Origin of the sequence: Aureimonas psammosilenae (genome assembly GCF_009176975.1) — a bacterium.
Classification (GTDB): Bacteria; Pseudomonadota; Alphaproteobacteria; order Rhizobiales; family Rhizobiaceae; genus Plantimonas; species Plantimonas psammosilenae.
Genome location: NZ_WEZG01000002.1, coordinates 500,112 through 555,904, shown reverse-complemented (window position 1 = coordinate 555,904; position 55,793 = coordinate 500,112). Strand labels below are relative to the sequence as shown.

54 protein-coding genes and 4 tRNA genes (2 of these 58 cut by a window edge) are annotated in these 55,793 nt (G+C 64.6%); 17 read left to right on the top strand and 41 right to left on the bottom strand.

Going from position 1 to position 55,793, the window contains the following annotated elements:
- Positions 1-131 carry the start of a CBS domain-containing protein gene (locus tag F9929_RS06580; RefSeq protein WP_152045724.1) on the bottom strand. 304 nt of this gene lie to the left of the window's left edge, so the window shows 131 of its 435 coding nt (coding positions 1-131); its start codon is at positions 129-131; its stop codon lies off the left edge, out of view.
- Between the two features lie 64 nt (positions 132-195).
- Positions 196-939 (bottom strand): rhomboid family intramembrane serine protease, encoded by a 744-nt coding sequence (locus F9929_RS06575; protein ID WP_235919064.1) that lies wholly within the window; start codon positions 937-939, stop codon positions 196-198.
- 162 nt (positions 940-1,101) lie between these two features.
- Here F9929_RS06575 and F9929_RS06570 point away from each other — a divergent pair, with 162 nt between their 5' ends.
- The gene (locus F9929_RS06570) at positions 1,102-1,701 is read left to right on the top strand and encodes a PilZ domain-containing protein (protein ID WP_152045723.1); all 600 of its coding nucleotides are present in this window, start codon (positions 1,102-1,104) and stop codon (positions 1,699-1,701) included.
- A gap of 322 nt (positions 1,702-2,023) precedes the next feature.
- A complete protein-coding gene (locus tag F9929_RS06565; protein ID WP_235919063.1) occupies positions 2,024-2,617 on the top strand; it encodes a transglutaminase-like cysteine peptidase in 594 nt (197 codons plus the stop codon).
- A 43-nt stretch (positions 2,618-2,660) separates the two neighbouring features.
- Here F9929_RS06565 and F9929_RS06560 read toward each other — a convergent pair whose 3' ends face one another.
- The 3 genes from F9929_RS06560 to F9929_RS06550 all read right to left on the bottom strand — a co-directional run bounded on the left by F9929_RS06560 (position 2,661) and on the right by F9929_RS06550 (position 4,611).
- Positions 2,661-2,870, bottom strand: coding sequence for a DUF3126 family protein (locus F9929_RS06560; protein WP_152045721.1), 210 nt, complete (start codon positions 2,868-2,870; stop codon positions 2,661-2,663).
- 55 nt (positions 2,871-2,925) lie between these two features.
- Positions 2,926-3,753, bottom strand: a complete 828-nt coding sequence (cysE, locus tag F9929_RS06555) for a serine O-acetyltransferase (protein WP_152045720.1) — start codon at positions 3,751-3,753, stop codon at positions 2,926-2,928.
- 90 nt (positions 3,754-3,843) lie between these two features.
- Positions 3,844-4,611, bottom strand: coding sequence for an alpha/beta fold hydrolase (locus tag F9929_RS06550; protein WP_152045719.1), 768 nt, complete (start codon positions 4,609-4,611; stop codon positions 3,844-3,846).
- 111 nt (positions 4,612-4,722) lie between these two features.
- Between F9929_RS06550 and F9929_RS06545 the strand changes: the two genes are divergently transcribed.
- Both F9929_RS06545 and F9929_RS06540 read left to right on the top strand, forming a co-directional pair.
- Positions 4,723-4,968, top strand: a complete 246-nt coding sequence (locus F9929_RS06545; protein ID WP_152045718.1) for a zinc-finger domain-containing protein — start codon at positions 4,723-4,725, stop codon at positions 4,966-4,968.
- Positions 4,969-4,984: 16 nt separating this feature from the next.
- Complete coding sequence (locus F9929_RS06540; protein ID WP_152045717.1) at positions 4,985-6,115, top strand: FAD-dependent monooxygenase; 1,131 nt, start codon at positions 4,985-4,987, stop codon at positions 6,113-6,115.
- Positions 6,116-6,224: 109 nt separating this feature from the next.
- Here F9929_RS06540 and F9929_RS24305 read toward each other — a convergent pair whose 3' ends face one another.
- A complete protein-coding gene (locus F9929_RS24305) occupies positions 6,225-7,043 on the bottom strand; it encodes a hypothetical protein (protein WP_210251311.1) in 819 nt (272 codons plus the stop codon).
- Positions 7,044-7,397: 354 nt separating this feature from the next.
- Between F9929_RS24305 and F9929_RS24300 the strand changes: the two genes are divergently transcribed.
- Positions 7,398-8,453 carry an OmpA family protein gene (locus tag F9929_RS24300; protein ID WP_210251310.1) on the top strand — a complete coding sequence of 352 codons (1,056 nt, stop codon included), beginning with the start codon at positions 7,398-7,400 and terminating at the stop codon, positions 8,451-8,453.
- 60 nt (positions 8,454-8,513) lie between these two features.
- On the opposite strand, the gene F9929_RS06530 is transcribed toward F9929_RS24300, so the two are convergent.
- From F9929_RS06530 to F9929_RS06515, 4 genes are all read right to left on the bottom strand, one after another.
- On the bottom strand, positions 8,514-9,266 hold the full coding sequence (locus F9929_RS06530) for an amino acid ABC transporter ATP-binding protein (protein ID WP_407922211.1): 753 nt from the start codon (positions 9,264-9,266) through the stop codon (positions 8,514-8,516).
- Positions 9,267-9,330: 64 nt separating this feature from the next.
- Positions 9,331-10,830 (bottom strand): amino acid ABC transporter permease, encoded by a 1,500-nt coding sequence (locus F9929_RS06525; protein WP_152045715.1) that lies wholly within the window; start codon positions 10,828-10,830, stop codon positions 9,331-9,333.
- Positions 10,831-10,842: 12 nt separating this feature from the next.
- Positions 10,843-12,033 carry an amino acid ABC transporter permease gene (locus F9929_RS06520; protein ID WP_152045714.1) on the bottom strand — a complete coding sequence of 397 codons (1,191 nt, stop codon included), beginning with the start codon at positions 12,031-12,033 and terminating at the stop codon, positions 10,843-10,845.
- Positions 12,034-12,133: 100 nt separating this feature from the next.
- Complete coding sequence (locus F9929_RS06515; protein WP_152045713.1) at positions 12,134-13,156, bottom strand: amino acid ABC transporter substrate-binding protein; 1,023 nt, start codon at positions 13,154-13,156, stop codon at positions 12,134-12,136.
- Between the two features lie 161 nt (positions 13,157-13,317).
- On the opposite strand from F9929_RS06515, the gene metC reads away from it, so the two are divergent.
- Together metC and F9929_RS06505 are read left to right on the top strand one after the other, a co-directional pair.
- Positions 13,318-14,511, top strand: a complete 1,194-nt coding sequence (gene metC, locus F9929_RS06510; RefSeq protein WP_235919062.1) for a cystathionine beta-lyase — start codon at positions 13,318-13,320, stop codon at positions 14,509-14,511.
- Positions 14,512-14,584: 73 nt separating this feature from the next.
- Positions 14,585-14,935, top strand: coding sequence for a DUF2934 domain-containing protein (locus F9929_RS06505; RefSeq protein ID WP_152045712.1), 351 nt, complete (start codon positions 14,585-14,587; stop codon positions 14,933-14,935).
- Between the two features lie 231 nt (positions 14,936-15,166).
- Here the strand turns inward: F9929_RS06505 and F9929_RS06500 are convergent.
- The 3 genes from F9929_RS06500 to F9929_RS06490 all read right to left on the bottom strand — a co-directional run bounded on the left by F9929_RS06500 (position 15,167) and on the right by F9929_RS06490 (position 15,738).
- Positions 15,167-15,242: transfer RNA gene (locus F9929_RS06500), tRNA-Arg, on the bottom strand.
- A 46-nt stretch (positions 15,243-15,288) separates the two neighbouring features.
- Positions 15,289-15,594: an ETC complex I subunit gene (locus F9929_RS06495; protein ID WP_152045711.1), complete on the bottom strand. Its 306-nt coding sequence runs from the start codon at positions 15,592-15,594 to the stop codon at positions 15,289-15,291.
- Positions 15,595-15,661: 67 nt separating this feature from the next.
- Positions 15,662-15,738: transfer RNA gene (locus F9929_RS06490), tRNA-Pro, on the bottom strand.
- A 134-nt stretch (positions 15,739-15,872) separates the two neighbouring features.
- Here F9929_RS06490 and F9929_RS23930 point away from each other — a divergent pair.
- Positions 15,873-16,049: a hypothetical protein gene (locus tag F9929_RS23930; protein ID WP_193227635.1), complete on the top strand. Its 177-nt coding sequence runs from the start codon at positions 15,873-15,875 to the stop codon at positions 16,047-16,049.
- Positions 16,050-16,161: 112 nt separating this feature from the next.
- Positions 16,162-16,425 carry a hypothetical protein gene (locus F9929_RS06485; RefSeq protein ID WP_152045710.1) on the top strand — a complete coding sequence of 88 codons (264 nt, stop codon included), beginning with the start codon at positions 16,162-16,164 and terminating at the stop codon, positions 16,423-16,425.
- Between the two features lie 36 nt (positions 16,426-16,461).
- Here F9929_RS06485 and F9929_RS06480 read toward each other — a convergent pair whose 3' ends face one another.
- The gene (locus F9929_RS06480; RefSeq protein WP_152045709.1) at positions 16,462-16,914 is read right to left on the bottom strand and encodes a DUF192 domain-containing protein; all 453 of its coding nucleotides are present in this window, start codon (positions 16,912-16,914) and stop codon (positions 16,462-16,464) included.
- An 11-nt stretch (positions 16,915-16,925) separates the two neighbouring features.
- A complete protein-coding gene (locus F9929_RS06475; protein WP_152045708.1) occupies positions 16,926-17,495 on the bottom strand; it encodes a cold-shock protein in 570 nt (189 codons plus the stop codon).
- Positions 17,496-17,657: 162 nt separating this feature from the next.
- Here F9929_RS06475 and F9929_RS06470 point away from each other — a divergent pair, with 162 nt between their 5' ends.
- The 3 genes from F9929_RS06470 to F9929_RS06460 all read left to right on the top strand — a co-directional run bounded on the left by F9929_RS06470 (position 17,658) and on the right by F9929_RS06460 (position 19,621).
- Entirely contained in the window at positions 17,658-18,098 is a 441-nt protein-coding gene (locus F9929_RS06470; protein ID WP_152045799.1) for a VOC family protein, read from the top strand.
- A gap of 560 nt (positions 18,099-18,658) precedes the next feature.
- Positions 18,659-19,468, top strand: a complete 810-nt coding sequence (locus F9929_RS06465; protein ID WP_193227627.1) for a YcbK family protein — start codon at positions 18,659-18,661, stop codon at positions 19,466-19,468.
- A gap of 78 nt (positions 19,469-19,546) precedes the next feature.
- Positions 19,547-19,621, top strand: a tRNA-Glu gene (locus F9929_RS06460).
- Positions 19,622-20,059: 438 nt separating this feature from the next.
- Here F9929_RS06460 and F9929_RS06455 read toward each other — a convergent pair.
- The 6 genes from F9929_RS06455 to F9929_RS06430 all read right to left on the bottom strand — a co-directional run bounded on the left by F9929_RS06455 (position 20,060) and on the right by F9929_RS06430 (position 27,194).
- Positions 20,060-20,341, bottom strand: coding sequence for an HU family DNA-binding protein (locus tag F9929_RS06455; RefSeq protein ID WP_152045706.1), 282 nt, complete (start codon positions 20,339-20,341; stop codon positions 20,060-20,062).
- 172 nt (positions 20,342-20,513) lie between these two features.
- Complete coding sequence (lon, locus tag F9929_RS06450; protein ID WP_152045705.1) at positions 20,514-22,928, bottom strand: endopeptidase La; 2,415 nt, start codon at positions 22,926-22,928, stop codon at positions 20,514-20,516.
- 207 nt (positions 22,929-23,135) lie between these two features.
- The gene (clpX, locus tag F9929_RS06445) at positions 23,136-24,401 is read right to left on the bottom strand and encodes an ATP-dependent Clp protease ATP-binding subunit ClpX (protein WP_152045704.1); all 1,266 of its coding nucleotides are present in this window, start codon (positions 24,399-24,401) and stop codon (positions 23,136-23,138) included.
- 308 nt (positions 24,402-24,709) lie between these two features.
- Positions 24,710-25,348, bottom strand: coding sequence for an ATP-dependent Clp protease proteolytic subunit (locus tag F9929_RS06440; protein WP_152045703.1), 639 nt, complete (start codon positions 25,346-25,348; stop codon positions 24,710-24,712).
- Positions 25,349-25,575: 227 nt separating this feature from the next.
- Positions 25,576-26,934, bottom strand: a complete 1,359-nt coding sequence (gene tig / locus F9929_RS06435; protein WP_152045702.1) for a trigger factor — start codon at positions 26,932-26,934, stop codon at positions 25,576-25,578.
- A gap of 176 nt (positions 26,935-27,110) precedes the next feature.
- Positions 27,111-27,194: transfer RNA gene (locus F9929_RS06430), tRNA-Leu, on the bottom strand.
- 358 nt (positions 27,195-27,552) lie between these two features.
- Here F9929_RS06430 and F9929_RS06425 point away from each other — a divergent pair.
- Together F9929_RS06425 and trmFO are read left to right on the top strand one after the other, a co-directional pair.
- The gene (locus tag F9929_RS06425; protein WP_152045701.1) at positions 27,553-27,696 is read left to right on the top strand and encodes a DUF1127 domain-containing protein; all 144 of its coding nucleotides are present in this window, start codon (positions 27,553-27,555) and stop codon (positions 27,694-27,696) included.
- Between the two features lie 184 nt (positions 27,697-27,880).
- The gene (gene trmFO, locus F9929_RS06420; RefSeq protein ID WP_152045700.1) at positions 27,881-29,299 is read left to right on the top strand and encodes a methylenetetrahydrofolate--tRNA-(uracil(54)-C(5))-methyltransferase (FADH(2)-oxidizing) TrmFO; all 1,419 of its coding nucleotides are present in this window, start codon (positions 27,881-27,883) and stop codon (positions 29,297-29,299) included.
- Here the strand turns inward: trmFO and F9929_RS06415 are convergent, their stop codons facing one another.
- The 5 genes from F9929_RS06415 to yajC all read right to left on the bottom strand — a co-directional run bounded on the left by F9929_RS06415 (position 29,300) and on the right by yajC (position 35,327).
- The gene (locus F9929_RS06415; protein ID WP_193227626.1) at positions 29,300-31,063 is read right to left on the bottom strand and encodes a DUF4153 domain-containing protein; all 1,764 of its coding nucleotides are present in this window, start codon (positions 31,061-31,063) and stop codon (positions 29,300-29,302) included.
- Positions 31,060-31,896: a phytoene/squalene synthase family protein gene (locus F9929_RS06410; protein ID WP_152045698.1), complete on the bottom strand. Its 837-nt coding sequence runs from the start codon at positions 31,894-31,896 to the stop codon at positions 31,060-31,062. Before F9929_RS06410 ends, F9929_RS06415 begins: the two co-directional genes overlap by 4 nt.
- Positions 31,897-31,903: 7 nt before the next feature.
- Complete coding sequence (locus F9929_RS06405) at positions 31,904-32,293, bottom strand: Mth938-like domain-containing protein (RefSeq protein WP_152045697.1); 390 nt, start codon at positions 32,291-32,293, stop codon at positions 31,904-31,906.
- A 4-nt stretch (positions 32,294-32,297) separates the two neighbouring features.
- Positions 32,298-34,868, bottom strand: a complete 2,571-nt coding sequence (gene secD / locus F9929_RS06400; RefSeq protein WP_152045696.1) for a protein translocase subunit SecD — start codon at positions 34,866-34,868, stop codon at positions 32,298-32,300.
- 111 nt (positions 34,869-34,979) lie between these two features.
- Positions 34,980-35,327: a preprotein translocase subunit YajC gene (yajC, locus tag F9929_RS06395; protein WP_152045695.1), complete on the bottom strand. Its 348-nt coding sequence runs from the start codon at positions 35,325-35,327 to the stop codon at positions 34,980-34,982.
- Positions 35,328-35,448: 121 nt separating this feature from the next.
- On the opposite strand from yajC, the gene F9929_RS06390 reads away from it, so the two are divergent.
- Positions 35,449-36,315 (top strand): ATP-binding protein, encoded by an 867-nt coding sequence (locus tag F9929_RS06390; RefSeq protein WP_152045694.1) that lies wholly within the window; start codon positions 35,449-35,451, stop codon positions 36,313-36,315.
- A 64-nt stretch (positions 36,316-36,379) separates the two neighbouring features.
- Here the strand turns inward: F9929_RS06390 and F9929_RS06385 are convergent, their stop codons facing one another.
- The 11 genes from F9929_RS06385 to F9929_RS06335 form a co-directional block, all read right to left on the bottom strand.
- The gene (locus F9929_RS06385) at positions 36,380-37,957 is read right to left on the bottom strand and encodes a peptidoglycan DD-metalloendopeptidase family protein (RefSeq protein ID WP_235919060.1); all 1,578 of its coding nucleotides are present in this window, start codon (positions 37,955-37,957) and stop codon (positions 36,380-36,382) included.
- Positions 37,958-38,064: 107 nt separating this feature from the next.
- Positions 38,065-38,739, bottom strand: coding sequence for a protein-L-isoaspartate(D-aspartate) O-methyltransferase (locus tag F9929_RS06380; protein ID WP_152045692.1), 675 nt, complete (start codon positions 38,737-38,739; stop codon positions 38,065-38,067).
- Between the two features lie 10 nt (positions 38,740-38,749).
- Positions 38,750-39,508 (bottom strand): 5'/3'-nucleotidase SurE, encoded by a 759-nt coding sequence (gene surE, locus F9929_RS06375; protein ID WP_152045691.1) that lies wholly within the window; start codon positions 39,506-39,508, stop codon positions 38,750-38,752.
- Positions 39,509-39,511: 3 nt separating this feature from the next.
- A complete protein-coding gene (gene serS / locus F9929_RS06370) occupies positions 39,512-40,795 on the bottom strand; it encodes a serine--tRNA ligase (protein WP_152045690.1) in 1,284 nt (427 codons plus the stop codon).
- A 45-nt stretch (positions 40,796-40,840) separates the two neighbouring features.
- Complete coding sequence (tatC, locus tag F9929_RS06365; protein WP_152045689.1) at positions 40,841-41,665, bottom strand: twin-arginine translocase subunit TatC; 825 nt, start codon at positions 41,663-41,665, stop codon at positions 40,841-40,843.
- Positions 41,665-42,150 carry a Sec-independent protein translocase protein TatB gene (tatB, locus tag F9929_RS06360; protein ID WP_152045688.1) on the bottom strand — a complete coding sequence of 162 codons (486 nt, stop codon included), beginning with the start codon at positions 42,148-42,150 and terminating at the stop codon, positions 41,665-41,667. The genes tatC and tatB overlap by 1 nt, the downstream gene beginning before the upstream one ends.
- A gap of 162 nt (positions 42,151-42,312) precedes the next feature.
- Entirely contained in the window at positions 42,313-42,543 is a 231-nt protein-coding gene (locus tag F9929_RS06355) for a twin-arginine translocase TatA/TatE family subunit (RefSeq protein WP_152045687.1), read from the bottom strand.
- Positions 42,544-42,802: 259 nt separating this feature from the next.
- Positions 42,803-43,825: a beta-N-acetylhexosaminidase gene (gene nagZ, locus F9929_RS06350; protein WP_152045686.1), complete on the bottom strand. Its 1,023-nt coding sequence runs from the start codon at positions 43,823-43,825 to the stop codon at positions 42,803-42,805.
- 7 nt (positions 43,826-43,832) lie between these two features.
- Entirely contained in the window at positions 43,833-45,458 is a 1,626-nt protein-coding gene (locus F9929_RS06345; protein ID WP_152045685.1) for an SPOR domain-containing protein, read from the bottom strand.
- Positions 45,459-45,556: 98 nt separating this feature from the next.
- Entirely contained in the window at positions 45,557-47,311 is a 1,755-nt protein-coding gene (gene argS / locus F9929_RS06340; RefSeq protein ID WP_152045684.1) for an arginine--tRNA ligase, read from the bottom strand.
- Positions 47,312-47,383: 72 nt separating this feature from the next.
- Positions 47,384-48,628, bottom strand: coding sequence for a deoxyguanosinetriphosphate triphosphohydrolase (locus F9929_RS06335; RefSeq protein ID WP_235919059.1), 1,245 nt, complete (start codon positions 48,626-48,628; stop codon positions 47,384-47,386).
- A gap of 117 nt (positions 48,629-48,745) precedes the next feature.
- Here F9929_RS06335 and erpA point away from each other — a divergent pair, with 117 nt between their 5' ends.
- Both erpA and xth read left to right on the top strand, forming a co-directional pair.
- A complete protein-coding gene (gene erpA, locus F9929_RS06330; RefSeq protein WP_152045682.1) occupies positions 48,746-49,084 on the top strand; it encodes an iron-sulfur cluster insertion protein ErpA in 339 nt (112 codons plus the stop codon).
- A gap of 5 nt (positions 49,085-49,089) precedes the next feature.
- Positions 49,090-49,872: an exodeoxyribonuclease III gene (gene xth, locus F9929_RS06325; protein ID WP_152045681.1), complete on the top strand. Its 783-nt coding sequence runs from the start codon at positions 49,090-49,092 to the stop codon at positions 49,870-49,872.
- Positions 49,873-49,887: 15 nt separating this feature from the next.
- On the opposite strand, the gene F9929_RS06320 is transcribed toward xth, so the two are convergent.
- The 4 genes from F9929_RS06320 to F9929_RS06305 all read right to left on the bottom strand — a co-directional run.
- Positions 49,888-50,679 (bottom strand): tetratricopeptide repeat protein, encoded by a 792-nt coding sequence (locus F9929_RS06320; RefSeq protein WP_152045680.1) that lies wholly within the window; start codon positions 50,677-50,679, stop codon positions 49,888-49,890.
- Positions 50,680-51,112: 433 nt separating this feature from the next.
- Positions 51,113-53,845 carry a valine--tRNA ligase gene (locus tag F9929_RS06315; RefSeq protein ID WP_152045679.1) on the bottom strand — a complete coding sequence of 911 codons (2,733 nt, stop codon included), beginning with the start codon at positions 53,843-53,845 and terminating at the stop codon, positions 51,113-51,115.
- A 109-nt stretch (positions 53,846-53,954) separates the two neighbouring features.
- On the bottom strand, positions 53,955-54,839 hold the full coding sequence (locus F9929_RS06310) for a PopZ family protein (RefSeq protein WP_193227625.1): 885 nt from the start codon (positions 54,837-54,839) through the stop codon (positions 53,955-53,957).
- A 206-nt stretch (positions 54,840-55,045) separates the two neighbouring features.
- Positions 55,046-55,793: the 3' portion of a TolC family outer membrane protein gene (locus F9929_RS06305; protein ID WP_328595981.1), read on the bottom strand. The gene runs 659 nt beyond the window's last position; only the last 748 of its 1,407 coding nucleotides appear in the window; its start codon lies beyond the right edge, outside the window; the stop codon is at positions 55,046-55,048.

Sequence of the window (55,793 nt, the reverse complement as noted above, 5' to 3'; positions counted from 1 at the left end):
GCCTCGTCCACGAGCACGACGGCACCGATTCGCCTTGTGGAGAGTTCGCTCGCCGCCGTCGCGAGAGACGCATCGGGACGCATCGTGAAGACGTCACTGCCTTTTTCACTGAGGATGCTGGCTACGTTCATTGATCTCCTCCTATTCACGCCGAGGATGGTACGCCGAAGAGCACATCCCGCAAGTCCCCGCTCTTCACCGCCTCGTTCGGCGGTCGAAGAACTGGAAGCAAAGGAAGCCGAAGGCGAAGCCGCCGAGATGGGCTTCCCAAGCGATGGTCGCCCCTCCCGCGAGGTAGCTGCCGAAGCTCGAAGCGGTCGCGAGATTGGTTCCGAAGAAGACCAGGATGAAGATAAGGATGGTGCGGTCGCGCAGGGCTTCCGTCACCGAAAGGCGGGGCGCATCAACGGTCATCGCCGTGGAGCGTCCGAGCGCGCCGAAGGCGAAGCGGCACGCGCCGCCCATCAAAGCGGACACGACGCCCGAGGCCCCGACCACGGGTTCGAGAAGCGTCGGGTTGACGAGAAAGAACAGGCCCGCGCCCGCCAACGCGCCCGCGACCGAGAAGGCGAGATAACCGGCCGCCCCCAGCCGCCGCGCGATCGGCGTGCCGAAGGCGAGCAGCCACACGGTGTTGAGAACCAGATGCGTCCAGTCCCCGTGAAGGAGTGCGTGCGAGAGCGGCGACCAGAGGTCCGCGCCTGCGCTTCGCTGATACGCACCGACGCAATCGAGTTCGTAGCAGCCGGGAATGAAGGCGAGATCGAGAACAAGCTGCTCGTCGGCCGCCCCACTCAACAGATAAACGCGCGCCGCGTGGACCAGAGCCAGAAGAAGGATCGTCGCGAGGACGATGCCGGGCACGTTGAACATCGGCTGGCGACCGTCTTGCGGGCCGAAGCCCGTCGGCGGGCGGTCATCCATTTCCTCGCGGGTCAAGACAGGCTCCTTGTGGCTCCAACCAGAAATCGGGTGTAGCGGACCGTTCTTCGGGAAGAAATGAGCGAATGTCGCGAGATCGCCAACAAAAGTCTCAACGATCGTTAAGGTCGCTCGCGCATCATGATGCCAGCAACGCAAAGCGTGAACGCCGAAGGAATCATGTCAGCTCTCGCATCTCCCCCCATCGGCGAATTTCAGGAGCAACGGCGCTTTCACCGGGTGCAGTTGGATCTTCTGGGCCGCTTCATGCTGGAGGACCGCAGCGAATATCCGTGCCGCCTCCAGGACATATCTCCCGGTGACGTGGCGGTTCTGACCGCCGGCTATGTGCGCCTCGACGAGCGGGTGATCCTTTACGTCGACCAGCTCGGACGTTTCGAGGGCAAGGTCGCGCGCCGCTTTGCCGGTGGCTTTGCCCTGACGACGTCCATGACGGATCGCAAGCGCGAGAAACTGGCCGCGCAGTTGACCTGGTTCGCCAATCGCGGCGAACTGCGCTTGCCGGAAGACCGCCGCCACGAGCGTATCCAGCCGACCGAGCCGGTCGTGGACATGACGCTGGAGGACGGGCGCAAGTACCGTGTGCGGATCATCGATCTGTCCTTGTCGGGCGCCGCGCTCCAATCGGACGTCCGGCCGGCCATCGGTTCGCGGCTTCTGGTGGGCAGCACGGCGAGCCGCGTGGTGCGTCATCTGGAAGAAGGCTTCGCGGTGGAGTTCAGCTCGCCCAAATCGCTGGAAACGATCTCGAACCTCTGACCCCCCGCCCCCTCGCATACACACGAACGGCGCTGCCCCTCGGGCGGCGCCGTTTTCGTTTATGGATTCGGTTCCGAGCGGGGAGCCGCAATCCAAAGCCTTCGCGTCCGTTAGGGTTAACAGGAGATGAACGCATCGCTGCCGCCGGGATGTGGTAAAGAAAGTCTTAACGCAATATCTCGAATTGGACGGGGCAGCGGTGATGATCTCGAAAGTATTCGCCACCGCTGAAATCGTACAGATCGCTAAAATTGCGCCTATCGGCTTGGTTCGGAAGTAAATCGCGACTGCTATGATGCAAAGAACATCGGGAGCGGCGCTCATGAACAAGCTATATCTCGGCATCCTCGGCATCGCCGCTCTCGTGGTGAGCGCAACGTCCGCAATGGCCGACGGTCGTCCGATGCCGATCCTGGGCGCGACTTCTCAGCCGGTCGGACATTACGAATTCTGCAAGCGGTACGATCAGGAATGCCAACGCAACGACGAGATCGCACTCGTTCGCCTGACGCCCGCCAACTGGAACCGGATCGTGGAGGTGAACGCGGCCGTGAACCGCAGCATCTTCCCGCGCACCGACCAGGAGCTCTACGGCACGGCGGAATACTGGGCCTATCCGAAGACGGAAGGCGACTGCGAGGATTACGTGCTCCTCAAGCAGTATATGTTGGAGAAACTCGGCTTTCCGCGCTCGGCCCTCCTTATCACCGTGGCGCGTCAGGCCAATGGCGACGGCCATGCGGTGCTCACCATCCGCACCGACAAGGGCGACTTCGTGCTCGACAATCTTGAAGAGCGCGTTCTCGACTGGAAGGACACGAGCTTGAAGTTCCTCAAGCGGCAGTCCGAGCGGCACGCCGGCAAGTGGATGGGCATCGGTGACGCGCGCGACGTCCTGGTCGGCAGCGTGAAGTGATCAGGCCGGCGGCTCGACGCCGCCGCCCTTGGCCTTTCGACGGCTATTCGAGATCCATGTCCAGAATCGTCATGGTGACGTGGTACGAGGTCTCGCCTTCATCGGTATCCTTGGAAACCGTGCCGACGAATTCCTCACCGACATAGACTTCCGCAGAGTCGTTCTTTCGCGGCAAGGCCTTCACGGTGATCGGCGAGCCTTTGAAGAGATTCTTCAAATAGGCTTCGACCTTGCGGATTTCGTCTGGTTTCACGGTGCACTCCTCGGCTGGCGACCGGGTACGTCGCCCCGGCCGCGCATGCGATAGATCATTCGACGCGATCGAAGAACTGATTCATGGCGCGTGCGGGTTCCCCGCCGCAATCTTCCACCGATCCGATGACGCGCGCGGGAACCCCGGCGACGGTGGTGCGCGGTGGAACGGGCTTCAACACGACGGAGCCGGCCGCGATCTTCGAGCAATGGCCGATGGTGATGTTGCCGAGCACCTTGGCGCCCGCCCCGATCAACACGCCGCTCTCGATCTTGGGATGGCGATCGCCGCATTCCTTGCCGGTGCCGCCGAGCGTCACGTCCTGAAGGATCGAGACATTGTCGCCGATCACGGCCGTTTCGCCGACCACGAGCCCGGTGGCGTGATCGAGGAAGATGCCGCGACCGAGTTTCGCGCCGGGATTGATGTCGGTCTGAAAGACGCCCGACGACCGGGCCTGAAGATAAAGCGCGAAATCCCGCCGGCCCTCAGTCAGCAGCCGATGCGCGAGACGATGCGTCTGGATGGCCTGGAAGCCCTTGAAGTAGAGCAGCGGCTCCATGTAGCGCTCGCAGGCCGGATCGCGGTCGTAAACGGCTTGAAGATCGGCGCGAAGGGTCAGGGGCCAGTCCGGATCGGATGCGAGGGTGGAATCGAAGGCCTGAGCGATCAGCGCCGCCGGCACGTCCGAATGGTGAAGCCGCTGCGACACGCGGTAGACCACCGCCGCTTCCAGGCTCCCATGATTCAGAACCGCCGAATAAAGAAAGCCCGCCAAAGCCGGCTCGCGCTCGCTGGCTTCGTGCGCTTCTCGGCGAACGGCGGCCCAGATCGGATCGACGGCCATCGGGCGGTCCTGGATCGGCCAGGGAGTGGCGCTCATACATGGATCTCCATCGCGCGGTCGCGCGCTAGATATGACGTTCGATGCCCAACAGCAATCGCGGAGCCGTGAAGCCCTCGGCGAACCGTCTCAGGCATAGCTGAGATTGGCACCGAGAAAACGCAGCACTTCCGCCTTGAATGTGCGGTCTCCGACAGCCAGCATGTGGTCGCGGCCGGCAATGGCGAAGGCGCTCGCATTCGGCATCAGGGCCGCCAGTTCTTCCGGCGAACCGGCGATGTCGTCCTTCGTCCCGACGCCGACGAGAACCGGCTGCCGGATTTCGCCGACCTCCTCCGCCGTCAGTTCGTCGCGCGATGTGCGGATGCAGGCGGCCAGCGCGACACGATCGCTGCGCGTTCGATCGGCGAAGGCGCGAAACATCCGTCCGCGCTCATCCGTCACGTCGTCCAGCGAGGGCGCGAGAAGCGCTTCGGCGATCGGGTCCCAATCGCCGACGCCCTTCACCAGACCGATGCCGAGCCCGCCGAAGACGAGCGCGGGAAAGAGCTCCGGCGTTTCATGCGCGGCGAAGGCGGAAACGCGCGCGCCCATGGAGTATCCGAAGAGCGCAGCCCTCTCGACGCCGCGATGGCGCATCAGCGCGCGAATGTCGGACGCCATGCATTGCGGCGTATAAAGCGCGGCCTCGTGCGGCTTGTCGCTCTGCCCGTGCCCGCGATGGTCGAAGGCGAGAACGCGATAGCCGCCTGCCGTCAGGGTTTCCACCCAGCCCGGCTCGACCCAATTGACCCTCAGCGAGGAAGCGAAGCCGTGAACCAGCACGACGACGGGCGCGGTCGGCGACCCGGCATCGAGGGTGGCGAGTTGCAAGCCGTCGTTCGTGAAGAAGTCCATGGCGTTCGCTTTCTTCCTCGGAGACGCGAAGGCCAAGCTCTTCCCGCCTCCATCTGTTCATTCGTCGCCGGCCCGGATAATGTCCGCCGCCGACGCATTCCGGAGACGACCATGGCCGACAACCTCATTCCGCATTTCCAGAACGACGGGGGCTACGACGTCATCGAGATCGGCGTGACGGAATTCATGTGCACCGGCGCATCGGCGCCCTTCGATCACCCGCATGTCTACCTCGATATGGGCGACGAAGGCGAGAAGGTGTGCAGCTATTGTTCCACCCTTTATCGCTACAGCGCGGCGCTACACGGCACCGAGACCAAGCCGGCCGGCTGTTTGTTCGTGGAACGCGCCGCCTGACGGCGACCCAAATTCCATGTATCCCACATCGCCCGTTCTCGTTGTCGGAGCGGGCATCTCGGGGCTGACCGCCGCCCTCGCCTTCGCCAAACGCGGCTTTTCCGTCCAGCTTCTGGAACGAGCCGGGAAGCTTGAGGAGGTTGGCGCCGGGCTTCAGCTTTCGCCGAACGCCCTCCGCGTTCTCCAGCGACTCGACGTCCTGCCCGCCATCCGCTGCCACGCGGTGGAGGCCGACGCCGTGACGCTGGCGGATTTCACGAGCGGCCGGGAGCTTGCCCGCGTGCCCGTGAAGGGCCGCGACGGCATCGGCTATCTTTCGATCCTGCGCGCCCATCTTCAAGCTGCGCTTGCGGAGGCCGTCGCGGCGGAACCGCTGATCGACCTGCGCCTCGGCTGCGAGATCACCGCTTTGCGATCCGAAGGCGCTAAAGCAACCCTTACCGTTCGCCGGCAGGACGGAGTTATCGAGAACGCGCAGGCGGAGGTTCTTGTCGCGGCCGATGGCGTCCGCTCCTCCGTGGGTGGGCTTCTCGGGCATGTCCCTGCCAAACCCTCCGGCGACGTCGCTTGGCGCATGCTGGTGGATCAGCTTGCGGGCAGCGGCATTCGCGCGTGGCTCGGGGCCGGCATCCATGCCGTGGCCTATCCGGTGGATGCCGGTCGACGCACCAACCTCGTGGTCGTTCTGCCTGAAGCCCGAAGCGATCTGCAGGAAGCCACACGAAGGGCCGAGCCGGAGCTGCGCCGTCTCGTCGCCGCAGCGCGCGATCCGAGCTGCTGGCCGCTTTCGACGGCCGATCGCGTTCGCCGGACCGGCGACCCGCAGGGCCTTCTTCTCGTCGGCGATGCCGCCCATGCGATGCTGCCTTATGCGGCCCAAGGCGCGGCCATGGCAATCGAGGACGGTTACGTCGCCGCGTGGTGCCTTTCCGCCGAGAAAGATCCGTTGGCTGCCTGGCGACGTTTCGAAACGATGCGGCGCGAGCGTTGGTCGAAGGTCCGCAAACGCGTCGCCTTTCATCGCTTCGTTTATCACCTCCCCAAGCCCATCAGCCGCTTTCGCGATCTGGCGCTGGCGCTTCGCACACCGGCCCGAAACGCGGCCGATCTGGCTTGGCTCTACGATTGGGAACCGCCCGAAAGCTGAACGGACTTACCCCTCGTTTTGGCATGTCGGCCTTTCTCCCGCGCCGAACATGCCTATCTCGCGAGCAACGGCACGGCTCGATCGCCGGTCGTGAGGCAAGGGACTGCTTTCAGGAACAGGTGTTCGTATGGCCAATCTCATGAAGTCGGGGAGGCTTCTGCTGACCGCGGCGCTTGCCGCTTCGACAACGCTCGCCGGACTGCCTTCGGCCGTCGCGGGCGGCCAGCAACCGCTTCGTTTTGCGCAGGCCGAACCGGCCGAACCATTGCCGGAAGGCGGTCCACCGCCCGCCGCCGAGCGGCCGGATGCAGGCGAAGCTCCCGGCCAGCCGGAACGCCCTCGCCGGCAGTCTGAAGAGCCAGCAGCGCCGGAAGGCGAACCGCAGCAGCGCCGCCCGGCCCGCGAAGCGCCTCCTGCCGAAGAAGCGCGGCCGGAACCGCGGGCAGAGGCCCCTGCCGAGGAACCAGCCCCACGCGCCGAGCCTGCCGAAACAGCACCGCCCGCTCCGCCCGCCAACCGGCGCGAGCGCCAGCGCCCTGCGGAAGCCGAGGCGCCGGATGCGGCTGAACCAAGCGAAGCGCCGGCAGGCACCGAACGCCAGCGGCGAAACGGGGCCGAGCGTCCCGCAGGCGCGACCGACGAACCGGGCCGCCCGAGCGAAGGCGAAGCGCCCCCGCCGCGCCCGCGTCGCGGCGAGCCGGCACCAGCGTCGGAAGCCGCGCCTTCGGCAGAGCCGGAAACGCCGCCTGCCGGCGAGCGCCCCCGCCCGCCCCGCGGCAGCGACGCCCCCGAACAACCGGCCGAGCGTCCAGCTCCGCCTGCCCCCGGCGCCGCACCGGCCGGTCGCGCGACGCCGGCGACACCGGATGCGAGCCAGCCCGCGCAGAGCCAGCCGCCAGCCCCGCCCAGCGGCGAAGTTCCCGCTCAACCTCACCAACCCGCGCAGGCCCCGACGGAGCCGAGCCCAACGACGCCTCCCGGCGCACCGGACGCTTCGACCGCCGTTCCGCCAGCCCCGCCAGCACCACCGGCCGGCGCAGCACCCGCTCCGGCCGCTCCGCCCGCTACCGCGCCTCTACCGCCGACCGCACCGGGCGCCCAGCCACCGGCACCGCCAGCCGCTGCGGCCCCAAGCGTACCGGGTCAGACACCGGCCCCCGGCGCTCCGGCGGCGCCTGCCGCTCCCGTTCCCCCGGCACCGCCGGCCGGCGCTCCGGCCGGTGGAAGCGCGTCGGCTCCCCCCGCTCCTCCGCCGCCGGCGGAAAGCCTGCGACCGCAGCCGGTGCCGGCGGCCATCCAGAACGCGCCCGTGCAGCCCGGACAGATCAACCAAAGCGACGCGCGGGTTCAAACACTTCAACAGCCCGTCGAGGTGCGGCCGATCACCCAGGAACAGGGTGAGCGCATCCGCGAAGCGCCCCGCTACGACTTGCCGCCCGACGCTCGGGTGGTGAAACGCGACGGCGACCGGCAGATCCTTTCGCTGGGCGCGGCAGCCGTGGCAGGCGCTGTCGCGGGCGCGGCAGCGGGCTACTTCATCCGCTCCAACGACGACGATCGTCTCGGCGTCGATGCCACCGAACGCTACAGCGAGCGGCTATCCAGCGGGCGCACGCGCGAAACCATCGTTCGGCCGAACGGCGTCGAGATCGTCACCGTCACCAATCGCTACGGCGATGTGGTTCGGCGCTCGCGCATCACGCCGGACGGACGGGAGACCGTTCTCTTCTTCGATCCCTATTCGGAGGACCAGCAGCGGCCTGATTACTACGACGATCCGGGCCGCGACCTGCCGCCGATCCGCCTCGACATCCCCGAGGATCGCTACGTGGTCGACGTCGCGGAACCGGACGAGCGCTTGTACTACGACACGCTGGTCGCCCCGCCGGTGGAAACCGTGGAGCGCATTTATTCGGTGGACGAAGTGCGCCGCTCCAACCGCATCCGCGACAAGGTGCGGCGCATCGATCTGGCGACGGTGAACTTCGACTTCGCTTCCGCCAGCATTGCGCAAAGCCAAGTCGCCAAGCTTCAGGATCTGGCCGAAGCGATCAAGCGCATCGTCGACACCGATCCGGGCGAGAGCTTCCTGATCGAAGGCCATACCGATGCCGTCGGCAGCAACGAGGCCAACCTCGTCCTGTCCGACAAGCGCGCCGAAGCGGTGGCGGCGGCTCTCAGCCAGTATTTCGACGTGCCGGCGGAAAACCTCGTCACGCAAGGCTACGGCGAGCAGGAGTTGAAGGTGAACACGCAAGCCGAGAACCGCGAGAACCGCCGCGTGACGGTGCGGCGCATCACGGCTCTCGTGAAGCCCGTCGCGACGTCGAGCCGATAACGGAAAAAGCCGGCGGCGCTTCGCGCGCCGCCGGCCCATGCCATGCAGTCTGTCGTCGGATCAGTGTAGGATCTGGGACAGGAAAAGCTTGGTGCGCTCGTGCTGCGGGTTGCGGAAGAAGGTTTCCGGCTCGTTCTGCTCCACGATCTGCCCGGCATCCATGAAGATGACGCGATCCGCCACCTGACGGGCGAACGCCATTTCGTGCGTCACGCAGATCATGGTCATGCCCTCGTCGGCGAGCCCGACCATGACATCCAGAACTTCCTTGATCATCTCGGGATCGAGCGCCGAGGTCGGCTCATCGAAGAGCATCACCTTCGGGTTCATGCAGAGCGAACGGGCAATGGCGACGCGCTGCTGCTGGCCGCCCGACAACTGGCCGGGATACTTGTTCGCCTGCTCTGGGATGCGCACCCGCTTCAGGAAGTGCATCGCAACCTCCTCCGCCTTGGCCTTCGGCATCTTGCGCACCCAGATCGGCGCGAGCGTGCAGTTCTCCAGAATCGTCAGATGCGGGAACAGGTTGAAGTGCTGGAACACCATCCCGACCTCGCGCCGCACCTCGTCGATCTTCTTCAGATCGTTGGTGAGTTCGATGCCGTCGACGACGATCTGGCCCTTCTGATGCTCTTCCAGGCGGTTGATGCAGCGGATCATCGTGGACTTGCCGGAGCCGGAGGGCCCGCACACCACGATGCGCTCCCCGCGCCGAACGCGAAGATTGACGTCGCGAAGCACGTGGAACTCGCCGTACCACTTGTTCACGTCGACAAGCTCCACCGCCGTTTCCGAGGAAATGGTGCGGGGCAGCTTGTTGCCGGCGACCGGTGCGGCCGGTGCCGCGATATTGGTTTCGAGCGACATGAGCGTGTTCCTAGCGTTTGTGCCCGGTGTCGAGCCGCCGCTCCATGAAGATGGAATAGCGGGACATCGAGAAGCAGAAGGCCCAATAAAGCAGGGCGGCGAAAACGAGACCCGACGCCGGGGTCTGCTCGGTGATCCAAGTCGGATCGGAGAAGCCGCGACGCACCGTGCCGAGGAAGTCGGCAAGGCCGATGATGGAAACAAGGCTGGTATCCTTGAACAAACCGATGAAGGTGTTGACGATGCCGGGGATTACCAGTTTCAACGCCTGCGGCAGGATGATCATCCGCATCTTCTGCCAGTAACCGAGACCGAGCGAATCGGCGCCCTCGTACTGACCCTTCGGAATGGCCTGCAGCCCGCCGCGCACCACCTCCGCCATATAGGCGGCGGAAAACAGCGAGATGCCGACGAGCGCGCGCAAGAGCTGGTCGATCGTCACGCCGCTCGGCAGAAACAGCGGCAGCATGAACTGCGCCATGAAGAGAACGGTGATCAGCGGAACGCCGCGCCAGAACTCGATGAAGATGATGGAGAGAAGTTTCACCGCCGGCATCTTGGAGCGCCGGCCGAGCGCGAGCAGAATACCCAGTGGCAGGGAGGCGGCAATGCCGGTCAGCGCCACCACCAGGGTCAGCATCAGCCCGCCCCAGAAGTTCGTGCGAACGGGCTCCAAGCCGAGATCGGCCGTCAGGAACGAGATCAGCACGAGAAGGACGATGAGCGGGACGACCAAGCTCGGCGCGCGGCTTCGCGTTTCCGGATTGGCGAAGGCCCCGGCGATCGTCAGCACGATCGCACCGAGAGCCGCCAAGAATCCCACGACGCTGGCGCTGTCGAAGCGCTGGTTCAGAAACAGGACCCGGTCGAAGTCCAGCATGGCCGACGCGAGATAGGCCGCGAAGGAGAAGACCGTGAGGCCGCTCGCCGCCTGGATGAGCGGCGCATGCCAGCGAAAGCCGATACGACCGCTCGCCACGAACAGGGTGGCGGCTGCGGCGATGGCGAACAGAAGCGCGATCACCGGCCCGGACAGGACGAAGCGCCCGCCCGTCAAGAGCACCAGCGCGACGAAGGGAAACACCGCGAACAGAAGAAGCGCGTTCAACCGCTTGAAAGGCGCCTTCGGGATGGCGAGGGCGGCACCCAGCACCACGAGGAAGATGCCGGCCAAATCGATGCGCCAGCGCTCGTCGACCGGATATTGGCCATACATGAACTGCGCGAAACGCGCCTTCACGAAGGCCCAGCAGGCTCCCGCCTCCGTGCCCTCAGCGGGAAGGCAGGCCGTGCGGTCCGCGCCGACGAAGGTGGCATGGAGGATGGCCCAATCGAAAAGCCGCCATACGATCCAGGCCACGAGCAGACCCGAGGCGAGCGTCAGAACGCTATCGAAAGGCGTCGCGAAGAGGTTGCGCTTTAGGCGCGCGGGGAAACCCACTTCCGTCGCGGGCGGCGGCAGCGGCAGTTTCGGTTGGTCGGCGACATAGCCAGCGACTTGTTCTTCCATCACCGGCTCCTGTCAGCGCTCTTTCAATGCCATGCGGGCATTGAAGGCATTCATCGCGAGCGACGTCACGAGACTGATCACGAGATAAACGCACATCGCGATCACGATCGCCTCCACCGACTGGCCGGACTGGTTCAGAACGGTGGAGCCGATGGAGAACAGCTCGGGATAGCCGACCGCGAGGCCGAGCGAGGAATTCTTGGTCAGATTGAGATATTGGCTCGTCAGCGGCGGGATGATCACGCGGAAAGCCTGCGGCACGATCACCAGCCGAAGAAGCTGGCTGCGCCGGAGGCCGAGCGCGGCGGCCGCTTCCGTCTGGCCGCGCGACACGGACATAATGCCGGCCCGCACGATCTCGGCGATGAAGGCGCCAGTATAGATCGACAGGGCCAGGAACATGGCGAGGAATTCAGGCTTCACCTGAAGCCCGCCGACGAGATTGAAGCGCGTCGCGGCCGGCATTTCGACGGCGGCCGGCAGGCCGGTAACGAGGAAGGTCACGAGCGGAAGGCCGATGATGAGGCCGAGCGCGGGAAGAAGCAGCGCCCGTCGCTGCCCGGTCTTCATCTGGTGCCGCTTGTTGGCGCGCGACAGGGCCATCGTCGCGAAGATGCCGATCAGAAGCGCGGCTCCCGTGGTCCAGGCGGCCGGATCGAACACGATCGAGGGCATCTGCAGCCCGCGATTGGTCAGGTAGACGCCGATGGGCGACGGCGTGAGGTTTCGCGGACCGGAAAGAACCGACAGGACGCCGTTGTACCAGAAGATGATGACCAGCAGCGGCGGGATGTTGCGGAAGATCTCGACATAGACGGTCGAGAGACCGCGAATCAGGAAGTTCTGCGACAAACGCCCGATGCCGACGATGAAACCGAGGATCGTCGCCATGACGATGCCGCTGACCGCGATGATGAGCGTGTTGGCGATGCCGACGACAATGGCCCGGCCATAGCTGTCATCGGGCGTGAAGGGCACCGGCTTCTGCGCGATGTCGAAGCCCGCGCGCGTTTGGAGAAAACCGAAGCCTGAAGCGATCTTGGCTTGCCGCAGGTTTTCGGCGGTGTTGTGGACGACCCACCAGCCGAGCGCAGCCAAGGCGAGAACAAGCACGACCTGAACGACGATTCCGCGAATGTCGGGATTCCTGAACCAGGCGGTTCTGGAGGCTCCTCGGGTCAAGGAACCGGTATTGGCCGTCATTTTGCGGGCGCTCCTTTGGTCGATTCAGATGGCCGGAAAGGGTTTTGCGCGGCAACGGCAATGGAGAGCCCGGCGGCCGGACCCCCCGATTTTTGTGGGATCAGCGGATCGGCGGCGCGTATTGCAGGCCACCCTTCGTCCATAGGGCATTCTGGCCGCGGGCGATACCGAGCGGGGTTGCCGCGCCGATGTTACGCTCGAAGACTTCGCTGTAGTTGCCGACGCCCGAGATGATCTTCACGACCCAGTCGTTGGTCAGCCCCATGTCCTGGCCGAAGGTCGAGCCGACGCCGAGCATGCGCTGGATTTCCGGGTTCGGCGACTTTGTCATCTCCTGGACGTTCGCCTGCGTGATGCCGAGTTCCTCGGCGTTCAGGAGCGCGAAATGGGTCCACTTCACGATGTCGAACCATTGCGAGTCGCCCTGGCGAACGGCGGGGGCCAGCGGCTCCTTCGAAATGATTTCGGGCAGAACGACATTGTCGTCCGGTTTGCCGAGTTCGAGACGCGAAGCGTAGAGGCCCGACTGGTCGGTGGTTAGGACGTCGCAGCGCCCGCTGTCATAGGCGGCGTTGACGTCGTTCTGCGCTTCAATGACGACGGGGTTGAACTGCATGTTGTTGGCGCGGAAATAGTCCGCGAGGTTCAGTTCGGTCGTGGTGCCGCTTTGAACGCAGACGGTGGCGCCGGAAAGCTGGAGCGCGGACGTGACGTTCAGCTCCTTCTTCACCATGAAGCCCTGGCCGTCGTAGTAGTTGACGCCGGCGAAATCGAGCCCGAGGGCGGTGTCGCGGCTCAGCGTCCAGGTCGTGTTGCGGGCGAGAAGGTCGATCTCGCCGTTCTGAAGCGCGGGAAAGCGCTGAACCGCCGACAAAGGCACGTATTGCACCTTCGTCACATCGCCGAACACGGCGGCGGCAACCGCCTTGCAATAATCGACGTCGAGGCCCTGCCACTGACCCTGGTCGTTCTGGGAGGCGAAGCCAGGCAGTCCGGTGTTGACGCCGCAACGCACGGTGCCCCGCGACTTGACGTCATCGAGCGTGGCGGCCGACGCGCCGCTGGCCGCGATTGCGACAACGGAGAAGCCCAGCGCAGCGGCCACCAGGGATTTGGTCTTCATTCGCATTTGCCTCCGAAATCGGGATCGCCGAAAGGCAACCCGTTCGTCGCACGAACTGTCGGTTGCCTTGACCCGAATTCATGCCATAAAATTCAGCAGGTCAAGAAGCTGGCGCAATTTTTTCCTCTGCCTTCCGATGGCCAGGAAAAGTTTCTCCTTCCATGATGAAAGTACGAGAATTGCAGGACGATCCAGCTTCCGGTGGCCGCAAGGCAGGTCTCAACACACGTCTGGCGCATAGCGGGTTCGACCCGGCCGAGTATCATGGTTTCGTGAACCCGCCAGTGGTCCACGCCTCGACCGTGCTTTATCCGGACGTGGCGACCATGAAGGCGCATTCGCAGAAGTATCGCTATGCGTTGTGGGGCACGCCGACGACGGATGCTCTCGAAGCGGCATTGACCGAGTTGGAGGGAGCGGCCGGGACGATCCTCCTTCCGTCCGGCCTTGCGGCGGTCACCGTACCCCTCCTCGCCTTTCTTTCCGCCGGGGATCACTGCCTGATCGTGGATTCGGTCTACGGGCCGACCCGCCGCTTCGCGGACAAGGTGCTGCGCCGCATGGGCGTCGATGTCACCTATTTCGACCCACACGAGGCGAACGACATTGCTCGGTTGATGCGCCCGGAAACGAAGGTCGTCTTCCTGGAAGCGCCGGGATCGAACACGTTCGAGATGATCGACGTGGCTCGCGTCGCGAAGATCGCGCGAGACGGCGGCGCCGTGTCCATGCTGGACAACACCTGGGCGACGCCGCTCTTCTTCCGGCCGATCGAGCATGGCGTGGACCTCTCGATCCATGCCTTGACCAAGTATCCGGGCGGACATTCGGACGTGATGCTCGGCAGCGTTTCGGCCAATTCCTCGACCTATGCACGACTTCGCGAGAACCAGATGATCATCGGCGTCAACGCCGCGCCGGACGACACCTATCTTGTCCTGAGGGGCTTGAGGACGATGGGCGTCCGCTTGGCACGGCACGGCGACACCGCCATGCGGCTGGCGCAATGGCTTGAAAGCCAGCCGAGCGTCGCCGAAGTCCTGCATCCCGCCCTGCCGTCCTTCAAAGGCCATGAACTCTGGAAATCACAGTTCGACGGGGCGAGCGGCTTGTTCTCCTTCGTTCTTCGCGCAGACGAAGCGGCCGGCAGTCGATTCATCGAAGCGTTGAAGATTTTCGGTCTCGGCTATTCCTGGGGCGGGTTCGAGAGCCTCATCCTGATGGTCGACCTGTCCGATCGAATCTACGCCAAGAAACCGGAAGCAGGCATCGTGATTCGCCTCCAGATCGGTTTGGAAGACTACGAGGACCTGCAAAACGACCTTCGGATGGGCTTCGCGGCGGCAGGTCTCTAGAGATGTAATATTCTTTTCATCATTGGCGGAACCGGCGCAGCTTTCGCGAGTTCCGATGCGCGGAGGTTCAGCCATGCCATTCATAGACAACGACGCCCGAATTCGTGACCGAGCCTACGAAATCTGGGAGCGTGCGGGACGACCGATCGGTCTCGAACATGAGCATTGGGCGAAGGCGCGGCAGGAAGTGGAAGGTGAGCAGGTCACCTCAGGTGCTCCGGGATTGGTCGCCGCAGCAGTGGAACTGACGTTGCAGACGACGGCCCCTTTCGAGCCCGTGGAAGCCAAGCGCATGCGCCAAGCCCTCTACGCGCCCGAACCGTTCTCGTTCGAATTGTTCGGAACGGAATGCCCCCGCGTCGATCTGCCGATCGTCTTGAATTCCAGGGATAAGCGGATGGAAGTGACTAGGGTTGCTGCCTGACAAACCCCGTATAACTGCAACGATTCGCCGGCGCCGTAAGCGCCGGTTTTCGTTTGGGTATCGATTTTAGTGCCGGGGAGACAGACAGGAGGGATGACGCTCGAAGCTCTGTTCGTCGGGTCCAAGACGCCTTGAAGGCGCGGGCGATGGCGGACCGGCGTCATATCGCGAAGAACCGGCACGACCCTTGCGAACCAGCGGCTTTCGTCCCATTACGGATGTTGCAATTTTTGGCGACCCCGGCAGGATTCGAACCTGCGACCATCGGCTTAGAAGGCCGGTGCTCTATCCTCTGAGCTACGGGGCCGATCTCGCGGGCTTATGCACCCGCCTTGAAGGGGTATGAGGACGCCTCAATGCGTCCAGGGCTGCCGGCGGTCGTATTTGAAGTTGTCGGAATAGGACACCTTCAAGCGCGACGCTTCCTTCGGCTCTTCGACGCGATACGGAATACCGTGGCGTTCGGCGAAATCCACCGCCTGCTCCCGGCTTTCGAAGGTCATCACGATCTGCGACTTCGTGTCCGTGGAGGACATGTAGCCCATCAACGGCTCGATGCGCAGGCTGTCTTCGGGCTCGAAGGAAAGCCGCCAGTCTTTCGTCCGCGCCTGGCCGGACTGCATCGCGGTACGGGCCGGGCGAAAGATACGAGCCACCATTCCTTGGATCTCCTGAACCGGTCTCGGCGCGGCGAACCATCCGAAACCGTGACGGCGACGGCTTCGATGGTCGGAGCGGCAGGATTCGAACCTGCGACCCTCTGGTCCCAAACCAGATGCGCTACCAGGCTGCGCTACGCTCCGTCCGTTCGAACGTCGATCGTCTTCTATTGAATGACATTCACCGAGGCAAGCGGACTTGTCGCCACTCCCCTCGTCACATCGCACGCAACGAACGCGGCTTCGGCATGTTCCGTATAGCTTGAAGGAGATGAGAAATGCGTGAACCGAAGCCGCAATCGAGCGAGCCGCAGAAGGGCGACGACCGTTCGCCGGCGACCCCGCCTTCCGGCCCGCATGCGAAGCCCGAACTGACCAACGACGAGGCGACGCCGGGCGCGGGCTCCCTTCCTTCCAACGACGATGGCGGGGATGCCGACGAAGGCGCCGGCTGAAGCAGCCCTATCCCTAAAAATCCGCTGTCGATGCGACGGTTGGAGGCTTGGATTTTTGGTCGCGAACACATAGGTCGAAGCCGTGCGTGTTGCGTTCGAACGAGTGAATTCGATGGGGAAGATCGGTCAGGTCGACCAGGAGTTGTCGGCACTGATTCGGGATGTCGTGGCGGCCGAACTGCTTGCCCCGAACTCGACGGAACTGAGGGTGGCCGAGCTCGTCGCCGAGTCCGGCCTCGGCGCCCTCGATGTCGGCGACCGCAAGGTCTGGGAAGCCCGGCTTCTTCCGATTCTCGCGAAGCCGTTGAGCGAGCAGATCGCGATTGCCTCGATCATCCGGCGCGGCGGCTACGTTCCGCGCCGAATCGAGCTTTGAGTTTAGAGAGCTGAGTGAACGGCCCGTCCGCCGGTGTCAGGGCTTCTGCCCGATCGAGGCATGGTGAAGCCGATCACCGATCTTGACGCCGTAGCGATCGGCCGCGCCGCCATTCAGTTCCAGAACGTAGCGCACCGGTCCGCCCGACGGGATGAGGTCGAGCGATTCGGGCTTGGCCCGCTCCTTCAGGTGGGTCACGACGCCCTTCTCATCCAGAAACAGCATGTCGAGGGAGATGAGGGTGTTCTTCATCCACATCGTCACCGGCCGCGTTTCGCCGAACTCGAACAACATTCCATGGTGGGACGGCATGTCCCGTCGGTTCATCAAACCCGTTTCCCGCGTTTGGGGCGTGTCGGCGAGTTCGATCTCCAGCTTGTGGACGCCGCTGGCCGTGACCAGCGTCGCCTCCGAGGTTTCAGCCTCAGCCGACGCGCTGGACAGGATACAGGCCACAATGGCCACGGCGGGAAGGAACTGAGGACGCATTCGAATGCTGCTCAATGAGAGGCGGGATGTTCGGAACCGCTGCCGGGATGAACTTCTGCCGCCATGAGACCCTTCGAGCCCTCGCCATAGCGAACGAGCACCTCCTGGCCGGGGCGAAGTTCCGCCATGCCGTAGCGCCGCAAGGTTTCCATATGGACGAAGATGTCCTCCGTCCCCTCGCCGCGCGACAGGAAGCCGTAGCCCTTGGTTCGGTTGAACCATTTCACCACCGCCAGTTCCAGATCGCTGGACGGGACGATCTGCACGAGGGTGCGGGACGGCGGCAACTGTGAAGGGTGAACGGCGGCGGAGGTATCCATGGACAGGATGCGGAGCGCCTGAAGACCGCGCTCGCCGCGATGCACCTCGCAAACGACCCGTGTTCCCTCCAGGGCGGTGGAGAAACCGCCGCGCCTCAGGCAGGTCACATGCAGCAGCACGTCGGACCCGCCATCGTCGGGAACGATGAAGCCGAAACCCTTGGCGACATCGAACCACTTGATGCGGCCCGAGATGACGTCCACCTCCTCCCGAAGATGGTCCGCCTCATCGCCCGCATGACTGCTATCTGTTTCTGGCATCGACAGAACTCGTTCCGGCCGCTCGGACGAATCAACAATCACCGAAGATAGCAGCATATCCCGCTTTGTCAGCGGCACGGACAGCGAAACCCACGGCCGATTCGATCTGGCGACCGAAGCGCGCCGCCCTACCCTAAGGCGGAAAGCCAAAGGGACATGACGATGAGATATCTCCATACGATGGTGCGAATCCGCGACATCGACCAGTCGCTGGATTTCTACTGCGGCAAGCTCGGCATGAAGGAAGTGCGACGCTCGGAAAGCGAGGCTGGCCGCTACACGCTGATTTTCCTGGCTGCCGACGAAGATGTCGATGCCGGCAAATCAGTCGCCGCGCCGCTCGTGGAACTGACTTTCAACTGGGACCCGGAGGAATACGACGGCGGGCGAAACTTCGGCCATCTCGCCTACGAGGTCGACGACATCTACGAGACCTGCCAGCGGCTGATGGATGCGGGTGTGACCATCAACCGCCCACCCCGCGACGGACGAATGGCTTTCGTGCGCTCTCCCGACGGCATCTCGATCGAGATCTTGCAGAAAGGTGGAGCTAAATCTTCGGCGGAACCCTGGTCGTCCATGAAGAATACCGGACAATGGTAAGCCTTCCTCCAGCCGCATTCTGGCCATAGAGATTACGGTGGAGTAATAATCGGCTGCATGCGCAGGACTTCCATGTTAGTCCTGCGCAAGGTGGGGACCTTAGAAAGCCGATACCACGCCGGGTTCATGGAGGTGCTTCGCACCCGTCCGTCGAAGCCGGACCAAAGGGGGACAGGTCTTTTCGACCGTCGCCGGCGACAGGACCGAGAGGGGCTCGCGTGGACTCATTCAAGCGGTTTGGAAGCATCTCGCGCCTGCGATGCAAGCATCTTCTGGGCGTGGCGCTGCTGGCCGGCCCGTTGCTCGGAGGTTGCGTATCCGCGATGGACGAGGCCGGAAATATCGGCCCATCCAAAGAAGGCGCGGCCCTCGCCGTGCAATCTGCCGCCTCCGACACGAAGGCGACGGCGGGTTCTGAAGCCGATGCGGCAAACCCTGCGGCTGAAACACAGACCGCGGCGGCTGGTTCCCAGGAAAAACCGGCTCCAGACAAGAACAGCGAGAAGGTTGCTGCGGCTTCAGGTCCCGTTTCCGAGCCCGTCAACAAGGCGGAACGCGCCTTGGAAGCTGCAGCGAAGCCTGGCGGCGCGCCGATCGCCACCGGCAATGCCGCCATCGCCGCCTTCGCGGGCTCGACCGTCCTCGTTTCCAGCCAGACCGAACAGCCGAGCGAAAAGGAACAGGCCGCCTCAGGGTCCATGTTCGCCTCGCTCTACGCGCAATCCAAGGCGAAGACGCCGATCCGCAATGCCGATCTCGGCAAGACGCGGCGAGTGATTCTGCCGAGGACCGGCGCCCCCCTCGCGGCGGACGGCGCGGTTCTGCCGGGCGTGCGCAGCAACGCCTCGCTTTTCGAGATCGGACAGAAGGCGTCGGCGGATTACGATGCCGACATCATCGACGAGGCGAACGGCGACGAAGGCATGATTCAGACCGCGTCGATCGGCGGCTTGGCTCGTCTCGCGCCGAACGGCCTGATGGTTCAGCGCACCGACGTTCAGACCGCCTGTTTCCAGGGCGACCTTGTTTCCATCATCAAGGCCGTCGAAACGCGCTTCAAATCGAAGGTGGTCGTGACCTCAGGCTACCGAAGCCCACGCCATAACACGCGCGTCAACGGCGCCAAGCGCTCGATGCATCTACAGTGCAAAGCGGCCGACTTCATCGTGCCGGGAGCCGACAAATTCCAGGTCGCCAATTTCGTGCGCAGCCTGCCCAACCGCGGCGGCGTCGGCACCTATTGCAACACCTCCGCCATCCATGTCGACACCGGCAAACAGCGTGACTGGAACTGGGCCTGCCGCCGTGCGCCGGCGCGCGGCACCCTGCTTCTCGCGTCGCAAAAGCTGTCCGGCGGGTCGGACGACTGACCCCCGCAAAAAGTTCGGCGATCGGCATAGAATCGCTTGCAGACAAAGCCGAACGCTCATATACAGCCACTCGTCGCTGCGCCCATCGTCTATCGGTCAGGACGCCACCCTTTCACGGTGGAGAGGGGGGTTCGATTCCCCCTGGGCGTACCACACAAATCCTGCACCACTGACTGTTCGAAGCGATCTAGACTTAGATCGCGACCGCCGTGCAGGATGTCGAATAGTCCCTTTTTGTTAGACGCCCGCTATGGTTCGGCTCAGAGCGTTCGGACATCGTCTGGCTTTCATGACGGTTGGACGCTTCTGCGATGGTCAGCGCTTGTCGCTCCTCGGCGGACGCCCCATCACCTCCCGCATCTGCGACAGCCGCGCTCGATGCGTTGCTGAAGCTACGTCTTGGCTGGAAGGTTAAGCCCTTCCCGCCGGACACTCTCAGCCCATAAGGCCGCCACCGAGCCTCGCTGGGGCAGTCAGAGGGCATCTTTGCCGGGACAGTCTCCCGGCACACCCTCCTGAAACGAAAATGCCGGCAGGAAGCCCCGCCGGCAGCGTCAGTCGCGTTTCTGAAAGCCCTGGAAGGCGTCCCGCTTACTTATCCTTGTTCACGGCGTCCTTGAGAGCCTTGCCGGGCGTGAAGCGCGGAACGTTGCGGGCGGGAATATCGACCTCGGCGCCGGTGGAGGGGTTACGGCCCTTTGACGCGGCGCGATGCGACACGGAGAACGTCCCGAACCCGACCAGCCGAATCTCGTCGCCCTTGCCCAGAACGGTCTGCATCACATCGAAGATGGCATCCACTGCCGAGGTGGCATCCTGGCGCGACAGTTCCGATTTCTCGGCGACGGCCGACACGAGTTCATTCTTGTTCATGAGGATTCCTCCGTTTCGAAGGCGACTACCTTCTGATGGGTCAGGAAAATGTGCGACTCGCCCGAATGACGCAAGTGTGAGTGGTCGCGAAAAGCCCGGAAAAAGCGGGTTTGCAACGAAAAATGCCGCCCTTTCCGGGGCGGCATCCAGTTTCTCCACAACTTGTCCAAGTTCAGTGAGCGACAGCGGTCGCCCCATCGTCCGTTTTCGCTGCGCCGATCAAGGCCTCATCCTCGGACCATTCGGTGGGCTCGGGCAGGCGAACGAGGGCGTGCTTGAGCACCTCGCCCATCCGCGCGACCGGGATGATCTCGAGGTTGTTCTTCACATTGTCCGGGATGTCGACCAAGTCCTTGGCATTGTCCTCGGGGATGAGGACGGTCTTGATCCCCCCGCGCAAAGCTGCGAGCAACTTCTCCTTCAACCCACCGATCGGCAGCACCCTGCCCCGCAGCGTGATCTCGCCGGTCATGGCGATGTCGCGCCGGACGGGGATGCCGGTCATCACCGACACGATCGCGGTCGCCATGGCAGTGCCGGCTGACGGACCATCCTTCGGCGTCGCGCCTTCCGGCACGTGCACGTGGATGTCGCGCTTGTCGAAGAGCGGCGGCTTGATGCCGAAGTCGATGGCGCGGCTGCGCACATAAGAGGCCGCGGCCGAGATCGACTCCTTCATCACTTCCTTCAGGTTGCCGGTCACCGTCATCTTGCCCTTGCCGGGCATCATGACGCCTTCGATCGTCAGCAACTCGCCGCCGACTTCCGTCCAGGCCAGACCCGTCACCACGCCGACCTGATCGTCGGCCTCGACCTCGCCGTAGCGATAGCGCGGCACGCCAAGGTAATCGGCGAGATTCTCCGCCGTGACTTCGACCGCTTCGGTCTCGCCCTTGAGGATCTTGGTAACGGCCTTGCGCGCCAGGGTCATCAGCTCACGCTCGAAGCTGCGCACGCCGGCTTCCCGCGTATAACGGCGGGCGATCTCGCGCAGGGCTTCGGTTTGAACCGAAAACTCCTCGGCTTTCAGGGCATGGTCGCGAATTGCCTTCGGCAGGAGGTGCCGACGCGCAATCTCGACCTTCTCGTCCTCGGTGTAACCCGCAATGCGGATCACTTCCATGCGGTCGAGAAGAGGACCCGGAATGTTCAGGGTGTTGGCCGTTGTGACGAACATCGTCGGCGACAGGTCGTACTCAACCTCCAGGTAGTGGTCCATGAAGGTAGAGTTCTGTTCCGGATCGAGCACCTCCAGAAGCGCGGAGGACGGATCGCCCCGGAAGTCCTGGCCCATCTTGTCGATCTCGTCGAGCAGGAAGAGCGGGTTCGCCTTCTTCGCCTTCTTCATCGACTGGATGATCTTACCGGGCATGGAGCCGATATAGGTCCGGCGATGGCCGCGGATCTCGGCTTCGTCACGCACGCCGCCGAGCGCGACGCGAACATATTCGCGTCCCGTCGCGCGAGCGATGGACTTGGCAAGCGAGGTCTTGCCGACGCCGGGAGGACCGACGAGGCACAGGATCGGACCCTTGATCTTCGCCTGACGGCTTTGCACCGCGAGATACTCGACGATCCGCTCCTTGACCTTGTCGAGGCCGTAATGCTCCTCGTCGAGGATCTGCTCGGCGAGCTTCAGATCGACCTTGATCTTGGAACGCTGGCCCCAAGGCAGACCGAGCAGCCAGTCGAGGTAGTTGCGCACAACCGTCGCCTCGGCCGACATTGGGCTCATCTGGCGCAGCTTCTTCAGCTCCGCCGAAGCCTTGTCGCGACCTTCCTTGGAAAGCTTGGTGCGCTTGATGCGCTCTTCCAACTCGGCCAGCTCGTCGCGGCCTTCCTCGCCGTCGCCGAGTTCCTTCTGGATCGCCTTCATCTGCTCGTTGAGGTAGTATTCGCGCTGCGTCTTCTCCATCTGGCGCTTGACGCGCGAGCGGATGCGCTTCTCCACCTGAAGCACCGAGATCTCGGCCTCCATGAAGGACAAAGCCTTCTCCAAACGGGCACGAACGCTGACGAGGCTCAGCATCTCCTGCTTCTCGCCGATCTTGATCGCGAGATGCGAGGCCACCGTATCGGCGAGCTTGGAATAATCGTCGATCTGGCCGGCCGCGCCCACGACCTCGGGCGAGATCTTCTTGTTGAGCTTCACGTAATTCTCGAACTCGGACACCACCGAGCGGGCGAGAGCCTCGAGCTCGACATGGTCCTCGTCCTCGGCCGGCACCGCGACGGCCGAAGCCTCGTGCCATTCACCACGGCTCGAAAAGCTCTGAATGCGCGCACGGCTCATGCCTTCGACCAGCACCTTCACGGTGCCGTCGGGCAGCTTCAGAAGCTGCAGAACATTGGCGACGGTGCCGAGATCGTACATCGATTCCGGCGACGGGTCTTCGTCGGCGGCGTTGCGCTGGGTGACGAGCAGAATCTGCTTGTCGGCGCCCATCACCTCTTCGAGCGCCTTGATCGACTTCTCGCGCCCGACGAACAGCGGCACGATCATGTGGGGGAAAACGACGATGTCCCGAAGCGGGAGAACCGGATAAAGGACGGCTCCCGCCTGCCCCTCGTTGGACTTGTTCGACATGACTGTCCTTTCTGCGGCTCGGCCGCGATAGGCCGTCTTGCTTCGAGCCTCGTCGGGAGCACTCGGAAGCGAACGCCTGACGTCTATGTGGTTCTGGTAGCGGCTTTATTCAATGCGAGCAGCGGCTCGCACATGGACTAGCCGCGCCGCCCTCGCTTGAACGAAAAAGGGCGGGGAGGACCTTGCCTCCCCGCCCCATCGATCCCGTCAGGCGCTGACGTTTTCCTTCTCTTCCTTGCGTTCGGAGTAGATGTAGAGAGGTCGGGCCTTGCCCTCGATGACCTCTTCGGAGATCACCACCTCCTGCACCCCTTCGAGGGTCGGCAGATCGAACATCGTATCCAGAAGGATCGCTTCCATGATGGAACGCAGGCCGCGCGCGCCGGTCTTGCGCTCGATGGCGCGGCGAGCGATGGCGCGAAGCGCGTTCTCGTGGAAGGTCAGTTCCACGTTCTCCATCTCGAACAATCGCTGATACTGCTTCACCAGCGCGTTCTTCGGCTCCACCAGGATCTGAACCAGCGCGGGCTCGTCCAGATCTTCGAGGGTCGCCAGAACCGGCAAACGACCGACGAATTCCGGAATCAGGCCGAAGCGCAGAAGGTCTTCCGGCTCCACCTTACGGAAGAGTTCCCCCGTCCGCCGATCTTCCGGCGACGAGACGTTGGCCGCAAAGCCGATGGAGGTCTTGCGACCGCGATCCGAGATGATCTTGTCGAGCCCGGCAAACGCGCCGCCGCAGATGAAGAGGATGTTGGCCGTATCCACCTGCAGGAACTCCTGCTGGGGATGTTTGCGACCGCCCTGCGGGGGAACGGACGCGACGGTGCCTTCCATGATCTTCAGAAGCGCCTGCTGCACGCCCTCGCCCGACACGTCGCGGGTGATCGACGGGTTGTCGGACTTGCGGCTGATCTTGTCGATCTCGTCGATATAAACGATGCCGCGCTGCGCTCGCTCGACATTGTAGTCGGCCGATTGCAGGAGCTTCAGGATGATGTTCTCGACATCCTCGCCGACATAGCCGGCCTCCGTCAGCGTGGTCGCGTCCGCCATGGTGAACGGCACGTCGAGAATGCGCGCCAGGGTCTGGGCGAGAAGCGTCTTGCCGCAACCCGTCGGGCCCATCAGCAGAATGTTCGACTTCGCCAGTTCGACGTCGTTGTTCTTCTGCGCGTGCGCGAGACGCTTGTAGTGGTTATGGACGGCGACGGAGAGCACCTTCTTGGCGAAGGACTGCCCGATCACGTAGTCGTCCAGAACCGCGATGATTTCCTGAGGTGTCGGCACGCCCTCGCGGGACTTCACCATCGAGGACTTGTTCTCCTCGCGGATGATATCCATGCAAAGCTCGACGCATTCGTCGCAGATGAACACGGTCGGTCCCGCGATCAGCTTACGAACCTCATGCTGGCTCTTTCCGCAGAAAGAACAATAGAGCGTGTTCTTGGAGTCGCCGCTCACTTTGCTCATTCGACTTTCCTTCCGGCCAGACCACCGTTTTGCGCTGCGAAAACAGCCTGTCCTGGCCTATGTTATGCCTCGTCGCTCCGATTGCAACTGCGGGGCGGCGCGACTGAAACGCTCCGTTCATGACACTCATACGACGCGAATATGGTGCGTCGGCAAGCTTGAGCCATCCTGACGGCGGGGACGGTTAAGAAAGGCTGCATTCCCCACCACAGGACCGAAGAACGTGGTGAATCGCGCAGCGTTGCAGCGAGAATTCCTTGCCTTGTGGCAAATCGGCACCGCCCGCCGCCGGGCGGTGCCGTCTTCGATCAGCTTCCGGACTGAAGCTGGGTCTCGAGCGCTTCGCGCGAAGAGTAGACCTTATCGATCAGGCCGAACTCCTTGGCCTCGTCGGCGGTCATGAAATGATCGCGGTCGAGGGTGCGTTCGATGGTCTCGTAATCCTGGCCCGTGTGCTGGACGTAGACCTCGTTCAAGCGGCGCTTCAGCTTGATGATGTCCTGCGCGTGACGCTCGATGTCGGAGGCCTGACCGGAGAAGCCGCCGGACGGCTGGTGCACCATGATGCGGGCGTTGGGCGTGGCGAAGCGCATGTCCGGATGGCCGGCGCAAAGCAAGAGCGAACCCATGGAAGCCGCCTGCCCGATGCAAAGCGTCGACACCGCCGGCTTGATGAACTGCATGGTGTCGTAGATCGCCATGCCGCTCGTCACCACGCCGCCCGGCGAGTTGATGTAAAGCGAGATTTCCTTCTTCGGGTTCTCGGCTTCCAGGAACAGGAGCTGCGCGCAAACCAGCGTCGACATTCCATCTTCGATCGGACCGGTGATGAAGATCACGCGTTCCTTCAGAAGCCGCGAAAAGATGTCATAGGCCCGCTCGCCCCGGTTCGTCTGCTCGACGACCATGGGAACGAGGTTCATGGCTCTTTCGACCGGATGCGTCATGATGATCGTGCTTTCGGTGGGCGCGACGGAAACCCGTCGAGGTTAAGAATCTGGCGGCCGAAGCCTGGAGCGTAGATAGGACCGGGCGACTGCGCTTCGCAAGACGCCATGTCGGCGCCGCGGCGAACTGGTTAGCGTGGTGTTCAGCCGGTCCGACCCACCGCGTCCCGCCAACGAAAAGGCCGGCTCATCGCCGGCCTTCCTCGTTTTTTCCGGTCAGGAAGCGATCAGGAAGCCAGAGCCAGCGGCTCTTCCTCTTCCTTCATCAGCTCTTCCTTCGACACGGTCTTGTCGGTCACGTCGATCTTGGTCAGGAGCCAGTCGACGACCTTTTCCTCGTAGATCGGGGCGCGCAGGCTGGCGAGCGCTTCCGGGTTCTTCTGGTAGAACTCGTAGATCTGCTGCTCCTGGCCGGGGAAGCGGCGGATCTGCTCGAAGAGCGCACGCTGCAACTCCTCTTCGGAGATCTGCACGCCGGCCTTCTCGCCCATTTCGGACAGAACCAGCCCGAGGCGAACGCGGCGACGGGCAAGACCGAGATACTCTTCGCGAGCCTTCTCTTCCGTCGTTTCCTCGTCCTCGAAGCTCTTGCCGGCCTGTTCGAGTTCGCGCGTCACCTGATTCCAGATGTTGTCGAACTCGGCCTGGACGAGCTTTTCGGGCAGATCGAAATCGTAGTCCTTGTCGAGCGCGTCGAGAAGCTGGCGCTTCACCTTCTGGCGCGTAGCGAGGCCGTACTGGCTTTCGATCTGCTCACGCACGACGGTGCGGAGCCGATCGAGGGATTCGATGCCGAGCTTCTTGGCGACTTCGTCGTTAAGCTCTTCCTCGACCGGACGGGCAACGGACTTCACGGTGACGTCGAAGACGGCGGCCTTTCCGGCGAGATGCGCGGCGCCGTAGTCCTCGGGGAAGCTCACCTCGACCTTGCGCTCATCCCCGGCCTTGGCGCCGACGAGCTGGTCCTCGAAGCCCGGAATGAAGGTCTTGGAGCCGATCACCAGATTCTGGTCGGCCGCCGTGCCGCCGTCGAAGGCCTCTTCGTCGATCTTGCCAACGAAATCGATGGTGACGCGGTCACCGTCCTTGGCTTCCTCCTCGACGGGCTCGAAGGAGCGCGCGTTCTCGGCGATGCGCTTGACCTGCTCCTCGACTTCCTCGTCGGCGATCTCCACCACCGGACGCTCGACCTTGATCGAGGACGTGTCCTTGAGGTCGAAGGCGGGCAGCATCTCGTAGGAGATGGTGAAGCGGAAGTCTTCCTTGCCGTTGAGGACCTTTTCGGCCTCGGCCTGGTCTTCGCTCATCTCGATTTCGGGGCGCATGGCGGAACGCTCGTTGCGCTCGGCGATGACGTTGCGCGGCGTGTCGTTCAGGATCTCGTTGATGATCTCGGCCATGATGGAGCGGCCGTAGGTCTTGCGCAGGTGCGCCAGCGGCACCTTGCCCGGCCGGAAGCCCTTGAGCTTGGCCTGATCCTTCGCCTGATGAAGGCGGGTCTGCAGCCGCGCTTCGAGATCGGTGGCCGGCACGACCACTTCGATCACGCGCTTCAGCCCTTCGGCCGTGGTTTCCTTGACCTGCATTCCCGTCCTGTCCTCTCATGGCCGGCCGACGCTTCGAGCGCTCGCCAGCCCTTTTTATTCGTTACGCGCGTACGGTCCGCTTTCCTGAAGGGGCGGACGAGCGCGAGGCGTGCTCTGCAACTCTTCGTGAATCCATCCGCCTGGAATGGACGACGGAAGCAGCGCCATAGGCCCCATGGTGCGGGTGGAGGGACTCGAACCCCCACGCTTTCGGCGCCAGAACCTAAATCTGGTGCGTCTACCAGTTCCGCCACACCCGCATCCGCGGAGCCTCAGGCACTCTGCAAGGCGGGCTCCATATCATCACTTCCCGGCACGGCAAAGAGTAAACGCCGCGTTGGCCTGGCCGATCGCGCGAAATGTATTCCAAAGACCCGTCCGGCGCAGAGGCATGGACTGGTTAAGCAGCCGTTAACTGCCCGGTCGAAATGCCCTCACGAGTTCCTCCAGCAAACCCTAGTCCACCTGCATTTCAAACGATTATTGCTGCGATGCACAAACCGCATCGCAGCCATGCGTTTTCCGTTCTGGTGAGAACGGAAGGGGGTGACTAGATTTCAAACCACGGAGCCGAGAGGAAAAAGACGAAGGCTCCAACCGAACCGAAAGCACTCGAAGATGAACATCGTTCGCTCCTACAGCAACTGGCGCCGTTACCGCGAAACCTGCAACGAGCTGAGCCGCCTGTCGCAGCGCGAACTCGCCGATCTCGGCATCGCCCGCAACGACATTCCGTCCATCGCTCGCCGCGCCATCGGCTGAGTGCTTCACCGTTTCGCGAAAGGCCTCCCTCCTCCCAGGGCCTGAGCGAATAAAGCCTGCGGTTCCTCCCACCACAGGCGTCCTGGTCTTCGGATCTCCTCCCGACCGAAGGCCCTCAAACGACACCCGCCGGTTCCTCCCCCGGCGGGTGTTGTCGTTTCGGGCTTCGTGTTAAAGTCCGTGCATGCATAGTTCACTCATCCATATCGTCGGCGGCGGGCTCGCCGGCTCCGAGGCAGCTTGGCAGATCGCCGAAGCGGGCATTCCGGTCGTCCTCCACGAGATGCGGCCCGTGCGCGGCACGGACGCGCACCAGACGAACGATCTCGCCGAACTCGTCTGCTCCAACTCGTTCCGGTCCGACGACGCTAAGGCCAACGCGGTCGGCGTGCTCCATGCCGAAATGCGCCTCGCCAATTCCCTCATCATGCGCGCGGCCGATGCCCATCAGGTGCCGGCGGGCGGCGCTCTGGCGGTGGATCGTGACGGCTTTTCGGCGCGGGTGACGCGTGAGATCGAAGCCCATCCGCTGATCGAGATCAGGCGGGAAGAGGTCCTTGGCCTGCCGCCCGCCGAGTGGGGCTCGACGATCCTGGCGACCGGCCCCCTCACCGCGCCGGGTCTTGCCGACGCGATCCGAGCGGAAACCGGCGCCGATGCGCTCGCCTTCTTCGACGCCATCGCGCCGATCGTTCATTTCGATTCGATCGACATGGATGTCGCGTGGTTCCAGTCGCGCTACGACAAGGTCGGTCCGGGCGGCAACGGCGAGGACTACGTGAACTGCCCGATGGACAAGGAGCAGTACGCGGCATTCATCGCGGCGTTGATGGCCGGCGAGAAGACGGCGTTCAAGGAATGGGAGGGGACGCCCTATTTCGACGGCTGTCTGCCGATCGAGGTGATGGCGGAACGCGGCTCTGAGACGCTTCGCCACGGGCCGATGAAGCCGATGGGCCTCACCAACCGTCACAAGCCCGACATCAAGGCCTACGCCGTCGTGCAGCTTCGCCAGGACAACGCGCTCGGCACGCTCTACAACATGGTCGGCTTCCAGACGAAGCTGAAATATGCCGAACAGGTCCGCATCTTTCGCACCATTCCGGGGTTGGAGAATGCCGAGTTCGCGCGGCTCGGCGGCCTTCACCGCAACACCTATCTCGATTCGCCGCGTCTGCTCGATCCGCTGCTGCGGCTGCGGTCGCGCCCGGACATCCGCTTCGCCGGCCAGATCACCGGCTGCGAGGGCTATGTGGAATCGGCGGCCATCGGCCTTCTCGCGGGGCGTTTCGCCGCGGCCGAGGCACTGGGAGCGGCAGCCGTTCCACCGCCCGCGACCACCGCGATGGGCGCGATCCTCAACCACATCACCGGCGGGCACATCTCGGTGGAAGAGGAAGGCGGCAAGCGGAGCTTTCAACCGATGAACGTCAATTTCGGCCTGTTTCCGCCCATCGAAGCGCCGCGCGTCGAAGGCAGGCGGTTGCGGGGCAAGGAGAAGACCGTGAACCGCCGCCATGCTCTGTCGCAGCGCGCCCTGTCCGATTGCGCCGCTTGGCTGGCCGGTGGCGTCTCGGAACCGGCTGCCGTCGCGGCGGAATGATCAGCGCCGCCAGTCGGCCTCGCGGATGGCGAGGTCGGCAGTGATGTCGTTGATCGCACCGCTCGGGCCGTCCACCGTCAGCTGCCTTATCTGAACCCGGACGATCCTCCCGCCGACCGTCGTGAGGTCTTCGACCGGGGGCACGGTTTCGTCCGGCCTTTTCGCGGGGTCGGCAGAAACGATGCCCGACACGAAGGCGCCGAGATCGACGCTGTCGGCGATATCGCGATAGCGTATCTGCAAGCTTTTGCCGCTGAGATCGAGGTCGATGTCCTCCGGCAAGCGAGCCTCGCCCGCCGTCCGCGTCACGACGGAAGCCCAAAGAAAGGCGCGGTCGAACCCGCCTACGGCGAAGCTGCCGCCGGTTCTCGCGTTGAATGACAGGACCGTCGAGGCCGGCCCGCCATATTCCAGACCGAGCGCTTCAAGGACTCGCAGAAACTGCGTGTCCGACGCACCGGCTTCCACCATCTGCCTTTGCGGTGGCGCGAGAAGCGGCAACAGTGATCCGAGCGCGTCCACCTCGTGAAGGGCTTGAATCCTCGAGCGCAACTCAAACTGGCGCTCCACCGTCAAACCGGCGGAAATGACAGTCCCGGAAGAGGCAAAATGCTCGGCGATCAGGGATAATTGGCTGCGGGCGACGGTTGCCATGGTGCCGAGCGGCCCGAAGGACGAAAGCGCGAGAAGCACGATGGGGATTGCGGCCATCCAGCGGATATCGCCGCGAAGCTTCGGCACGATCTGCACCGCCAGCACGAGAGCGACCGCGAGCGCCCCGAGCGCCAGGTAAAAGCGCTCCGTCGTGACGCCTTCCGCGCCGATCCGAAGGGCAAGCGCATAGCAAAGAAGCGCCACGGGCACCGGCAGGATGGCCGCCCAGCAGCGACCGAACAATCGGATGGCCGCGCCGCTTCCGCGCAGAAAAGGCTCACCCGCCAAGCGCAGCACAAGCACGAACAGCGCGTAGGTGGTGACGATCCAGCCGATCTGGTTCTTCGGCACCTCGCCGGTGACGAGGATCTTGCCGACATAAACGTGCAGCACGGCCGCACAAATCAGGATCAGGGGGGCGGCAACCCAGTTCAGGAGGCCACCGAAGCCGCCGGCGAGGCGGTTGTTAGCGCCTTCGATCGTGGGCTCTTCCGTAAAATCGGTCGGGATACGGCCCAGCGCGAAAAGCGGCCCGATCAGGGTGGCCGCGGTGACGAGGATGTGGCGGTAAGCGCTTTGCGGCAGTCCGAAATCGAACAGATAGCGGATCATCTCGAAGATCGCCGTGCCACCAGCGCAGAAAAGCAACACGGACAGAAAGGCGAGCAAGCAGCCGATCGCGGTCCAGCTCGCGAACATCCAGAAGCGACCCGAGGTTGAAGCGCGTAGATGGGGCGCGAGCGGTATCGCCAACAGCGCCGCAGCGGTGACCGGCGCGACGAACAGAAAGCGCTCCGTGCCGAACCACATCAACAGACCCGCCGCCACACCGATGACCCCAGCCACGGCATGGCGCGCACGGCCGAGCCGAGAGGCCTCGCAGAAGAGTTCCACTGTAAGGGAAACGGCCCCCGCGACCAGCGCCGACAGCATCAGCCGTTCGTGCAGGTCGTGGCTGGCGCCGGACGCATCGGCGATGTCGAGATTGGCCACGACCGACAAGCATAGAATGGCGAGCGAGGCGAAGGGAAAGCGGCTGACGGCTCGGCCGATGCCATTCACGGCCGCCGTGGCCAGCCGTCCGAACCACCCTCGCTGGCTTCCCGTCATGCTCGCATCATGCGCCAATAGCGGAAGAGCCGCGCGATATCGTTCCGCCATTCGCCCCGTTCGACCGTGCGCCCGGCACGGCTTGCAAGCTGCCCGTCCAACATCGTGAAGTGCAGGAAGGCAGGCCGCAGGGTGCGCGGGAGGCCGGGAAAGGCCGCTTTCGCCTTCTGCAGATGATCGCTGGCGAAGGCCGCCATGGCATCGAGCGCCCGATCCGTCGCGGCCTCGTCGCCCGATTGAAGCGCGTCGCGCGAACAGCCGACAGCATCGAGAATATCGGACGGGAAGAAGATCTGCGCGTGCTGGGGCCGATGGCGGATGAGTCGCATGGCATCGGCACAAACGCGCGCCACGCCGGCATGGCCCGCCGCCTCGGCAGCTTGCGGCGCGGCGTCCCGATCAAGGATCATCGCGGCGAGCATGACCACCGCCGACGCGGTCTCGCCCGCATAGGCTTCGAGGTCGGCGCGGGACGGCATCGGATCGTCGTAGAGATCGAAGATCCAGGCTTCTAGAAGGTTGCGAAACGCGTCGAGCGGCAGGGCGCAGCGGCGGATCGTTTCGATCAAGGCTTCCGCGACCGGACTGCCCTGCCCGCCGGCTTCCAGCGGATCGGATTCCAGGCCGTCGAGACGGTCACGCCACCACTGCAGCCGGATTTCGCCGGGCAGCGGTTGGCTGACGATGCCGCGAATGCGCGCGGTCTCTAGATCGAAGGCGTAGAGCGCGTGGAGGAAAGAGCGCTTGTCCTCGGGCGCGAAGGCGATGGCCACGGCCCGGTCCGGATCGTCGCGCCGAACGATCGCCTCGCATTCGGCGAAGGCAGGCATCATCGAGGCTTCAATCGACGGCGACAAGAGCGGCAGCCACCGGGCGTTCTTCGCCGACCATGATGTTGAATGTGCGTACGGCTGCTCCCGTCGACATCGGATCGCAGGAAACGCCGAGGCTCTTAAAGCGCTCGGCCAAAGGCTTGGGAAGACGGCGCAGTTCGCGCCCCGTCCCGAACAGGAAGAATTTGAAGTCCCCGGCTTCCTCGAAGGCTTTCAAAAGACGCTCTCCGGCGAAGGGCGATTCGTCCGTCGCGTCCCAACCGTAGATCCCGGAAGGCAGGCAGAGAATCGAGCCGCGATGCGACATTCCGGCGAAGCGAAAACCGCCGTTGCCATAGGCTTCGATCGGCGCGCGCCCCGGAAAATGCGCTTCGCGGATCTCGATCCCCTTCACCATCGGATCACGCCTTCCCGACGGTCGGCGAATTGCCGGAAGCCGCAGCCTTCTTGGTGTCCGCGTCTTCCGCCGTCTGGTCTCCGCGCAGCTTGAAGAAGATCAGGAGCGGGGCGGCGATGTAGATGGAGGAATAGATGCCGACCACGACACCGACGATCATCGGCGCCACGAAGCCGCGAATGACCTCCCCGCCGAAGAAGTACAGGGCGGCAAGCGCGAGAAGCGCGGTGGACGCGGTGAGGATGGTGCGCGACAGGGTCTCGTTCAGCGAAAGGTCGATGACCTCCGCGACAGGCATCTTCTTGTATTTGCGCAAGTTCTCGCGCATCCGGTCGAACACCACCACCGTATCGTTCAGCGAATAGCCGATGACGGTCAGAACGGCGGCGATCGAGGACAGGTTGAACTCGAGACCCGTCACCACGAAAAGCCCAAGCGTCATGATCGCATCGTGGGCCGTCGCCACCAGCGCACCGATGGCGAACTGCCATTCGAACCGGAACCAGACATAGATCGCGATGCCGATCATCGCCGCGATCAAGCCCGCGAAGGCCGCGTAAGCGAGTTCACCCGAAACGGTCGGGCCGACCACCTCGACGCGCTGAACGTCGTATTCCGCGCTGAGCGCGGTGCGCGCGGCCTCGACGCTGGCCTGCGGGCGCCCGGCATCGGCCGTCTGCACGCCGTAGCGGATCAGGACGTCGCCTTCGCTGCCGAACTCCTGGACCTGGATCTCGCCTTCGATGATGGAGCTGAGATCCTCACGGATCTTTGCGACATCGTCCTGCCCGCTCTTGGCGCGCGCTTCGATGACCGTGCCGCCGGTGAAGTCGATGCCGTAGTTCACGAAGCCGGAAAAGAAGCCGACAAGCGCGATGATCGACACGGTCGCGGTCGCCGTGAAGGCGAAGTTGCGCACCTTCATGAAGCCGATGCGCGTGCCGTGCGGGATCGGAGTCCACCAGCCGCGAGGCACTTCGCGCGGACGGCGGGTCTTGAACCAGATCGCGACGAGCCAGCGCGTCAGCGTGGTCGCGGTGAAGACGGTGGTGACGATGCCGAGCGCCAGCGTCACGGCGAAGCCGCGCACCGGGCCGCTGCCGAGATAGAACAGAATGGCGGCCGCGATCAGCGAGGTGACGTTGGCATCCATGATGGTGCCGATCGCCTTCGAGAAGCCGGCATCGAGCGATTGCACGACGGATCGCCCGTTGCGCCGCTCCTCGTAGATGCGCTCGTAGATCAGGACGTTGGAATCCACCGCCATGCCCATGGTGAGCACGATGCCGGCGATGCCGGGAAGCGTCAGCGTCGCCCCGAGCAGCGTCAAAAGCGCCACGAGCAGCACGATGTTGATCGTCAGGGCGATGTTCGCGAGGAGGCCGAGGAAACCGTAGCAGAGCAGCATGAAGCCGATGACGAAGACGCCGCCGACGATCGCGGCCATCTGCCCGGCCTTGATCGAGTCCGCACCGAGGCCCGGTCCGACCGTCCGTTCCTCGATGATGTTGAGGGTGGCGGGAAGCGCGCCGGCGCGCAGAAGCACGGCCAGATCGTTCGCCGACTGCGTGGTGAAGCTGCCCGAAATCTGAGCGCGGCCGCCGATGATCGCCTCGCGGATCGTCGGCGCGGACAGAACCACGTTGTCGAGAACGATGGCGAAGGGCCGGCCGACATTCTGTTGCGTCACCGCGCCGAACTGCTGCGCGCCACGCGAATCGAAGGTGATGTCGACCACCGATTCGTTCGTCTGCTGCGAGAAGCCGGCCTGCGCGTTGGAAAGATTGGCGCCCGACACCATGACCTGGTTCTGCACGAGAACCGGACGCGGCGGCGTGTCGCCCGTCATCAAAAGCTGGGTTCCGGCCGGTGGCCGTCCGCCTCGAGCCACCTCGTCCGCAGAAGCGGTCGTATCCACCAAACGGAAGGTGAGCTGCGCGGTCTTGTCCAGGAGCGTCTTCAGGCGTTGCGGGTCCTGAAGTCCCGGCACCTGCACCATGATGCGGTCGTTGCCCTGGCGCTGGATCACCGGTTCGGTGGTGCCGAGTTCGTCGACGCGCCGACGAACCACTTCGATCGACTGGCTGACGGCGTTGGAGGTGCGAAGGTTCAGACCCGCCTCGGTGAGCCCCAGGCGGAACCGGCCCGCCTGCGGTTCATCGATGGACACTTCGCTGACCGAGCCGCCCGAAAGAAGCCCGCTGGAAATCGCCTCGCTCAGGGGCCGAAGCGCGGTTCGCGCGGCGTCCGTCTGGCCCGGATCGAGCAGCGTGATATCGACGCCGTTGCCGCTTTCGGAAAGGTTGGAGAAGCCGACACGCGCACCGCGCAACGCGTTGCGGGCATCGCTCAGGAGGCTTTGCAGTCGCGCCTTCTCGAGCGACGGCCGATCGACCTGAAGGAGGATGTAGGAACCGCCCTGGAGATCGAGCCCGAGGGTCATGGACCGCTTCGGCAACCAATCTGGCAGAGCGTCCAGATGGGAGCGGCTGAGGAGGTTCGGGAGCGAGATCAGGAGACCGGCGACAACCGTCACCCAGATCAGGATCGTTTTCCAGCGCGAGAAATAAAGCATGTCGACCCTGAATGCCGGAAAGCGGGTGGGCGTCGCGCCCTACCCGCTCGATTGTCGTTTCCGTCCCAGAGCTTAGCGCCTATCAGGAACGGTTCGGCCTTTCGAAGAAGGCTATTTCGTGTTCGCCGCCTGCGGCTCGCCCTTCACGCGCACTTCCGAAACGGTGCTTTGCAGCACGCGGATCTTCACCTGCTCGGCGATCTGAACTTCGAGTTCGCCGTTCTCGAGAACCTTGGTGACGCGCCCGATGATGCCGCCGCCCGTGACCACCGTGTCGCCGCGACGGATGTTGCGGATCATTTCGTCGCGACGCTTCATGGAAGCGCGTTGCGGCCGGATGATCAGGAAATACATGATCGCGAAGACGAGCACGAAAGGCAGAATGGAGATCAGGATCTCGTTCACGCCTCCTCCGCCGACAGCGGTCTGCGCTTGCGCCATGGCGGGCGTGACGAACATCCGGTGACTCCTGAAGAAGTTTGGGCCAAGGGAAGCGGCCCTTTACGCTTTGCGCGAAATATACGAACGGTCCCCCTCAATGCAACACGATCCGAACGCGCAACCCAACACGAGTGACGCGATGGCAGGCGATGGGAGCCTCTTGAACGTCCTGGAGCGCATCGCAGGGGCTCTGGAGCGCCTTGCGCCCCCTGCCCTTCCCGCGCCGGATTTCGAAGCTGCCGATTGCTTCGTGCTCGAGCCGCCGCTGCGTCTCCTCCCCGTTCGCGCCGTCAACCGCGTGCCGATCGGGCTTCTGCGCGGCATCGACCGCACGCGCGACATCCTTCTCGACAACACCGCGCGCTTCGCCGCCGGCCTTGCCGCGAACAACGCGCTTCTTTGGGGCGCGCGGGGCATGGGCAAGTCGTCGCTGGTGAAGGCCGTCCATGCGGAAGCCAACGAGCGGCGATCGCCCGGAACACTTCCACTTAAACTTATCGAGATTCACCGCGAGGACATCACCCACCTGCCCGCGCTGATGGGAGCGATTCGCGAAGCGCCCTTCCGCTTCGTTCTGTTTTGCGACGACCTTTCCTTCGATACGGGGGATTCGTCTTACAAGTCGCTGAAAGCGGCGCTGGAAGGCGGCGTCGAAGGACGGCCCGGCAACGTTCTTTTCTACGCGACTTCGAATCGCCGCCATCTCCTCCCGCGCGACATGATCGAGAACGAGCGGGCGACCGCCATCAATCCCGGCGAAGCGGTGGAGGAGAAGGTCTCGCTGTCCGACCGCTTCGGCTTGTGGCTCGGCTTCCACAACTGCGGCCAGGAAGATTATCTCGCGATGATCGACGCCTATCTTGCGGCCTTCGGTATCGATGCCAAAGGCGAGGATGTCCGGCGCGAAGCGCTGGAATGGTCGACGACGCGCGGCAACCGGTCCGGCCGCGTCGCGTGGCAGTTCGTACAGGACCTCGCCGGCCGGCTGGGGCGCTCGCTGGACTGAAAAAAGAATGGTCCGCCGCGAGGCTGCGCGGCGGACCGATGTATCGACGCGTCGATCCGAAGGCTTACTGGAGGTACTTGCCGGGATCGACGGGCGCCGAATTCTTGCGAACTTCGAAATGCAGCATCGGCGAGGAGGCGTCGCCGGACATGCCGGCGGTGGCGATCTCCTGGCCGCGCTTGACCTGCTCACCGCGTTTCACCTTCAGGTCGTCGGCATGGCCGTAGACCGTGACGAGGCCGTTGTCGTGCCGCACGAGGACGGTGTTGCCGAACTCCTTCAAACCGTCGCCGGCATAGATCACGACGCCGTTCTCGGCCGCCTTCACCGGCGTGCCGCGCGGCACGGAGATGTTCATGCCGTCGCTGCGGCGCGTACCGTCCTTTTCGCCGAAGCGCTTGATGACCCGGCCCTGGACCGGCCAGCGGAACTGGTCGATGCCGGTAGACTTCGGCGCGTTTTCCGCCGTTTCCTTCTCGGCCTCGGTTTCGACGGTCGTGGCGGGTGTCGCCGGCGCTGCCTCGGCGGCCGGCGCAACAGGTTCCGCCTTGGCCGGCGCTTGTTTGGCAGGCGCCGTCGGCTTGGTCTCGACGGCAGCCGTCTTGGCGGGCTCGGCAACCGGCTTGGCGTGGGCTGGCTGCGCGGGCTTCTCGGCCGCGACGGCGGCTGTCTTCGGCGTCACAGGCTGCAAGCTCTGCTGCTTGGCGGCGGTCTCGGTCACGGCCTTGGCGGCGGGCTTCACCACGGAGCGGGTCTCACTCCCCTCGCGCGGGTCGAGCGAGGCAACCCGGCGGGGCTCGGACGCGCCGCCCGGAAGGATCAGCTTCTGCCCGAGACGAACGGTGTCGTCCGTCATGTTGTTCGCGGCCTTCAGTTCGGCCACGGTGACACCGGCGCGCTTGGCGACGGCGAAGAGCGTGTCGCCGGGCTCGACGGCGATGCGGCCGGGCGTCGAAGCCGCCATGCGCTGCGAAGGCGCACGCAGGGTCTGCGGCGGCGTGCCGAGGGTGCGGACACCCTCCGCGCTCGCGGTTTGCGCCGCGCCGGCAGTCCCACCATAGGAATAGGTCGGGATCGCGATCGCTTGGCCCGGCGTCGCGTCTGCGGCGCTGGACAGGCCGTTGGCGGCGACGATCGCCTTCACCGGCACGCCGTAGCGGCTGGACAGGGTTTCCAGCGTTTCGCCCTGACGAAGCGTCACGGTGTTGCCCGTCTTGTTCCAGCCGGCCTTCAAGGGCGCGGATTCAGCGACACGCGGCTGCTCGACCGGCGCGGCGGCCGGCGGCGTGTAGGGGGCGGGACCACCGGACGGCGGGGCGAGCGTGGAGCGCTGGATCGACGCTTCGCGCATTCCCGACTGCGGATAGCTCGGCACGCTCTGGGCGGCCGCGCCGGAATAAAGCGGGTCCTGCGGCGCGCCGACCGAGCCGGTGCGGGTGGCGTCAAGGCTTCCCGGGAAGGGTTGCGAGCCACGCCCGATGCCGGCCTGCGGCATGGGCTTGTTGGGCAGTGCGCCCGTATAGAATCCGTCGTCGAAACGGGAAACGTCGGCGCTACAAGCGGCGCCGAGCGCGGTCAGCGCCACGACCGCGACCGTGCGGACTAGACGAAGACGATCGGACCTCAGCACCTCGATACGCATCAATGTCCCCAAGAACCTCTGGCTGTTGAGATCATTCAACCGCATCACGGTTACTCGCGAGTTAACTCAGCGAGGGCGTTCTATGAAATTCGTTAGGCATCCCGCCGCTATAGCTTGCGGGCAACACCGTGGCCCATGGGCTGGTAGCGCACGGGGCGCAGATCCTCGCGCTCCAGACGGCTGCCGACCTTCTGAAGCCGCGCCAGCATCTGCTTGCCCTGCCCCGGACCCAGGGCGCAGATGATCTGGCCGTGCTGCGCGAGCTGTTCCAGAAAGCTGCGCGGCAGGGTCTCGAAGGCCGCATGGATCACGATGCGATCGAAAGGCGCGCCGTCGCGATACCCGTCGCGGCCGTCTTCCTGCACGAACTGGACGCCGGGAAGACCGAGCAGCTTCATACGCTCGCCGGCCTTGGACAACAGCGTCGCGTAGCGATCCAGCGAGGTCACGCGCCCACCGCTCTTGGCCAGAAGCGCCGTCACGTAGCCGCTGCCCGTGCCGATCTCAAGAATGCGGCTCGTCGGCTCGACGCGCAGGTCGCTGACGATCGAAACGGCCGCGAACGCGCCCGGCATGGTTTCCCCGCAATCGATCGGCAGGGCCGCGTCGGAATAAGGGTTGGCGATGCCGGGGCGCACGAAATGACGGCGCGGCACGGCTTCCACCGCTTGCAGCAGCCGCTGGTCCGCGATCCGCGCGCCGCGCAGCCGCAAGAGAAAGGCCGCAAGTTCCTCGCGGTCGCGTTCGCTCATCCCGGCCGAGCCGCCGACGAAGCCTTCCATGCCGATCGCCCTACCTGCCGAAGAAGCTCTTCAGCTCTTCTCGCAAGCCATGTTCCGTGAAATCAAGCTTCATCGGCGTCACCGAGATCCGGCCCGCCAGAAGCGCTCCGATATCGGAGCCCTCCATCTCTGCCCCGACCTGCCGGCCGAATTTCAGCCAGAAATAGGGAAAGCCGCGCCCGTCCCGACGCTCTTCCAGGCCAAGATTGTATTCGAGCTTGCCCTGGCGCGTCACCTCGATGCCCGAAACTTCTTCCGGGCGCACCGCCGGGAAGTTCACGTTGAAGAAGACACCCGGCCGGTAATCGGCCTTCAAGAGCTTTTGGACGATTTCCGGCGCGTGGCGCTCCGCCGTTTCCCAGATCGCTTCGCGATTTGTGTTGGGCGTGTGCGCCTGACTGAACGCGATCGAGCGGAAGCCCAGCATCGTGCCCTCGATGGCGCCCGCGACCGTTCCCGAATAAGTGACGTCGTCGCAGATGTTCTGCCCGGCATTCACCCCCGACAGAACGAGGTCCGGTGGCGACGGCATCAGGTGCTTGGCGCCCATGATGACGCAATCGGTCGGCGTGCCCGTCAGGGCGAAGCGTCGCTCCTCCATCCGGCGCAGGCGCAAGGGATGCGACAGCGTCAGCGAATGCGACAGCCCGCTTTGATCGGTTTCCGGCGCGACCACCCACACGTCGTCGGTCAGGGTGCGGGCAATCCGCTCTAGAACCGCGAGGCCTTCCGCATGGATGCCGTCGTCGTTGGTGATGAGGACGCGCATGGCTTAAGGTGCCTTGCCGATCGTCGTGAGACCGCCCATATAGGGGCGCAACGCCTCCGGCACGGTCACGCTGCCATCTTCGTTCTGGTAGTTCTCCAGAACCGCGATGAGGCAACGGCCGACGGCGACGCCCGAACCGTTCAGCGTATGAACGAAGCGCGCCTGCTTTTCGCCGGCCACCTTGTAGCGCGCGCCCATGCGGCGGGCCTGGAAGTCACCGCAGACCGAACAGCTCGAAATCTCGCGATAGGTGTTCTGGCCGGGCAACCAGACCTCGATGTCGTAGGTCTTGCGCGCGCCGAAGCCCATATCGCCCGTACACAGAACCACGGTGCGGAACGGCAGGCCGAGGCGCTTCAACACCTCTTCCGCACAGGCCGTCATGCGCTCGTGTTCGGCGACCGAGGCTTCCTGCGTCGTGATCGACACCATCTCGACCTTGTAGAACTGGTGCTGGCGCAGCATGCCGCGCGTGTCGCGGCCCGCCGAGCCGGCTTCCGAGCGGAAGCACGGTGTCAGGGCCGAATAGCGCAGTGGCAGAACGGCGCCGTCCAGCATGGTTTCGCGCACGAGATTCGTCAGCGACACTTCGGAAGTCGGAATCAGCCAGCGCCCGTCCGTCGTGTGGAAGGCGTCCTCGGCGAATTTCGGCAACTGGTTCGTGCCGAACATCGCTTCGTCCTTCACGAGGATCGGCGCGACGACCTCCTGAAAGCCGTGCTCCTCCGTGTGAAGGTCGAGCATGAACTGCCCGAGGGCGCGTTCGAGCTTGGCCAGAGCGCCCTTCAGGATGGTGAAGCGCGAGCCGGAAATCTTGCCGGCCTGTTCGAAATCCATGAGGCCGAGCGCCTCGCCGATCTCGAAATGCTCCTTGGCCTCGAAGGCGAAAGCGCGCGGCTCGCTGTGGCGGCGGACTTCCACATTGCCGCTTTCATCCGATCCGGCGGGAACGTCTTCCAGAGGGACGTTCGGGATGCGGGCGAGCGCGTCTTCCAAGGCCGCATCGATGCGGCGCTCGGTTTCCTCGCCGTCCTGAATGGCCGCTTTGATCTCCGCGACCTCGGCGATCACCGCTTCGGCGCGGGCGGCATCCCCCGAGGCCTTGGCCTTGCCGATTTCCTTGGAGGCGTCGTTGCGCCGGCCCTGAAGCTCCTGAAGCTTCGTCAGATGCTCGCGGCGCTCTTCGTCGAGGCGCACGATCTCGGCGGAAACGGGGCTGGCGCCGCGGGCGACCAGCGCCTCATCCAGCTTCTCCGGATTTTCGCGTATCCACTTAATATCGAGCATCGTTCTTCCGCTCCCGAACGGTCGAAGAGCGGACGTTCCGAGCCCTTACGCGGATCGTTCGCCGGACGGGTCGGTGTCGCTCGATTGTTCGGCTTGTTTGCGTTCGATCATCCGCGCCGTGATGATCGAGACCTCGTAGAGAAGGATAGCGGGGACCGCAAGGGCGATCTGCGAGGTCGGATCGGGCGGGGTCAGGACGGCCGCGACGACGAAGGCGAGCACGATCGCCCATTTGCGTTTGCCGACAAGACTTTGCGTCGTGATCATGCCGGCACGCACCATCAAGGAGGTGACGACCGGCATCTGGAACACCAGACCGAAGGCCAGAATCAACGCCATGACGGTGGAGAGATATTCCGACATCACGTTCAGGAAGTTGACGGACACCTCGTCGGGGCTGGCGGCGGCACGCACGAAGCCGAGCGAGAACCACATCAGCATCGGCATGGCGACGAAATAAACAAGAAGCGCGCCGAGCAGGAACAAGAGCGGCGAAGCGACCAGAAAGGGCAGGAAGGCTTGGCGCTCGTTGCGATAAAGGCCGGGCGCCACGAACTTGTAGAGTTGCGTGGCGGCGACGGGAAAAGACAGGAACATGCCCCCGAAGGCGGCGATCTGGAGATAGGTCGTAAAAGCGCCGAGCGGGCTCGTATAGTTGAAGCCGGCCGGGCCGAGATCGATGTGGCGCCAGCGCGCGGCGCGCAGATAAGGCTGCGCGAGAATGTCGAAGATGTGCGCAGACAGGAAGTAGCAGAGGATGAAGGCGATAAAAAAGGCGCAGAGCGCCCAGATAAGCCGGCCGCGAAGCTCGATCAGGTGCTCGATGAGAGGTGCCGAGGAAGCGTCTATATTGTCCTGACCGGCACGCATCACGCACGTTCTCCGTCGGACGCCAGTTCACGGTCCGGTTTGGAAGGGGCCGCATTCGGGGCGGCGGATGTCTTGTCGGCTTCCGGGGCAGCCGCTGCGGGCGATGCCGTTTCCACGTCCGCCGGGGGCGGTGCGGCAGGCGTCGCGGGGGCATCGGCGGTGGGCAGGCGCGGTTCCGGCGCCTTGGTTGCGGCCCGCAGGGATGAGCGGATTTCGTCCCCCACGGCGCGGATCGGGTTCAGCGCGTCGCGCACGCTGTTGCGCGGGTCCATGCGGCCGATATCGCGGACGGTTTCCTTGACGTCGTCCATCTCCGCTTCACGCAACGCGTCGTCGAACTGGCGACGAAAATCGCCCGCCATGCGGCGAAGCTGCGAGGTCACGCGCCCGAAGGTCCGCAACATGCGCGGCAGGTCCTTCGGACCGACGACGACGATCAGCACCACGCCGATCACCAGGAGTTCGGACCAACCGACTTCGAACATCGAGAGACTTTCGAACGAACCGTCGCCCTCGCGGCAAACGGCTTTCCTTGCCGGCGACGATCGAAAACGAGGCGGCAACGCACCTCATGGCGACCGGCGCCATCTCGCCCGGCATCGGGCGCGGCGACTTCCGTGCCCGATCGAACGCGGATCGACGTGCGATCAGATCGTGGTCTTTTCGGCCTGACGCTCGCGGACGATCTCTTCCTCGCGGTGGTCGAGCGACCGGCGCTCCTGCGCTACGGGCGTTTCGTCCTCGTCGCGCATGCCGTTCTTGAAGTTCTTGATGCCCTTGGCGACGTCGCCCATCAGCTCGGGGATCTTGCCGCGGCCGAAGAGCAGCAGCACGACGGCCAGAACGATGAGCCAATGCCAGATGCTGAAGCTACCCACTGTCTTTCTCCCTTTGCCGCGAAAGTCGCCGCCCGGTTTCGAGCGGTAGCGACTCGGCGGCGATGGTGCCGGTCGGCGTTACGTAAGCGGCATCCGTCGCGAGTTCAAACACGAATGATCGTGCTCGATCAACCTAGCCTGAGGTTTCGGCTCCGGGAAGGCAGGAAAGCCACGACATCCACGCGTCACGTACCCCATCCCCTACGGAATGATCGTGGCGAGCGTGGGGCTGGCGGACAGGAGGGAGAGCGCGACCAGATCAGGCGACGGCGGACATCAGCCGGGCATATTCCTCGCGCAGCGCAGCTTCGTCGGCGGCGTGGAGGCGCGAGGGGCCGTAGAGTTCGGCGATCTCGGCCCGCAGCTTGGCCTTGTCGGCGAGTTCGGTGACGCCGGCCGCGACTTTCCGCATCTCGGCCATGTCGCCGTTGCAGTGAAGGGCGAGGTCGCAGCCCGCATCGAGGGCCCGGCGGGACAGATCCGTCATGTCCCCGTTCAGCGCCTTCATCGACATATCGTCGGTCATCAAAAGTCCGTCAAAACCGATTCGGTTTCGGATCACGTCTTCGATGACGATCGGCGACAGCGTGGAAGGGTTCGCCGCGTCGATATCCGAGAAGAGGATATGGGCGGTCATCGCCGCCGGCAGATGGTTGAGGGTCTGGAACGGCAGGATGTCGGACGCGTAGAGTTCGGCGCAGCTCGCATCCACCACCGGCAGGGACAGATGGCTGTCGGCATTGCCGCGCCCGTGACCGGGAACATGCTTCATCACCGGCATGAGACCGCCTGCCGCGAGACCGGCCGCCGCAGCACCGCCGAGCTTGGCGACGACGTCCGGCGCGCTCGCATAGGCACGGTCGCCGATCACGGAACTCGCGCCCACGACGGGCACGTCGAGGCAGGGCAGGCAATCGGCGTTGAACCCGTAGGCGGCAAGATCGAAGGCGAACAAACGTCCCGTCAGCCACGCCGCGCGCTCACCCGCTTCCGGGTCGGCCGCATAAACTGCGCCAAGGCGCGCGGATGGCGGATAGCTCGGGGCCAAGGGCGGGCGCAAACGCTGGACGCGGCCACCCTCCTGATCCACGAAAACGGGGGTGGAGTCGCGCCCGCCCGCTTCCTTCAGTTCGGCTACGAGGTCGCGAAGCTCCCCGGCTTCGCCGACATTGCGGCCGAAGAGGATGAAGCCCCAGGGGCGTTCGTCGCGGAAGAACGCCTTCTCGTCGCCCGTGAGGCGTTTGGCCGAGCAGCCGGCGATCCAGGCCTTGTGTGCGGACATCGATGTCTCAGCGCGTCACGAGGCAGGTCGCGCCCGCCGATTTCAGCTTCGAGCAAAGGCTCGCCGCTTCTTCCTTCGAGCCGGCGGCGACGCGGACGCGGTAGTAGGTTCCCTTTCCGGGGATTTCGGCAGCCTGGATGCCGAGCGGACGACCGGCGATGACGTTGGCATAACGGCCGCTCATGCTCGACATCGACTGCTGCGCCGAAGCCTCGGAGGGCTGCGATGCGATCTGCACGAAGTAGCCGCTCGCCGGCATGGCGGACGCCGTTTGCACCGGCACCGACACCGGAGCCGCCGGCACGGAACCGGGCTTGGGCGCCGGCATGGCGACCGGCCGCGCGGGAACCGCGGAAACCTGCACCGGATCGCGCGCCTCGCCGGCCGCATCGGCGACCACCGAAGCGACATCGGTGACGGAAGCGGCAGCGGTCGCGATCGGGTCGGCAACGGAGGTCGCGGCCGGCTCGTCGTTCGGCACCAGGCGCCCGTCCGCGCCGACGCGCATCGTTTTCACGCGGCGCGGCTGCAGCACCGGCTCGGGCCCGCCGTCGGTCGCTTCGGTCTCGGCGGTGACGCGGGTCTCGTCCTTGACGGCGACGGACTCCCCGCCCCCCAGCTCGACGCCGGGCAAGGCATCGGAATAGGACGCGTCTTCCTCCTCGGTCGGAAGCTCCATGGGCTCTTCGGCGTTGCGCAGGAGAGCCGTCTGGGTCGGCGTGGCGTCGGCCTTGTTCGGCGAGGCGACGCGATCGTAGACCGCCTTGTTCTGGTTCGGATAAGCCCGGCCGCCCGGATCTTTGGGCGCAATCTTGTAGGGTTCGGCATCCGCCTTGATGAGAAGCGGCTCGTCGCTGCCTCCGCCGAGGCTGCCCGACGCGCCGTGTAGAAGAAACACGCCAAGCCCGCCGGCCACCAGAACGGCCAGAACGCTGCCGCCGGCCATCATGCGGCCCTTCCAGCGACGCCCGGCAGTGACGGGGCGACCGTATTCCATCGGCCCGGTGCTGTAGTCGGTCTCGTAGGGGGCCGCGTAGCTTGGCGACTCGTAGGCCGGCTCGGCCCGCTGCGCCTGGCGCGGCGCCGGAATGGATGTCGGGCGGATCACCGCGAGTTCGCTGCGGATCAGTTCCTCGAACTCGTCAACATCGGCCGGGGGCTGGTGCACGATACGCTCCTCGGCGGCGCGCTCGGGAGCAAAGGACTGGGTTTCCACGACGATGCGATCGCGCGGACGGGCCGGCGCGCTCAAGTTTCGCAGCACCTCCTCCAACTCGTGATCGATTTCTTCGTCGGTCGGGTGGACCGGACGCGAACCCATGACGCGCGCCGTTCCTTGCGCTTTGCGCGGAGCTTCCCGGTGCGCCGCGGCCGGAGCCGAACGGCCCTGCCCCCGCGTTTCGGTTTCGAAGGCGGCCTGGAATTGCTTGTCGAGATCGTCGAACGCGAAATCCATGCCCGGCTCGCGACGAGCGGGCGCAGCGCCTTGGCGGCGCGCGGCCTCATCGTGACGGGGGTCGCGGTTCAGTTCGGTCTGAAAGAGTTGTTCGAGCTCGGCGAAGGGATCTTCCGCAATGGGAGCTCCGCCCCTCGCGGACGTGGAGCCGCGAGCCAGGCCCTTCAAGTTACCCATCAACCCCTCGCTATGCCCTCGCCCCGGCGGACGCATCGTCAAGCTCCGGCAGGGATGCCGAAGCGTCTAAGCGGCGATGTTGACCAAAGCGTGGTCGCTCAGCGCATCTCGTCCGGTGCCGCCACCCCGATCAGCTTGAGACCGGAAGCAACAACGGACGCGACACCTCGAACGATGCCCAGTCTCGCCAAGGTCAATCTTGGCTCGTCAGGGTTAACAAAGCGTAACCCCGGCACGTCCCGCCCGCGATTGTATTGAGCATGAAACATCTGCGCGAGATCGTAGAGATAGAAGGCGACACGGTGCGGCTCCTTGGCGTCCGCAGCCGCCAGAACGAGGCGCGGATATTCGGAAAGCTTGCGGACGAGGCCAAGCTCGCCTTCGTCTTCGAGAAGCGCGAGCAACGCCGGGTCGGCGAGCGCCGCATCCGCCGGCACCTCGATCCCTGCGCTTTCCGCCTGCCGCACCACGGAGGCCGCGCGGGCATGGGCATATTGGACGTAGAAGACCGGATTGTCCTTGGACTGTTCCGTCACCTTCTTGAAGTCGAAATCCAGCGGCGCGTCGCTCTTGCGGTAGAGCATCATGAAGCGCACGGGATCGCGCCCGACCTCCTCGACCACGTCCGCGAGCGTCACGAAGTCGCCGGAGCGCTTCGACATCTTCACCGGCTCGCCGTCGCGGAAAAGCTTCACGAGCTGGCAGAGAACGACGTCGGAATGCGCTTCCCCGCCCGACACCGCCTTGGCCACGGCCTCCAGCCGCTTGACGTAGCCGCCGTGGTCCGCGCCCAGCACGTAGACCATTTCCTGAAAGCCGCGCGCGAACTTGTCGGCGAAATAAGCGACATCGGCGGCGAAATAGGTATAGGCGCCGTCCGACTTCACGAGCGGGCGATCCATGTCATCGCCGACATCGGTGGAACGCAGAAGCGTCTGCTCGCGGTCCTCCCAGTCCTCCGGCAACTGCCCCTTCGGCGGCGGAAGCGTGCCCTGATAAACGATGCCCCGCGCCTGCAGCGCCTGGATCGTTTCAGCGATGCGGCTCGCATTGCCGTTCGCGCTCGAATGCAGGGTGCGCTCCGAGAAGAAAACCTCGTGCTCGATGCCGAGCCGCTTCAGGTCGTCGCGGATCATCAGCATCATGGCGTTGATCGCGTAGTCGCGCACGATGGGGAGCCATTCTGCCTCCTCCATCTGGAGAAGTTCCTTGTTCCGGCGAATGGCGAGCGCGGCGCCGACCGGCTTCAGGTAGTCGCCGGGATAAAGCCCCGCTGGGATTTCGCCGATCGACTCGCCCAGCGCCTCGCGGTAGCGCAGGAAGACCGAGCGCGCGAGGACGTTCACCTGCTCGCCGGCGTCGTTGATGTAATATTCCTTCACCACCTCGTTGCCGGCGAAGGCCAGGAGATTGGCGATCGAATCGCCGACCACCGCGCCCCGGCAATGGCCGACATGCATCGGGCCGGTGGGGTTGGCCGACACATATTCCACGTTGATCCGGCGACCCGTATCGGGTCCGCGGCCGTACGCAGCCCCGAGCCGAAGCACCTCGGCCAGATGCCCGGTCCAGAACGACGGACGAAGACGAAGGTTGATGAAGCCCGGCCCCGCGATCTCCACGGACGCCACGTCCGGGTCGGCGCGCAGGAGTTCGGCCAGACGCTCGCCGAGGTCGCGCGGCTTCTGGCCGAGCGGCTTGGCCAGCACCATCGCTGCGTTGGTGGAAAGGTCGCCATGGGTCGGGTCGCGCGGCGGCTCCACCGCGATGCGCGACAGGTCGAGGTTTTCCGAACCGATGCCTCGCGCGACGGCGTTGCGGATGCGCGTTTCGAAATCGGCGAAGACGTTCATGAATCTCTCGAAAGGACGGGCGGAACCGCGCCGCCGATGGCGGACCGGATGCGGCGCAAAATCGCCGCGCGCCTAACGCATATCCGGGGTGGCGTCAAACAAGCGGCGGTGCTCGGCGAGAGCGTAGGAGTCCGTCATGCCCGACAGATAGTCGCTGACGCGCCGCGCCCGCCCCGCTTCCGAAGCGTCTTCCAGCGCCTCGCTCCATTCGCCCTTCATCTCGTCGGGCACGGCCATGTAGCGGTCGAAAAGTTCGGACACCACGACCTCCGCCTGATCCATCACACCCCGGATGGCGGGGGTGCGGTAGACGTTGGCGAACAGGAAGCGCTTGGTCTCGGTTTCGGCCCGGCGCATCGCGTCCGAAAACGCGAAAATCGGCCGCGAGCCTGAGCGCACATCCTCGGCGCTCGCCGGTCCGGTTTCATCGAGGCGGCGCAGCGCGGTCTCGATCACGTCCTCCACCATGCGGGTGATGTGGCGGCGCATGACCTCGTGGATGGTGCGCGAGCGGTCGAGATGGGGGTGCCGCTTCTCCACCTCGCGCAGGATGTCTCCGGCGAGTTCCAGATCGCGAAGATCGGAAATGTCGAGAATGCCGGCGCGAAGCGCGTCGTCGAGGTCGTGCGTGTCGTAGGCGATGTCGTCGGAGATCGCCGCCGCCTGCGCTTCGAGCCCCGCGAAGCTGCCGAGTTCCAACGGAAAAAATGCATCGAAGTCGAGAATGGCCTGAGGCACCGGCTCGCCCGTCGCATAAAGACCGATCAGCGGGCCGTTGTGCTTGACGAGCCCTTCCAGCGTTTCCCAGGTAAGGTTCAACCCGTCGAAGTCGGCATAGCGCTGTTCCAGCGCGGTCACCACGCGAAGCGCCTGCGCGTTGTGGTCGAAGCCGCCATGCTCGGCCATCCGCCGGTTCAAGGCGCGCTCGCCGGCATGGCCGAAAGGCGTGTGGCCGAAATCGTGAACGAGCGCGACGGCTTCCGTCAGGTCCTCGTCCAGCCGCAGGGCGCGGGCGAAGGCGCGGGCGATCTGCGACACCTCGATCGTGTGGGTCAGGCGCGTGCGATAAGCGTCGCCCTCATAGGCGAGGAAGACCTGCGTCTTGTGCTTCAAGCGGCGAAAGGCGGCAGAGTGGACGATGCGGTCGCGGTCGCGCTGAAAGGGCGTGCGGGTCGGGCTGGAGCTTTCGGGAAAGAGGCGTCCGCGCGAGCGCGCCGGATCGCAGGCATAGGGCGCGTGAACGGCGCAGCCGAAGCCGATGTCGCTCGCGGCGAGGCTTCGATTCGCCTCCGCTTTCGACCCCACCGCATCCGACACGCCGCACCTCCCGCGCCCGGCCGATTGACCGGCCTTCGTCCCGTGCATACTTAAGCCCTGTTGCCCCAACAACGAGAGGCGACGCATCGGGAACGAGCCGATGGCGTCGAAGCCTTCATGAGCCAAGCCGTTTCCATCACCGTTTCCGACAGCGCCGCGCGCCGGATCGCCGCGATCGTCGCCAAAAGCCGCGACGACGGCGACGCCCTGCGCGTTTCCGTGGAAGGCGGCGGCTGCTCGGGCTTCTCCTACAAATACGACCTGACCTCGGCGCGCGAAGCCGACGATTTCGTTATCGAGAAGGACGGCGCGACCGTTCTGGTGGACCCGATGTCGCTGACCTTTCTGGAAGGCTCGGTGATCGATTTCGTGGACGACCTGATGGGTCAATCCTTCCAGATCCGGAACCCCAACGCGGTCGCCTCCTGCGGCTGCGGCACCAGCTTCTCGATCTGACCCCGGTGCTCGTCGCGACCTGGAACATCAACGGCGTCAAGGCGCGCCTCGACACGCTCCTCGCTTGGCTGGAAGAGCGCAAGCCCGACATCGTCGGCCTGCAGGAGATCAAGTCGGTCGACGAAGGCTTCCCGCGCGAGCCGATCGAGGCGCTCGGCTATCATGTCGAGACGAGCGGTCAGAAAGGCTTCAACGGCGTCGCGCTTCTGTCGCGCGTGCCGCCCAAGGAAGTCCATCGCGGTCTGCCCGGTGACGATTCGGATGAGCAGGCGCGCTATATCGAAGGCATCTGGTCGGTGCACGACCGGCCCTTGCGCGTCGCCTCGCTTTATCTGCCGAACGGCAATCCGATCGGCACCGAAAAGTTCGACTACAAGCTGCGCTGGATGGAGCGCCTTCAGGCCCATGCCCGTCGGCTTCTGGAGGAGGAGCAGGCCTTCGCGCTCGTCGGCGACTACAACGTCATCCCGATGCCCGAAGACGTGCGGCGGCCGCAGGTGATGCTGGGCGACGCCCTGTTCCAACCCGAAAGCCGGTCGGCCTTTCGGCGGCTGATGGCGCTGGGCTTGACCGACGCGATTCGCGCGAGTTCCGACGCGGACGATCTTTACACGTTCTGGGATTATCAGGACGGCGCGTGGCGCAAGAACCACGGCTTCCGCATCGACCACGTGCTTCTATCGCCCGAAGCCGCCGACCTCCTCCATTCGGTGGCGATCGATGTCCATGTGCGCGCCTGGGAAAAGCCGTCAGACCACGTTCCGGTGGTGGTTCAGCTCAAGGTCTGATGTCGGGGGACACGCTCAGTTGTGCGCGTCCGTTCCCTTGGTTTCAGCATAGGCGAGAGCGGTGCGCCGGTCGCCTTCGCTCGCCAGCGAGAAGGCTTCTTCCTGCATCGGACGAATCCACTCGCGATCCATCGGCTCGGCGTTGCGCAGCGCGACGGTGAGGAGCGCCAGGCCGCGAACCGGCTCCGGCTTCACAGCGATCTGGTCGCCGTCGAAGAGCAGATAACCGAGAAGCGCCTGTGCGCCGGCATTGCCCTTTTCCGCCGATAGGTTGAGCCAGCGCGCCGCCTGACGCGGATTGGCGCGGCCGCCTTCCCCGTAGAGCAGCATCCGGCCAAGCCGGTACTGCGCCTGCGGATCGCCGAAGATCGAGGCGGCGTGGAAATAAAGCTGGCGCGCCTGGCTGAGATCGATGCGCACGGGCGTGTTGGGAATGCCGGTGCGCATGTAGTCGGCGAGCGCCGTCACGGAACTCGCCACATAGGCGGCATTGGGTGAAACGGACGTGTCGTCTTGGTCGTCGGCGACGATCTCCTGGAAAATCTTGAACGCCTCGTAGTCGTTGCGCGGCACGCCGTCGCCGTCCGCATACATGCGGCCGAGCTTCCAGCGGGCGCCCGGATGCCCCTTGTCGGCGGCATATTTCAGGGCTTCCGCCGCTTCCGTCTTCTCGCCGCGCTTGTAGGCGCTGAAGCCGAAGTTGAAGAGTTCGGCAGGACCGGACTCGGGATTGATCACGTTGCTCGGGTCCAAGGCATAGGCCGGACCGCCGAACGGTGACGCGAAGAAGCCGAGCGCCAAGGCCATGGCCTTCGCGCTTGCTCCCACCCGATGCCGCCGGTTTGCCACGCATTCCAGCATCAAACGCAGCTCCGCATTTCCAGAGCGGCCGCCTCGACGACCGCGCCCGACCAATGTGTCGCGAACGCGCAAACAAAGACTGAATGATCAGTCATACGCCCCTCACGCATGCAGCGCCGACGATGCCCCCGCATCGACTTCGCAAGCGGCACAGCAAGCACCCTAGAGGTGGGGAGGCTTTATGGCGGCTTAGCGGCAGTTGGACTGCTCGTTCACTGTAGCCGATGCGTCGTTGCAATAGTGTTGCCGCTAATCAACATCCGCAGCGAACACATGCAACACTCAGCCCCGCGCAAGCCGGCGCGGGAACCGATTGGGGCGACTTGTGCTGGCGGCACCAAGCTTTCGGTGGAAGGGCCCGCCAGATCGGAAAGGCGCGTCAGCGAAGCCGAACGATGGCGGCTTCCAGCTTTTCCTTTTCCGTCCGGTAGCCTTGGAGCTTTTCCCGCTCTTCGGCCACGACTTCGGCGGGAGCCCCCGCGACGAAGCGCTCGTTGGAAAGCTTCTTCTCGATGCGCTGGATCTCGCCGTCGCTCTTGGCGATGGCCTTGGTCAGCCGCGAGACCTCCGCCGCGATGTCCACCATGCCTTCCAAAGGAAGGGCAAATGTTTCCGAACCGATGACGATCTGGACCGAGGACGGAGGCGCAGCCTCAGCGGTCTCGATGGCGCTGACACGGGCGAGACGGCGCAGCGACGCGGCTTGCTCACCCAGCCGCTTGGCGCCCGCCTTGCTCGGCTGCACGGCGACGAGCCGCGCTTCGGCGCCCGGCGGCACGTTCATCTCGGTGCGCACGGAGCGGATCTGCGACACGAGTTCCACCAGCCAGTTGACGTCGTCGGCCGCCGCCTCGTCGGCGAAGTCGAGGTCGGGCCATGCCGTATGGCAAAGAAGCGTCCGGCGGCTCTGCCCTTCCGGCGCGGTCACCGTCCAAAGCTCTTCGGTCAGGAAGGGCATCACGGGATGAAGAAGCGCCAGCACGCGATCGATCGCATAGCCGGTGACGATCCGGGTTTCGTCCTTGGCCGCTTCGTCGTCTCCGCCGTAAACGGGCTTCGACAACTCGACATACCAGTCGCAGAACGTGTTCCAGACGAAGCGGTAGAGCGCGCCGGCCGCATCGTTGAAGCGATAGGCCTCAAGCGCTCCCGTGGTTTCGCGGATGGCGCGCGACAGTTCGGTCAGAAGCCAGCGGTTCTGCGGCAGGGCGACGGTGGCCGGATCGACATCCACGCCGTGGCGCACGCCGTTCATTTCGGCAAAGCGCGTCGCGTTCCACAGCTTGGTGCCGAAGTTACGGTAGCCGGCGATGCGCTGCGGGTCGAGCTTCACGTCGCGCCCCTGCGCCGCCATGATGGCGAGCGTGAAGCGCACGGCGTCCGCTCCGTATTCGTCGATCAGCATCAAGGGGTCGATGACGTTGCCCTTCGACTTCGACATCTTCGCGCCGTTCTTGTCGCGAACGAGCGCATGCATGTAGACGGTGCGGAACGGCTCCTCACCCATACAGTGAAGACCCAGCATCATCATCCTGGCAACCCAGAAGAAAATGATGTCGAAGCCGCTGACCACGATCGAGGTCGGATAGTAGGTGGCAAGCTCCGGCGTCTTCTCTGGCCAACCGAGTGTCGAGAAGGGCCAGAGCGCCGAGGAGAACCAGGTGTCGAGAACGTCCTCGTCACGCTTCAGGAAGCCGTCGCGCGCTTCCGGCTCTTCGGCCATGCGCCGCGCGGTGGCGTCGTCGATCGTGCCGTTCGTGACGTAATGCGCGAGCGCCTCGGCGACGGCCTCTTCTTCGCTTGCCGCCACGAAGACGTTCCCGTCCGGGCCGTACCATGCCGGGATCTGATGGCCCCACCAGAGCTGCCGCGAGATGCACCAGGGCTGGATGTTCTCCATCCACTCGAAATAGGTCTTTTCCCAGTTCTTCGGGACGAAGACGGTGCGGCCCTCGCGCACGCTGGCGATCGCCGGCCGGGCGAGCGTCGCGGCATCGACATACCACTGGTCCGTCAGCATCGGCTCGATGACGACGTTGGAACGGTCGCCGAAGGGCTGGGCGATCATCTTCGCCTCGATGCCGCGCAGAAGGCCGAGTTCCTCGATCTCGCGAACCACCATCTCGCGCGCTTCGTACCGGTCGACGCCGGCATAGCGCGCGGGAACGCTGTTGTCCTCGCTGGAGATCATGCGCGCTTGCCCATCCATCAGCGCGATCAGCGTGATGTCGTGCCGACGCGCCACCTCGAAATCGTTGAAATCGTGCGCGCCCGTGATCTTCACCGCGCCGGTGCCGAATTCAGGGTCGGGATACTCGTCCGCGATGATCGGGATCAGGCGGTCGGCGATCGGCAGGCGCACCATCTTGCCGACGAGATCACGATAGCGCTCGTCGGACGTGTGCACGGCAACCGCGCCGTCACCCAGCATGGTTTCGGGCCGCGTCGTGGAAATAACGATCTCGGAAACGCCGTTCACCGGACCATCGGCCAGCGGATAGGCGAAGGACCACATATGGCCCTCGACCTCGCGCTGCTCGACTTCGAGGTCGGAGATCGCGGTCTGGAAGACCGGGTCCCAGTTGACCAGCCGCTTATCCTTGTAGATGAGCCCCTTGCGATAAAGGTCGACAAACACTTCGCGAACGGCCTTCGACAGCCCTTCGTCCATCGTGAAGCGCTCGCGCGACCAGTCGCAGGACGCGCCGAGGCGACGAAGCTGGCTGAGGATCGTCCCGCCGGACTCTTCCTTCCACTTCCAAACGCGCTCCACGAAGGCCTCGCGGCCCATCTGGCGGCGATTCGGCTCCTGGCGTTCCATCAACTGGCGCTCGACCACCATCTGCGTGGCGATGCCGGCATGGTCCATACCCGGCTGCCACAGCACGTTCTTGCCGCGCATCCGCTCGAAGCGGACCAGCACGTCTTGGAGCGTGTTGTTCAGCGCATGGCCGATATGAAGAGAGCCGGTGACGTTCGGCGGCGGAATGACGATGGAAAAGGGCTTGGCCCCTTGCCGAGCGCCCGCACCAGCGCGGAAGGCATCCGCGCCTTCCCAGCGCTCGGCGATCCGCGGCTCGATCGCGGCCGCATCGTAGGTCTTTTCGATCATGCTGGCGTCCGGCAGGCTTGCGAGCGCCGGGCGGACCCCGCGCTTCTAGGGGAAGCGCCGGGTTAAGCCGAACCTCGCCGAACTGTCAACGTGAGGCGACGATGGACGCTCAATATCGCGCGCCGCGCGCCACCCGCTCGATCTCCTCGCGCACCAGCCGCTCCACGATTCGCGGCAGGTTGTCGTCGAGCCATTCCTGCAGCATCGGGCGCAGCATCTCGCGCGCCATCTGCTCCATGGAGCGCATCTGCCCTTCCCGGATGGCGCGGGCGAGGTCGCCGAAGGCCGAAGCCACCTGATCGCCGGCCTCGGCCGACAGAAGCGCGGACGCGCCGTCGATCACCGATTCCGGCATCTGGCGCGGCGAGCGCGCTTCCGCCGAAGGTTCATGCCCGTTGCCGGCGTCCTGCATGGCGGTGTTGGAGACCTGCGCTTCCCACGGGCCGTCCCGAAGCTCGGCCTCCAGAAGCCGCTCGTCCAGTTCGAAGCTGTAGTCCACGGCAGCGGCTGCGGCCGGCGCGTCGGTGGATATCGAGGACTGGACGTGATTCTCGTTGCCCGGCAGGGGCGCAACCGTCGGGCGGTCGTCGAGAAGGAGGGAAGCAGCGTCCGCAGACACGGTTGCTGCATCCGCCTCGTCGGCATCGGATCGGCCACCCCGCCAGTCGAACGCCGCGTCGTTCGAGACTGATTCGGCTGCAATCTCGTCGGTTTCATCGGAAACGTCGCGGTCGGCGGCGGCATCCTGGTCGTCCAACGCCGGAACGGCGGCCAAGCCGGGCGTCGTCTTCAGGTAATGCACATCGAAGCGGGGAACGTCCTGGGTGCCGCGCGACGCTCCCTCCGGCATTTGTTGCGCCGGTGTCTCCGGGTCTGCAATCGGGTCGGAGGCACCGAGGGATCGCGTCGATTCCGGCCCGGCCGCCTGCCCCGTTCCATTCCGCTCGTCGCCGCTTTCGATGATCCGGCGGATAGACGCCAGGATCTCGTCCATCGACGGTTCCTTGAGAGAGTTCGCGCTGGCCATCTCGACGATTCCACGGCTTTGAGGGCCAGACGCGGCCCCTGATTCACAATGCTTAATTTAGCCTGAATCACCGCGCTGGCAGAAGGGCCGTAAACGCACTTGGCGCTTTATCACAAACTTATCACGCAGCCCGCACTCCAAACCGGTGGAGCGGGCTGCATCGGGGGCTGAAATCAGCGGCCGTCCGGGGTGCGCGTGCCGCCCCATTTGTTCTTGACGGCCTTGTAGTGCTCGTTCGGATCGTAGATCGAAGCCTTCAGCTTCAAACGCGACGCAGAAAGCCGGCCGACGGCGGAGGCCAGCGTGTAGCTCGTCACCACCTCGTCGCGCTGGGCGCCGGCCAGAAGGATCTGCGCGGTGATGACGTCGGCTTGCGCGTTCAACACGTCCAGCGTGGTGCGCTGACCGACATTGCGCTCTTCGATCACGCCGTTCAGCGCGAGACGCGCGGCGCGCACCTGCGCGTCATAGCCGGTCACGTTGGCAAGCGCCGCCTGACGCGCCGCCCAGGCCGTTGTCACGGCAGCCCGAACCTGATCCCGGGTCTGGTCGACCTCGATCTCGCGCTGGCCGAGAACTTCCTTGGACTGGCGGATTTCAGCCGCCCGCAAACCGCCCTGATAGATGGGGATGGTCAACTGCGCCGCGACCGTGCCCTGAACGGTGTTGCTGGTCAGGACGTCGAGGCTCCGGACACCCGGCAGACCGTTGGCACCAACCGACGAGACGTTCGTATCCGGCTCGGTGTCGGTGAGATTGTAGCTGTTCTGCGCCTGCGCCGTCACGGAAAGCTGCGGCAGGAGCCGGCCTTCGTTGGACTTCACCTGGAAAGCGGCGGCATCCACCGCAAAAAGCGTCGCAAGGATCGCAGGATGCTCGCGCTGCGACGAATTCGTCGCGTCCTGCACCGTGCGCGGCAGG

Bases quoted from the DNA above. Each gene is read 5' to 3' on its own strand.
- F9929_RS06570 (WP_152045723.1), top strand. From the start codon at position 1,102: ATGTCAGCTCTCGCATCTCCCCCCATCGGCGAATTTCAGGAGCAACGG.
- F9929_RS06565 (WP_235919063.1), top strand. From the start codon at position 2,024: ATGAACAAGCTATATCTCGGCATCCTCGGCATCGCCGCTCTCGTGGTG.
- cysE (WP_152045720.1), bottom strand. From the start codon at position 3,753: ATGAGCGCCACTCCCTGGCCGATCCAGGACCGCCCGATGGCCGTCGAT.
- F9929_RS06550 (WP_152045719.1), bottom strand. From the start codon at position 4,611: ATGGACTTCTTCACGAACGACGGCTTGCAACTCGCCACCCTCGATGCC.
- F9929_RS06545 (WP_152045718.1), top strand. From the start codon at position 4,723: ATGGCCGACAACCTCATTCCGCATTTCCAGAACGACGGGGGCTACGAC.
- F9929_RS06540 (WP_152045717.1), top strand. From the start codon at position 4,985: ATGTATCCCACATCGCCCGTTCTCGTTGTCGGAGCGGGCATCTCGGGG.
- F9929_RS06525 (WP_152045715.1), bottom strand. From the start codon at position 10,830: ATGGAAGAACAAGTCGCTGGCTATGTCGCCGACCAACCGAAACTGCCG.
- F9929_RS06520 (WP_152045714.1), bottom strand. From the start codon at position 12,033: ATGACGGCCAATACCGGTTCCTTGACCCGAGGAGCCTCCAGAACCGCC.
- F9929_RS06515 (WP_152045713.1), bottom strand. From the start codon at position 13,156: ATGAAGACCAAATCCCTGGTGGCCGCTGCGCTGGGCTTCTCCGTTGTC.
- metC (WP_235919062.1), top strand. From the start codon at position 13,318: ATGATGAAAGTACGAGAATTGCAGGACGATCCAGCTTCCGGTGGCCGC.
- F9929_RS06505 (WP_152045712.1), top strand. From the start codon at position 14,585: ATGCCATTCATAGACAACGACGCCCGAATTCGTGACCGAGCCTACGAA.
- F9929_RS06495 (WP_152045711.1), bottom strand. From the start codon at position 15,594: ATGGTGGCTCGTATCTTTCGCCCGGCCCGTACCGCGATGCAGTCCGGC.
- F9929_RS23930 (WP_193227635.1), top strand. From the start codon at position 15,873: ATGCGTGAACCGAAGCCGCAATCGAGCGAGCCGCAGAAGGGCGACGAC.
- F9929_RS06485 (WP_152045710.1), top strand. From the start codon at position 16,162: ATGGGGAAGATCGGTCAGGTCGACCAGGAGTTGTCGGCACTGATTCGG.
- F9929_RS06480 (WP_152045709.1), bottom strand. From the start codon at position 16,914: ATGCGTCCTCAGTTCCTTCCCGCCGTGGCCATTGTGGCCTGTATCCTG.
- F9929_RS06475 (WP_152045708.1), bottom strand. From the start codon at position 17,495: ATGCCAGAAACAGATAGCAGTCATGCGGGCGATGAGGCGGACCATCTT.
- F9929_RS06470 (WP_152045799.1), top strand. From the start codon at position 17,658: ATGAGATATCTCCATACGATGGTGCGAATCCGCGACATCGACCAGTCG.
- F9929_RS06455 (WP_152045706.1), bottom strand. From the start codon at position 20,341: ATGAACAAGAATGAACTCGTGTCGGCCGTCGCCGAGAAATCGGAACTG.
- lon (WP_152045705.1), bottom strand. From the start codon at position 22,928: ATGTCGAACAAGTCCAACGAGGGGCAGGCGGGAGCCGTCCTTTATCCG.
- clpX (WP_152045704.1), bottom strand. From the start codon at position 24,401: ATGAGCAAAGTGAGCGGCGACTCCAAGAACACGCTCTATTGTTCTTTC.
- F9929_RS06440 (WP_152045703.1), bottom strand. From the start codon at position 25,348: ATGACGCATCCGGTCGAAAGAGCCATGAACCTCGTTCCCATGGTCGTC.
- tig (WP_152045702.1), bottom strand. From the start codon at position 26,934: ATGCAGGTCAAGGAAACCACGGCCGAAGGGCTGAAGCGCGTGATCGAA.
- F9929_RS06425 (WP_152045701.1), top strand. From the start codon at position 27,553: ATGAACATCGTTCGCTCCTACAGCAACTGGCGCCGTTACCGCGAAACC.
- trmFO (WP_152045700.1), top strand. From the start codon at position 27,881: ATGCATAGTTCACTCATCCATATCGTCGGCGGCGGGCTCGCCGGCTCC.
- F9929_RS06415 (WP_193227626.1), bottom strand. From the start codon at position 31,063: ATGACGGGAAGCCAGCGAGGGTGGTTCGGACGGCTGGCCACGGCGGCC.
- F9929_RS06410 (WP_152045698.1), bottom strand. From the start codon at position 31,896: ATGATGCCTGCCTTCGCCGAATGCGAGGCGATCGTTCGGCGCGACGAT.
- F9929_RS06405 (WP_152045697.1), bottom strand. From the start codon at position 32,293: ATGGTGAAGGGGATCGAGATCCGCGAAGCGCATTTTCCGGGGCGCGCG.
- secD (WP_152045696.1), bottom strand. From the start codon at position 34,868: ATGCTTTATTTCTCGCGCTGGAAAACGATCCTGATCTGGGTGACGGTT.
- yajC (WP_152045695.1), bottom strand. From the start codon at position 35,327: ATGTTCGTCACGCCCGCCATGGCGCAAGCGCAGACCGCTGTCGGCGGA.
- F9929_RS06390 (WP_152045694.1), top strand. From the start codon at position 35,449: ATGGCAGGCGATGGGAGCCTCTTGAACGTCCTGGAGCGCATCGCAGGG.
- F9929_RS06385 (WP_235919060.1), bottom strand. From the start codon at position 37,957: ATGCGTATCGAGGTGCTGAGGTCCGATCGTCTTCGTCTAGTCCGCACG.
- F9929_RS06380 (WP_152045692.1), bottom strand. From the start codon at position 38,739: ATGGAAGGCTTCGTCGGCGGCTCGGCCGGGATGAGCGAACGCGACCGC.
- surE (WP_152045691.1), bottom strand. From the start codon at position 39,508: ATGCGCGTCCTCATCACCAACGACGACGGCATCCATGCGGAAGGCCTC.
- serS (WP_152045690.1), bottom strand. From the start codon at position 40,795: ATGCTCGATATTAAGTGGATACGCGAAAATCCGGAGAAGCTGGATGAG.
- tatC (WP_152045689.1), bottom strand. From the start codon at position 41,665: ATGCGTGCCGGTCAGGACAATATAGACGCTTCCTCGGCACCTCTCATC.
- tatB (WP_152045688.1), bottom strand. From the start codon at position 42,150: ATGTTCGAAGTCGGTTGGTCCGAACTCCTGGTGATCGGCGTGGTGCTG.
- nagZ (WP_152045686.1), bottom strand. From the start codon at position 43,825: ATGTCCGCACACAAGGCCTGGATCGCCGGCTGCTCGGCCAAACGCCTC.
- F9929_RS06345 (WP_152045685.1), bottom strand. From the start codon at position 45,458: ATGGGTAACTTGAAGGGCCTGGCTCGCGGCTCCACGTCCGCGAGGGGC.
- argS (WP_152045684.1), bottom strand. From the start codon at position 47,311: ATGAACGTCTTCGCCGATTTCGAAACGCGCATCCGCAACGCCGTCGCG.
- erpA (WP_152045682.1), top strand. From the start codon at position 48,746: ATGAGCCAAGCCGTTTCCATCACCGTTTCCGACAGCGCCGCGCGCCGG.
- F9929_RS06320 (WP_152045680.1), bottom strand. From the start codon at position 50,679: ATGGCCTTGGCGCTCGGCTTCTTCGCGTCACCGTTCGGCGGTCCGGCC.
- F9929_RS06315 (WP_152045679.1), bottom strand. From the start codon at position 53,845: ATGATCGAAAAGACCTACGATGCGGCCGCGATCGAGCCGCGGATCGCC.
- F9929_RS06310 (WP_193227625.1), bottom strand. From the start codon at position 54,839: ATGGACGAGATCCTGGCGTCTATCCGCCGGATCATCGAAAGCGGCGAC.